52 protein-coding genes and 3 tRNA genes (2 of these 55 cut by a window edge) are annotated in these 56,208 nt (G+C 73.7%); 32 read left to right on the top strand and 23 right to left on the bottom strand.

Annotation, left to right across the window (positions count from 1 at the left end; all coding sequences use genetic code 11):
* From ACZ462_RS10815 to ACZ462_RS10805, 3 genes are all read right to left on the bottom strand, one after another.
* On the bottom strand, positions 1-536 hold the beginning of the coding sequence (locus ACZ462_RS10815) for a tetratricopeptide repeat protein (RefSeq protein WP_467805690.1). Its footprint begins 2,506 nt before the window's first position; only the first 536 of its 3,042 coding nucleotides appear in the window; its start codon is at positions 534-536; the stop codon falls past the left edge of the window.
* A complete protein-coding gene (locus ACZ462_RS10810) occupies positions 533-2,395 on the bottom strand; it encodes an HSP90 family protein (protein ID WP_467805691.1) in 1,863 nt (620 codons plus the stop codon). The genes ACZ462_RS10815 and ACZ462_RS10810 overlap by 4 nt, the downstream gene beginning before the upstream one ends.
* Before the next feature lie 114 nt (positions 2,396-2,509).
* The gene (locus tag ACZ462_RS10805; RefSeq protein ID WP_467805692.1) at positions 2,510-3,058 is read right to left on the bottom strand and encodes an RNA 2'-phosphotransferase; all 549 of its coding nucleotides are present in this window, start codon (positions 3,056-3,058) and stop codon (positions 2,510-2,512) included.
* A gap of 134 nt (positions 3,059-3,192) precedes the next feature.
* Between ACZ462_RS10805 and ACZ462_RS10800 the strand changes: the two genes are divergently transcribed.
* Positions 3,193-4,041 carry an aquaporin gene (locus ACZ462_RS10800; RefSeq protein ID WP_467805694.1) on the top strand — a complete coding sequence of 283 codons (849 nt, stop codon included), beginning with the start codon at positions 3,193-3,195 and terminating at the stop codon, positions 4,039-4,041.
* Between the two features lie 34 nt (positions 4,042-4,075).
* On the opposite strand, the gene ACZ462_RS10795 is transcribed toward ACZ462_RS10800, so the two are convergent.
* From ACZ462_RS10795 to ACZ462_RS10785, 3 genes are read right to left on the bottom strand one after another with little or no spacing between them, the layout of a single operon-like run.
* The gene (locus tag ACZ462_RS10795; protein WP_467805695.1) at positions 4,076-5,029 is read right to left on the bottom strand and encodes a MerR family transcriptional regulator; all 954 of its coding nucleotides are present in this window, start codon (positions 5,027-5,029) and stop codon (positions 4,076-4,078) included.
* Positions 5,026-6,831 (bottom strand): SDR family oxidoreductase, encoded by a 1,806-nt coding sequence (locus tag ACZ462_RS10790; RefSeq protein WP_467805696.1) that lies wholly within the window; start codon positions 6,829-6,831, stop codon positions 5,026-5,028. Before ACZ462_RS10790 ends, ACZ462_RS10795 begins: the two co-directional genes overlap by 4 nt.
* Positions 6,828-7,703, bottom strand: a complete 876-nt coding sequence (locus tag ACZ462_RS10785; RefSeq protein WP_467805697.1) for a M24 family metallopeptidase — start codon at positions 7,701-7,703, stop codon at positions 6,828-6,830. Before ACZ462_RS10785 ends, ACZ462_RS10790 begins: the two co-directional genes overlap by 4 nt.
* 216 nt (positions 7,704-7,919) lie before the next feature.
* Here ACZ462_RS10785 and ACZ462_RS10780 point away from each other — a divergent pair, with 216 nt between their 5' ends.
* The 4 genes from ACZ462_RS10780 to ACZ462_RS10765 are packed head-to-tail and all read left to right on the top strand — an operon-like array spanning position 7,920 to position 11,410.
* Entirely contained in the window at positions 7,920-8,891 is a 972-nt protein-coding gene (locus ACZ462_RS10780) for an ABC transporter ATP-binding protein (protein ID WP_467805699.1), read from the top strand.
* Entirely contained in the window at positions 8,881-9,768 is an 888-nt protein-coding gene (locus ACZ462_RS10775; protein ID WP_467805701.1) for an ABC transporter permease, read from the top strand. Before ACZ462_RS10780 ends, ACZ462_RS10775 begins: the two co-directional genes overlap by 11 nt.
* Positions 9,765-10,676, top strand: a complete 912-nt coding sequence (locus ACZ462_RS10770; protein ID WP_467805702.1) for an ABC transporter ATP-binding protein — start codon at positions 9,765-9,767, stop codon at positions 10,674-10,676. Before ACZ462_RS10775 ends, ACZ462_RS10770 begins: the two co-directional genes overlap by 4 nt.
* A 14-nt stretch (positions 10,677-10,690) precedes the next feature.
* Complete coding sequence (locus ACZ462_RS10765) at positions 10,691-11,410, top strand: ABC transporter permease (RefSeq protein ID WP_467805703.1); 720 nt, start codon at positions 10,691-10,693, stop codon at positions 11,408-11,410.
* Positions 11,411-11,671: 261 nt separating this feature from the next.
* On the opposite strand, the gene ACZ462_RS10760 is transcribed toward ACZ462_RS10765, so the two are convergent.
* From ACZ462_RS10760 to ACZ462_RS10720, 9 genes are all read right to left on the bottom strand, one after another.
* Entirely contained in the window at positions 11,672-12,484 is an 813-nt protein-coding gene (locus tag ACZ462_RS10760) for an HAD family hydrolase (RefSeq protein ID WP_467805705.1), read from the bottom strand.
* Complete coding sequence (serS, locus tag ACZ462_RS10755) at positions 12,481-13,758, bottom strand: serine--tRNA ligase (protein ID WP_467805706.1); 1,278 nt, start codon at positions 13,756-13,758, stop codon at positions 12,481-12,483. Before serS ends, ACZ462_RS10760 begins: the two co-directional genes overlap by 4 nt.
* Before the next feature lie 519 nt (positions 13,759-14,277).
* Positions 14,278-15,213 (bottom strand): prephenate dehydratase, encoded by a 936-nt coding sequence (gene pheA, locus ACZ462_RS10750; RefSeq protein WP_467805707.1) that lies wholly within the window; start codon positions 15,211-15,213, stop codon positions 14,278-14,280.
* A gap of 59 nt (positions 15,214-15,272) precedes the next feature.
* Positions 15,273-16,538 (bottom strand): iron uptake transporter deferrochelatase/peroxidase subunit, encoded by a 1,266-nt coding sequence (gene efeB / locus ACZ462_RS10745; protein WP_467805708.1) that lies wholly within the window; start codon positions 16,536-16,538, stop codon positions 15,273-15,275.
* Positions 16,539-16,543: 5 nt separating this feature from the next.
* Positions 16,544-18,565, bottom strand: coding sequence for a copper resistance CopC/CopD family protein (locus ACZ462_RS10740; RefSeq protein ID WP_467805710.1), 2,022 nt, complete (start codon positions 18,563-18,565; stop codon positions 16,544-16,546).
* Positions 18,566-18,588: 23 nt separating this feature from the next.
* The gene (locus ACZ462_RS10735; RefSeq protein WP_467805711.1) at positions 18,589-19,101 is read right to left on the bottom strand and encodes a copper chaperone PCu(A)C; all 513 of its coding nucleotides are present in this window, start codon (positions 19,099-19,101) and stop codon (positions 18,589-18,591) included.
* Positions 19,098-19,751 carry an SCO family protein gene (locus tag ACZ462_RS10730; protein ID WP_467805712.1) on the bottom strand — a complete coding sequence of 218 codons (654 nt, stop codon included), beginning with the start codon at positions 19,749-19,751 and terminating at the stop codon, positions 19,098-19,100. The genes ACZ462_RS10735 and ACZ462_RS10730 overlap by 4 nt, the downstream gene beginning before the upstream one ends.
* A gap of 101 nt (positions 19,752-19,852) precedes the next feature.
* Positions 19,853-20,569 (bottom strand): YcnI family copper-binding membrane protein, encoded by a 717-nt coding sequence (locus ACZ462_RS10725; protein ID WP_467805714.1) that lies wholly within the window; start codon positions 20,567-20,569, stop codon positions 19,853-19,855.
* A 112-nt stretch (positions 20,570-20,681) separates the two neighbouring features.
* Positions 20,682-21,494, bottom strand: coding sequence for a hypothetical protein (locus ACZ462_RS10720; protein WP_467805715.1), 813 nt, complete (start codon positions 21,492-21,494; stop codon positions 20,682-20,684).
* Positions 21,495-21,712: 218 nt separating this feature from the next.
* Between ACZ462_RS10720 and ACZ462_RS10715 the strand changes: the two genes are divergently transcribed.
* Positions 21,713-22,243 (top strand): ATP-binding protein, encoded by a 531-nt coding sequence (locus ACZ462_RS10715; protein ID WP_467805716.1) that lies wholly within the window; start codon positions 21,713-21,715, stop codon positions 22,241-22,243.
* A 60-nt stretch (positions 22,244-22,303) separates the two neighbouring features.
* Here the strand turns inward: ACZ462_RS10715 and ACZ462_RS10710 are convergent, their stop codons facing one another.
* Entirely contained in the window at positions 22,304-23,767 is a 1,464-nt protein-coding gene (locus ACZ462_RS10710; protein WP_467805717.1) for an aminopeptidase P family protein, read from the bottom strand.
* Between the two features lie 85 nt (positions 23,768-23,852).
* Positions 23,853-25,394, bottom strand: coding sequence for a PP2C family protein-serine/threonine phosphatase (locus ACZ462_RS10705; RefSeq protein ID WP_467805719.1), 1,542 nt, complete (start codon positions 25,392-25,394; stop codon positions 23,853-23,855).
* Between the two features lie 412 nt (positions 25,395-25,806).
* On the opposite strand from ACZ462_RS10705, the gene ACZ462_RS10700 reads away from it, so the two are divergent.
* Positions 25,807-26,595: a bifunctional DNA primase/polymerase gene (locus ACZ462_RS10700; RefSeq protein WP_467805721.1), complete on the top strand. Its 789-nt coding sequence runs from the start codon at positions 25,807-25,809 to the stop codon at positions 26,593-26,595.
* Positions 26,596-26,718: 123 nt separating this feature from the next.
* The gene (locus ACZ462_RS10695) at positions 26,719-27,336 is read left to right on the top strand and encodes a hypothetical protein (protein WP_467805722.1); all 618 of its coding nucleotides are present in this window, start codon (positions 26,719-26,721) and stop codon (positions 27,334-27,336) included.
* Between the two features lie 194 nt (positions 27,337-27,530).
* Here ACZ462_RS10695 and ACZ462_RS10690 read toward each other — a convergent pair whose 3' ends face one another.
* The 3 genes from ACZ462_RS10690 to ACZ462_RS10680 all read right to left on the bottom strand — a co-directional run bounded on the left by ACZ462_RS10690 (position 27,531) and on the right by ACZ462_RS10680 (position 30,119).
* A complete protein-coding gene (locus ACZ462_RS10690) occupies positions 27,531-28,505 on the bottom strand; it encodes a DUF5926 family protein (protein ID WP_467805723.1) in 975 nt (324 codons plus the stop codon).
* A gap of 125 nt (positions 28,506-28,630) precedes the next feature.
* Complete coding sequence (locus tag ACZ462_RS10685) at positions 28,631-29,233, bottom strand: ATP-binding protein (RefSeq protein ID WP_467805725.1); 603 nt, start codon at positions 29,231-29,233, stop codon at positions 28,631-28,633.
* Positions 29,234-29,318: 85 nt separating this feature from the next.
* Positions 29,319-30,119: a glycerophosphodiester phosphodiesterase gene (locus tag ACZ462_RS10680; RefSeq protein WP_467805726.1), complete on the bottom strand. Its 801-nt coding sequence runs from the start codon at positions 30,117-30,119 to the stop codon at positions 29,319-29,321.
* 231 nt (positions 30,120-30,350) lie between these two features.
* Here ACZ462_RS10680 and ACZ462_RS10675 point away from each other — a divergent pair, with 231 nt between their 5' ends.
* The 14 genes from ACZ462_RS10675 (at position 30,351) to ACZ462_RS10610 (ending at position 44,091) form a co-directional block, all read left to right on the top strand.
* On the top strand, positions 30,351-31,865 hold the full coding sequence (locus ACZ462_RS10675) for a S1C family serine protease (RefSeq protein ID WP_467805727.1): 1,515 nt from the start codon (positions 30,351-30,353) through the stop codon (positions 31,863-31,865).
* A gap of 122 nt (positions 31,866-31,987) precedes the next feature.
* Positions 31,988-32,893 carry a LysR family transcriptional regulator gene (locus tag ACZ462_RS10670; RefSeq protein ID WP_467805728.1) on the top strand — a complete coding sequence of 302 codons (906 nt, stop codon included), beginning with the start codon at positions 31,988-31,990 and terminating at the stop codon, positions 32,891-32,893.
* 119 nt (positions 32,894-33,012) lie between these two features.
* The gene (locus tag ACZ462_RS10665) at positions 33,013-33,567 is read left to right on the top strand and encodes a cysteine dioxygenase family protein (RefSeq protein ID WP_467805729.1); all 555 of its coding nucleotides are present in this window, start codon (positions 33,013-33,015) and stop codon (positions 33,565-33,567) included.
* On the top strand, positions 33,567-34,625 hold the full coding sequence (locus ACZ462_RS10660) for a YeiH family protein (protein WP_467805731.1): 1,059 nt from the start codon (positions 33,567-33,569) through the stop codon (positions 34,623-34,625). The genes ACZ462_RS10665 and ACZ462_RS10660 overlap by 1 nt, the downstream gene beginning before the upstream one ends.
* A gap of 170 nt (positions 34,626-34,795) precedes the next feature.
* On the top strand, positions 34,796-35,764 hold the full coding sequence (locus ACZ462_RS10655) for a trypsin-like serine peptidase (RefSeq protein ID WP_467805732.1): 969 nt from the start codon (positions 34,796-34,798) through the stop codon (positions 35,762-35,764).
* Positions 35,765-35,803: 39 nt separating this feature from the next.
* Positions 35,804-35,888 (top strand) — tRNA-Ser (locus tag ACZ462_RS10650).
* A gap of 194 nt (positions 35,889-36,082) precedes the next feature.
* The gene (locus tag ACZ462_RS10645; RefSeq protein WP_467805733.1) at positions 36,083-36,529 is read left to right on the top strand and encodes a DUF6344 domain-containing protein; all 447 of its coding nucleotides are present in this window, start codon (positions 36,083-36,085) and stop codon (positions 36,527-36,529) included.
* 174 nt (positions 36,530-36,703) lie between these two features.
* On the top strand, positions 36,704-37,861 hold the full coding sequence (locus tag ACZ462_RS10640; protein WP_467805734.1) for an acyl-CoA dehydrogenase family protein: 1,158 nt from the start codon (positions 36,704-36,706) through the stop codon (positions 37,859-37,861).
* The gene (locus ACZ462_RS10635; protein ID WP_467805735.1) at positions 37,858-38,805 is read left to right on the top strand and encodes a bifunctional MaoC family dehydratase N-terminal/OB-fold nucleic acid binding domain-containing protein; all 948 of its coding nucleotides are present in this window, start codon (positions 37,858-37,860) and stop codon (positions 38,803-38,805) included. The genes ACZ462_RS10640 and ACZ462_RS10635 overlap by 4 nt, the downstream gene beginning before the upstream one ends.
* Positions 38,805-39,911: an acyl-CoA dehydrogenase family protein gene (locus tag ACZ462_RS10630; protein WP_467805737.1), complete on the top strand. Its 1,107-nt coding sequence runs from the start codon at positions 38,805-38,807 to the stop codon at positions 39,909-39,911. Before ACZ462_RS10635 ends, ACZ462_RS10630 begins: the two co-directional genes overlap by 1 nt.
* Positions 39,908-40,330 carry a MaoC family dehydratase gene (locus tag ACZ462_RS10625; protein WP_467805738.1) on the top strand — a complete coding sequence of 141 codons (423 nt, stop codon included), beginning with the start codon at positions 39,908-39,910 and terminating at the stop codon, positions 40,328-40,330. Before ACZ462_RS10630 ends, ACZ462_RS10625 begins: the two co-directional genes overlap by 4 nt.
* Positions 40,327-41,493: a lipid-transfer protein gene (locus ACZ462_RS10620; RefSeq protein WP_467805739.1), complete on the top strand. Its 1,167-nt coding sequence runs from the start codon at positions 40,327-40,329 to the stop codon at positions 41,491-41,493. The genes ACZ462_RS10625 and ACZ462_RS10620 overlap by 4 nt, the downstream gene beginning before the upstream one ends.
* Positions 41,494-41,619: 126 nt before the next feature.
* The gene (locus ACZ462_RS10615; protein ID WP_467805740.1) at positions 41,620-42,153 is read left to right on the top strand and encodes a SigE family RNA polymerase sigma factor; all 534 of its coding nucleotides are present in this window, start codon (positions 41,620-41,622) and stop codon (positions 42,151-42,153) included.
* 288 nt (positions 42,154-42,441) lie between these two features.
* The gene (locus tag ACZ462_RS10610) at positions 42,442-44,091 is read left to right on the top strand and encodes a long-chain fatty acid--CoA ligase (RefSeq protein ID WP_467805741.1); all 1,650 of its coding nucleotides are present in this window, start codon (positions 42,442-42,444) and stop codon (positions 44,089-44,091) included.
* 19 nt (positions 44,092-44,110) lie between these two features.
* Here ACZ462_RS10610 and ACZ462_RS10605 read toward each other — a convergent pair whose 3' ends face one another.
* The 3 genes from ACZ462_RS10605 to ACZ462_RS10595 form a co-directional block, all read right to left on the bottom strand.
* Complete coding sequence (locus ACZ462_RS10605) at positions 44,111-44,686, bottom strand: antibiotic biosynthesis monooxygenase (protein ID WP_467805742.1); 576 nt, start codon at positions 44,684-44,686, stop codon at positions 44,111-44,113.
* A gap of 13 nt (positions 44,687-44,699) precedes the next feature.
* Positions 44,700-48,119, bottom strand: a complete 3,420-nt coding sequence (locus ACZ462_RS10600) for a PAS domain-containing protein (protein ID WP_467805743.1) — start codon at positions 48,117-48,119, stop codon at positions 44,700-44,702.
* Between the two features lie 119 nt (positions 48,120-48,238).
* Positions 48,239-48,664 (bottom strand): SSI family serine proteinase inhibitor, encoded by a 426-nt coding sequence (locus ACZ462_RS10595; RefSeq protein WP_467805744.1) that lies wholly within the window; start codon positions 48,662-48,664, stop codon positions 48,239-48,241.
* A gap of 201 nt (positions 48,665-48,865) precedes the next feature.
* Between ACZ462_RS10595 and ACZ462_RS10590 the strand changes: the two genes are divergently transcribed.
* The 10 genes from ACZ462_RS10590 to ACZ462_RS10545 all read left to right on the top strand — a co-directional run.
* Positions 48,866-48,956 (top strand) — tRNA-Ser (locus tag ACZ462_RS10590).
* 276 nt (positions 48,957-49,232) lie between these two features.
* A tRNA-Arg gene (locus ACZ462_RS10585) sits at positions 49,233-49,305 on the top strand.
* A gap of 104 nt (positions 49,306-49,409) precedes the next feature.
* A complete protein-coding gene (locus ACZ462_RS10580; RefSeq protein WP_467805745.1) occupies positions 49,410-49,844 on the top strand; it encodes an Lrp/AsnC family transcriptional regulator in 435 nt (144 codons plus the stop codon).
* 17 nt (positions 49,845-49,861) lie between these two features.
* The gene (locus ACZ462_RS10575) at positions 49,862-50,716 is read left to right on the top strand and encodes a DUF2797 domain-containing protein (RefSeq protein WP_467805746.1); all 855 of its coding nucleotides are present in this window, start codon (positions 49,862-49,864) and stop codon (positions 50,714-50,716) included.
* Between the two features lie 97 nt (positions 50,717-50,813).
* Positions 50,814-51,152, top strand: coding sequence for an antibiotic biosynthesis monooxygenase family protein (locus ACZ462_RS10570; RefSeq protein WP_467805747.1), 339 nt, complete (start codon positions 50,814-50,816; stop codon positions 51,150-51,152).
* Positions 51,136-52,056: an amidohydrolase family protein gene (locus tag ACZ462_RS10565; RefSeq protein ID WP_467805748.1), complete on the top strand. Its 921-nt coding sequence runs from the start codon at positions 51,136-51,138 to the stop codon at positions 52,054-52,056. The genes ACZ462_RS10570 and ACZ462_RS10565 overlap by 17 nt, the downstream gene beginning before the upstream one ends.
* A gap of 99 nt (positions 52,057-52,155) precedes the next feature.
* Entirely contained in the window at positions 52,156-52,926 is a 771-nt protein-coding gene (locus tag ACZ462_RS10560) for a response regulator transcription factor (RefSeq protein WP_467805749.1), read from the top strand.
* Positions 52,927-52,976: 50 nt separating this feature from the next.
* Positions 52,977-54,596 (top strand): sensor histidine kinase, encoded by a 1,620-nt coding sequence (locus tag ACZ462_RS10555; RefSeq protein ID WP_467805815.1) that lies wholly within the window; start codon positions 52,977-52,979, stop codon positions 54,594-54,596.
* Between the two features lie 25 nt (positions 54,597-54,621).
* Complete coding sequence (locus ACZ462_RS10550) at positions 54,622-55,890, top strand: bifunctional glycosyltransferase family 2/GtrA family protein (RefSeq protein ID WP_467805750.1); 1,269 nt, start codon at positions 54,622-54,624, stop codon at positions 55,888-55,890.
* Positions 55,887-56,208, top strand: partial view of a glycosyltransferase family 39 protein gene (locus tag ACZ462_RS10545; RefSeq protein ID WP_467805752.1) — the 5' portion only. It continues 1,838 nt past the right edge of the window; only the first 322 of its 2,160 coding nucleotides appear in the window; its start codon is at positions 55,887-55,889; its stop codon lies off the right edge, out of view. The genes ACZ462_RS10550 and ACZ462_RS10545 overlap by 4 nt, the downstream gene beginning before the upstream one ends.

Raw genomic sequence — 56,208 nt, 5'->3', positions numbered from 1 at the left:
TGGCCCTGGCTGTTGAGTTCGCAGGCGTGGCAGTCGCTCATGGCGTCCCGCTCGGCGGCGAGCCAGGCGCGCATCGCCAGGTCGGCCCGCTTGTCGTCGCCGGTGGCGTCGGCGAGCCACATCTCGGCCTCGCGGACCGGGCGCTCGCTGTAGCCGGCGAGCCGGTAGCGCCGCTCCATCTCCTCAAGCCAGCCGCGGGCGGAGTCCAGGGGGATCTCGGGGGAGTCGCCGATGGCCGTCCCGATCCACTTGAACTGCCAGAACAGCGAGTGGACGTCCCACCGGCCGAACGAGCCGGGGTCCTGGTCGTACTCCTGGAGCAGCCGGGCGAAGGGGACGAGCATCTTCGAGGACTCGGCGCTGTGCAGGTACGAGGTGATCAGGTTGTCCAGTGCCTCGCGGAACAGCGCCTTGTCGCCGGTGGCCTCGGCGGCGCCGGCCAGGGCCTCGGCGTGGGCGTTGCGGGCGGATCCGTTCGGGGCGCTGCGGTTCTCCGCGAGGGCCTGCCGGACCTCGTCGGTCGTCATCGTGGTCACTGAGGGTCCTCCGGGGCGTCGGCGGGGTGGGTGGCCCATTCCAGGAGCCCGAGGAAGGCCCGGTTGAGCAGGGCCGTGTCGGCCGCGCGCAGCGGCCGCTGGGACATCAGCAGCGCCTGCCCGTAGAGCGATTCGACGGCGGTGCCGGTGAGGGCTTCGTCGGGCAGGGACGCGATGCGCCGGATGAGCGGGTTGTTGTGGTTCAGGACGAGGCGGGCCCGGGGCGCCGACCCGCGCAGCGCGCCGAGGATGCCGGTCCACAGGGCGTCGGCGTTGTCGAGGGCGGCGGTGCGGTCGCGCTCCTGCCGGGCCTGCCGGTCGTCGAGGTACAGCGCGGGGACCGAGACGGGCTGGAACGCGCGCAGGACCACGTCGCAGCCCTGTGCCTGGAGGCGGGTGCGGGCGGTGGACAGGAAGGGTGCGAGGGCCAGCTCCGCCGCGGTCGGGACGGGGTCCAGCCGCTCGGTCACGGCCCCGGCGTCGAGCTCGGCGACCTTCAGGTCCGGCCGTACGGCGGGCAGCAGGGCGAGCAGGTCGGCGTCGTAGGTGTATCCGGCGTTGACGACGCCGAGGCCGTGGGCGGCGGCGATCGGCGCGATCTGGCGGAACTCCTCGACGGAGCGCGTGAAGTGGATCTCGGGGTGGGCGGCCGCGAACTCCTGGAGGCTCATCGAGCCGTCGCTGGTCTCGAACGGCAGCCAGGGCAGCATCAGGCCGAGCAGTTCGGGGTCGTGCCGGGCGAGGGACTTCACCCCGAGGTGGTGGACGCCCAGGAAGGCGGCCAGGCGCTCCGGGTCGCTCGCGGCGAGTTCGGCGAGCCAAGCGCGGATGCGGGCGCCGAGGGCCTCGCGGACGGCGGCGAGGGTCTCGTCGTCGTACAGGTTCTCGCGGGACGCGGTCGGCCTGAGGGTGTCGGTGTCCAGGACGGCGCGCACGAAGAACGCCCAGTCGGGCAGCAGGTTGTCGGCCCGGTCGGTCAGCAGCATGCCCTTGAGGTGGACCCGGTGGCCGGAGCGGTGGGCGGGGCTGGTCGGTTCGGGCAGGACGTACGCGACGCCGCGCACTCCGGCGAGCGGCAGGTCGAGGTCGATGGTGTCGAGCGGGGTGAACCCGAAGAGCCCGGCGCAGTGGCCGGCGAGGGCGACGCGGCGGGCGGCCGGCGTGGGGAAGGGGCGGTCCCAGACGGCGGGCCGGTCGGTGACCGGCCGGGGCTCGCCGCCTGCGCCGTCGTCGAAGGTGATGTCGTAGGGCAGGAGCGAGCCGTAGTCGCGGGCCAGCTGCTCGACCCGCGCGGGGTCCGTCCACTCCTCGGCGCCGGGGCGGGCCTCCAGCTCGACGGTGGTGCCGGGCTCGCGGCGGGCGTCGTCGGGTAGTTCGCGCACGGTGTAGGTGCCGTCGTCGGCGGCGAGCCATTCGACGGGGGCGGCCTGCGGGTCGCGGGCGGATCGGGTGACGACGCGGATCCGGCGGGCGACGACGAAGCAGGCGAGCAGGCCGATTCCGAACTGGCCGAGGAACTCGCGGCGGGCGGTCTCCAGGCCGTGTTCGCCGCCGCGCTTGGAGCTGCGGCCGATGGTGGCGAGGAGGGAGTGCGCCTCGTCGGCGGTCAGGCCGATGCCGCTGTCCTCGATGGTGACGCGTCCGCCGGAGGCGGCGAGGCGGATGCGGATCGCGGCCTGCGGGTCGTGTGCGTGCCGGGCGGTGACGGCGTCGACCGCGTTCTGGAGCAGCTCGCGCACGTAGACGCGCGGGCTGGAGTAGAGGTGGTGGGAGAGCAGGTCGACGAGGCCGCGCAGGTCCACCTGGAAGGTGTTGGCCTCGGGGTCGCCGGGGATCGCGGCAGTGGGTGCAGATGTCATGGGACGTCACCTCGCGTCGGTGCATGGGTGGTTCGGTGATCGCGAGGTGCCCCCCCTCACGGATCCCGGAATGGGGACCAGGTTAGGGGGATGATCTGACAATCTGCCGGGAAATTAGTGCCGCCCCGGCAGGCGGAGGAACTGCGGCGGTACCGCGTCGACGAGCCACACCCCGTTGGCGCTGATCCGGAAGACGTGTCCGGCGGCCCTCATCGCGGCCGCGTCGACCCCGATGACGACCGGGCGGCCGCGGCGTGCTCCGACGCGGGTGGCGGTCTCCCGGTCGGGGGACAGGTGGACGTGGTGGCGGGCCATCGGGCGCAGGCCCTCGGCGCGGATGGCGTCCAGCGCCGCGGCGACGGTGCCGTGATAGAGGTGCGCGGGCGGCTCAGCCTCCGGGAGCGCCAGGTCCACGGGCACGGTGTGGCCCTGGTTGGCGCGTATGCGGGTCCCGTCGACGGCGAAGCGCTGCTTGTCGTTGACGGCGACGACGTGGTCGAGCTCGGCCCGGGTGACGGGGAAGCCGTGGGCGGCGGCCGCGGCCAGCAGGTCGTCGATCCCGACCCAGCCCTGCGGGTCGAGGCGCAGGCCGATGCGCTCCGGCTGGTGGCGCAGGTGCTTTGACATGTACTTGGACACCTTCACGGTGCGTTTGTCGTCCATGCCGCCCAGCTTGCCGGGGCGCGGCCCGCTTGCGCAGCGGATTTCGGCCGCCCCGGCCGAGGGGCACCCCTGGCCGTCGCATTCCGTTATACGGAATATATATTCCATTACACATCTGCTTCGGGGGAGGACCCATGACGATCCACGCTTCCCTGCCGCGCCGCGCGGCCGCCGAGTTCGCGGGCACCGCGGGCCTCCTCGCCGTCGTCGTCGGATCCGGCATCCAGGCGGCGGCCCTCAGCGGCGACACCGGGGTCGCCCTGGCCGCCAACTCGCTCGCCTCGGCCATCGGCCTCGGCCTGGCCGTGATCCTCTTCGGGCCGCTGTCCGGGGCGCACCTCAACCCCGTGGTCACTCTCGCGTCGTGGTGGGCTCGCCGCCGCGGCGGCACGGGGCTGCCGGGGCGCGAGGCGCTCGCCTACGCCGCCGCGCAGACCGCGGGCGCCATCGCCGGGGCCGTCCTCGCCGAGGCGATGTTCGGGCGGGTGCCCGGCGGCTTCGCCACCCAGGTGCGCGGCGGCCACCTGCTCGTCGGCGAGGTCGTGGCCACCGCGGGACTGGTGCTGGTGATCCAGGGCCTGGCCCGCAGCGGGCGGCCGCGGCTCATCCCCGGAGCGGTGGCCGCGTACCTCGCGTGCGCGATCTGGTTCACCTCCTCCGGCTCGTTCGCCAACCCCGCGGGCACGGTGGGGCGCGCCTTCAGCGACTCCTTCACGGGCATCGCCCCGCAGTCGCTGCCCGGCTTCGTGGCGGCGCAGCTCGCCGGCGGAGCGCTCGGCCTGGTCCTCGCCACACTCCTCTACGGCGGCCGCAGCGGCCGTGGAACCGTACGGGCCGACACTGCGGCCAAGCCCGCGGCCAGCAGCGCGGTCGGGGCCGCCGGCCGACTCGCGAGCCATCCGGAGGGAACTTCGTCCACAGGTTTGCCCACAGGAAACCCCGCCTTGTCCACAGCCGGTTGGGTGGGATTTGACGGTAAATGAGTGATCCGCCCTGTGGACTACGGTGGCTTGTGGATCACGGTGTGCCGTCCGGCCGGCCGGCTCCGCGGCGCGCCAGGTCGTTCATCCGCCGGGCATGCAGCTCCCGTTCGGCGGCGGCGCGGACGAAGTCCGCCACGTGCTCGGCGCCCACGAGCTCCTGCACCGCCCGCACGGTCTCGGCGGGCAGCGGGACGGCCGAGGCCCCGGGCGGCGGTGCGGCCCCGGCCGCCCCGAGGTGATGCCGCAGGTGCCGGGTCGCGAACAGCCGCATCGCCCGGGCCAGCTCGGCATCCACCGTCTGCTGAGCCAGCGGCCGCAGCCGCCGGACCATCTCGGCGGCCTCCGCCGCGTCCGCGTCCGTCGGCGGCACCTGCCCGAGGTAGCGGGCGAAGACGTGCTCGGTGGTGAACTCCAGGAACCGCGAGGCGATGTGCTCCACCTGTCCGCGCAGCTCCCTGAGGTGTCCGGCGATGGCCCGCAGCGGCACTCCGGCCGCGTACAGCTCCGCAGCCACCGCCAGCTCCTGGGGGGAGGGGACCAGGAACTCGTCCGGCCGCCCGGGTATCCGCTCCAGCACGCCCAGGTCGCACGCCTCGGCGACAGCCGCGTCGTCCGGGGCGCCGCCGAACCGCTCGTCCAGCTCGGCCCGGCTGACCCGGCCTGCCTCCTCGTCGGTCCACGGGCCCTGCACCTCGGCGACCAGGCCCAGGACCCCGCCGAGCCCGCGCCCCTCGTCCCACGCTTCGAGCAGCTCCTTGATGGAGGCCAGGGTGTAGCCGCGGTCCAGCAGGTCGGCGATCTGCCGCAGCCGCACCAGGTGCGCGTCGCGGTAGACGTTCGACCGGCCGCGCCGCTCCGGCTTCGGCAGCAGGCCCCGGTCCTGGTAGGCCCGGATCGTGCGCACCGTGGCCCCGCTGCGGTGCGCCAGGTCCTCGATCCGGTACTCGGCCTCCGCCTGATCGGACCGTCCCGGCGCGGCCCCGGTCACAGGCGCGGCTCCAGCCGGGCGAGCCGCCGCAGCACGCCGGGCGCGAACCGGGACAGCATCAGGGCCCCCTTGGACTCCGGCGTCACCGGTACCACCGCCTCGTTGTGCACGACGGCCCGCAGGATGGCGTCGGCGACCTTCTCCGGCGGGAAGTTGCGCAGCCTGTACAGCCGCGCCGCGCGCTCCTGGCGCCGCTTCTCCTCGGCGCCGTCCACCCCGGTGAAACGGGAGGTCGAGGTGATGTTGGTGTTGACGATGCCGGGGCAGACCGCCGAGACGCCGATGGACTGCGGGGCGAGTTCGGCGCGCAGGCACTGCGAGAGCATCAGCACCGCCGCCTTGGAAGTGCTGTACGCGGGCAGCGACTTGGACGGCAGATAGGCCGCCGCGGAGGCCGTGTTGACGATGTGCCCGCCCTGGCCGCGCTCGGCCATCTGCCGGCCGAAGATCCGGCAGCCGTGGATGACGCCCCACAGGTTGACGTCGAGGACCTTCCTCCAGTCCTCGGCGGTGGTGGCGAGGAACGGCCCCGACAAACCGATCCCGGCGTTGTTGACCAGCACGTCGACGATGCCGTACTCGGCGGCGGTCTTCGCGGCGAGCTTCTCCATCGCCGCCTCGTCGGCGACGTCTGCGCATTCGCCCCATGCCCCGGCTGCGCCGATGAGCCGCGCCATCTCGGCCGTGCGCGCCGCGCCCTCGGCGTCCCGGTCCACGCAGACCACCCGGGCTCCGGCCTCGGCGAACGCGTACGCGGTGGCCCGGCCGATGCCGCTGGCGGCGCCGGTCACCAGGACCAGCCGGCCGGCGAACCGGTCTGCGTACCTGCCGGGCGCCTTCAGCCGCGGGGCGCGTGCCGCGGGCTCCTCCCGGGCGGTGACGAACTCGGCGATCCACGCGGCCAGCTGGTCGGGCCGGGTGCGGGGCATCCAGTGCCTGGCGGGCAGGGTGCGCCGCACCAGGTCCGGAGCCCAGCGCTCCAGCCCGTCGTAGAGCCGCTCGGACAAGAAGGCGTCGCCGGTCGGCGTGATCAGCTGGACCGGCGCGTGCGCGTACGCGTCGGGCCGTGGGCGGCGCATCCGTGCCCGGACGTTGTCCCGGTACAGCCAGGCGCCGTGCGCGGCGTCGGACGGCAGCGACGGGGTCGGGTACGCGCCCGCCGGCACCCGCTCGACCCGCTGGAGGATCCCGGGCCAGCGCTTGCCGAGCGGGCCCCGCCAGGCCAGCTCCGGCAGCAGCGGCGTGTGGAGGAGGTACACGTACCAGGACCTGGCGCCCTGGCCGAGAAGCTGGGCGGCCCGCCGCGGTGTGGGCCGGCTCAGCCGCTCCTTGATCCAGTGCCCGAAGTGGTCGAGGGAGGGGCCCGACATGGAGGTGAAGGAGGCGATCCGGCCCTCAGTCCGGGCGGTGGTCACGAACTCCCAGCCCTGCACCGATCCCCAGTCGTGTCCGACGAGGTGGACGGGGCGGTCCGGACTGACCGCGTCGGCCACGGCCAGGAAGTCGTCGGTGAGCTTCTCCAGGGTGAACCCGCCGCGCAGCGGCACCGGCGCCGTCGAGCGGCCGTGCCCGCGGACGTCGTACAGCACCACGTGGAAGCGGTCCGCCAGCCGCTCCGCCACCTCCGACCAGACCTCCTTGCTGTCCGGGTAGCCGTGCACCAGCACCACCGTCGGCCGGTCCCGGTCGCCCAGCTCCACCACACACAGCTCCACACCGCCCGTGCTGACACGCCGCTCGCGCGCCCCGGCCGCGCCTCGCCCCGACGACCGCGCCCCGGTCGTCCCGTCCGCCTCGCTCATGCTGCCCCCTCCTCGGCCCAGCGCCGCACGTGCGGCAGATCGTCGTCCAGCCAGAACGCACTCTCCTCGGGGTCGCGGGAGTCCGTGACGACGAGGATCTCCTCGAATTTGGCGCCCGTCCCCCGGAAGCCCAGGTGGGGCTCCACCGCCCACATGCCGGGCTGCGGCGCGTGGTCGGAGAACCGGTACGGGCTCCACAGCGGCGACCAGCCCTCCCGGTGCCCGTGCAGCGCGTCGCCGACGAGTCCCTTGAGGGACTGCGTGCCGAACCCGAACAGGGTCGGCGACCAGCGCCGCTCCCTCACCCGGTCGACCTTGTGGGCTATGACGCCGAAGGGATAGGCGCGGTGCCGGTTCGCGTAGCCCTGCCGCACCATCAGCCGGTCCACGTTCTCGTAGATCTCGCGCAGCGACCGGCGCTCGCGGACCTGCCGCAGGATCAGCTCGCGGTGCGCGCGCAGGTCCGACAGGAGCCGGTCCTGCACCGGGTTGAGCCCGAGGCTGCCGGAGTAGCCGATGTCCGCCGCATACCCCCGGTACACCGGCGCCATGTCGAGGATGAAGGGCATCCCCGGCTCGAGAGCCCGGTTCGTCGGGAAGAACTGGAGCGGGACACGGAAGCCCGCGAAGGCCGTCCGGTCCCCGAACCAGGCGAACGGCAGGTGGAACCAGTCCCGCACGCCGCGCCCGCGCAGCCACTCCCGCTGCATCCGGGCCGCCTCGCGCTCGGTCACGCCCGGCCGCAGCTGCGCGGCGACCGCCTCCGCGCAGGCGTACGCGAGCCGCTGCACCTCCCGGAAGCCGCGCAGCTCGGCGTCGAGCCGCCTGGTGCGCGGTGCCGCGGTGGTGCCCTTCCCGGTGTTCCCAGCCATGCCAGCCGCCCGTCCCAGAAGCCGTACCGCCCGTAACCTGCCACTGATGAATGTGACAATGCCCGCAGACCGCGTCAAGGGGCGGGCGCGGCGCCTGTGGACGAACTTGTCCGGTTCACATCAGGCTCCTGTCAGGGTGCGTAGTCCTGAAGGCTGACACCGGACCGCCCTCCAGGTCTGACGACCGGCACGGACGCCGCCGCTAACGTCGGATCCGTGACTGTCATCGCGACCGAAAGCCTGAGCAAGCGGTACCCCCGAGTGACCGCCATCGACCGGCTCTCCGTGGACATCGGGCCGGGCGTGACCGGCCTGGTGGGAGCCAACGGAGCCGGCAAGTCCACGCTGATCAAGATCTTGCTGGGACTGTCCCCCGCCACCGAGGGCCGTGCCGCCGTACTCGGACTCGACGTCGCCACGCACGGCAGCGCCATCCGCGAGCGCGTCGGCTACATGCCCGAGCACGACTGCCTGCCCCCCGACGTCTCCGCCACCGAGTTCGTCGTCCACATGGCGCGCATGTCCGGCCTGCCGCCGGCCGCGGCCCGCGAGAGGACGGCCGACACCCTGCGCCATGTCGGGCTGTACGAGGAGCGCTACCGCCCCATCGGCGGCTACTCCACCGGCATGAAGCAGCGCGTCAAGCTGGCCCAGGCGCTGGTCCACGACCCGCAGCTGGTCCTCCTCGACGAGCCGACCAACGGCCTCGACCCGGTCGGCCGGGACGAGATGCTCGGCCTGATCCGCCGCGTCTACACCGACTTCGGCATCTCGGTGCTGGTCACCTCGCACCTGCTCGGCGAGCTTGAGCGGACCTGCGACCACGTGGTGGTCGTCGACGGCGGCAAACTCCTGCGCTCCAGCTCCACCAGCGACTTCACCCAGATCACGGCGACCCTCGCGGTCGAGGTGACCGACTCCGACGCGCACCCGGACGGGACGGCCGCCCTGCGCAAGGCGCTCACCGAGGCGGGCCTGGCCCTGCACGCGGGCGAGGAGCAGGGCCTGCCCGGCGCAGGCCACATCCTCCTCGTCGAGGCCACCGGGGAGAGCACCTACGACATCATCCGCGACACCGTCGCGGGCCTCGGCCTCGGCCTGGTCCGCATGGAACAGCGACGCCACCACATCGCGGAGGTCTTCCGCGACAACGACCAGCGGAAGGGAGCCGGTACCGATGGCGCCTGACACCTCCACCCAGATCCACAACATCGGCTACCGGTCCTACGAAGGCGCCCGGCTCGGCCGCTCCTACGCCCGCACCTCGCTGTACTCGCAGTCGCTGCGCGGCGCGTACGGGCTGGGCCGCTCGGCCAAGTCCAAGGTGCTCCCGATGATCCTCTTCGCGGTGATGTGCGTCCCCGCGCTGATCATCGTCGCCGTGGCCATCGCGGTGCCCGGGTCCACCGAACTGCCGATCAAGTACACGACGTACGCGCTGACCACCCAGATGGTCATCGGCCTGTTCCTCGCCTCGCAGGCGCCGCAGTCCGTCTCGCGCGACCTGCGCTTCAAGACGGTGCCGCTGTACTTCTCGCGCCCCATCGAGCGGGTCGACTACGTCGTCGCGAAGTACGCGGCGATGGCCTCCGCCCTGTTCGTCCTCACCGCCACCCCGCTGCTGATCATGTGGATCGGCGCGCTGCTGGCCAAATTCGACTTCGCGGACCAGACCAAGGGGTTCGCCCAGGGACTGGTCTCCGTGCTGCTGCTCTCGGTGCTCTTCGCCGGCCTCGGCCTGGTCATGGCCGCGCTCACGCCGCGCCGCGGCTTCGGCGTCGCCGCCATCATCGCCCTGCTGCTGATCCCGTACGGCGCCGTGACCGCGGTCCAGGGCGTCGCCTACAGCGCGGGCAGCACCGGCCCGATCGAGTGGATGGGCCTGTTCTCCCCGATCACCCTGATCGACGGCATGCAGACCGCCTTCCTCGGGGCGACCTCCGCCTTCCCCGGCGGCGAAGGCCCCTCCACGGGCGCCGGCTTCGTCTACCTGCTCGTCATCCTGGCCCTCATCGCCGGCTCGTACGCCGCCCTGATGGCCCGCTACCGGAAGGCCGGGCTGTGACCACCATCGACATCGACCACACCTCCCGCTGGTTCGGGAACGTCGTCGCCGTCAACGACGTGACGATGCGCATCGGCCCCGGCGTCACCGGCCTGCTCGGCCCGAACGGCGCCGGGAAGTCGACCCTCATCAACATGATGGGCGGCTTCCTCGCCCCCTCCACGGGCACCGTCACCATCGACGGCACCCCGATCTGGGGCAACGAGCAGGTGTACCGGCAGATCGGCGTCGTGCCCGAGCGCGAGGCCATGTACGACTTCCTCACCGGCCGTGAGTTCGTCGTCGCCAACGCCGAGCTGCACGGCCTCGACGACGCCGCCGCCCGGCGGGCACTGGCCACCGTCGAGATGGAGTACGCCCAGGACCGCAAGATCGCGACCTACTCCAAGGGCATGCGCCAGCGCGTGAAGATGGCCTCGGCGCTGGTCCACGATCCGTCCGTGCTGCTGCTCGACGAGCCGTTCAACGGCATGGACCCGCGCCAGCGCATGCAGCTGATGGACCTGCTGCGGCGCATGGGCGACGACGGCCGGACGGTCCTGTTCTCCTCCCACATCCTGGAGGAGGTCGAGCAGCTCGCCTCCCATATCGAGGTGGTCGTCGCCGGACGCCACGCAGCCTCCGGCGACTTCCGCAAGATCCGGCGCCTGATGACGGACCGCCCGCACCGCTACCTGGTCCGCTCCTCCGACGACCGGGCCCTCGCCGCCGCCCTGATCGCGGACCCCTCCACCTCCGGGATCGAGGTGGACGTCCAGGAGGGCGCCCTGCGCATCCAGGCCTCCGACTTCGGGCGCTTCACCGAGCTCCTGCCGCAGGTCGCCCGCGCCCACGGCATCCGGCTCCTGACCGTCTCGCCCTCCGACGAGTCCCTCGAGTCGGTCTTCTCCTACCTCGTCGCGGCCTGAAGGAGCTGGCACCCATGTACAACCCCACCGTGGCCCGGCTCACCTACCGGGCCCTCCTCGGCCGTCGCCGCGCGCTGATCCTCTTCGCGCTCCCGGCCATGCTCATCGTCATCGCCGGGGCCGTCCGCGCCTTCACCGGGCTGGACGACAAGATCGCGGCGGACCTGCTGGGCGGCTTCGCGCTGGCCACCATGGTGCCCCTGATCGGCGTGATCGCCGGCACCGGCGCGATCGGACCCGAGATCGACGACGGCTCGATCGTCTACCTGCTCTCCAAGCCCGTGAAGCGGCCGACGATCATCATGACCAAGCTGATCGTCGCGATCGCCGTGACGATGGCGTTCTCCGCGATCCCCACGTTGATCGCCGGCTTCATCCTCAACAACAACGGCCAGCAGATCGCGGTCGCCTACACGATCGCCGCGCTGGTCGCCTCCATCGCCTACAGCGCGCTGTTCCTGCTACTGGGCACGGTCAGCCGGCACGCGGTCGTCTTCGGCCTCGTGTACGCCCTGATCTGGGAGTCGCTGTTCGGCAGCCTGGTCTCGGGCGCCAAGACCCTCAGCGTCCAGCAGTGGGCGCTGGCCCTGGCCGAGAAGGTGGCCGGAGAGGGATACGTCGATGCGACCGTCGGCCTGCCCACCGCGGTCACTCTCCTCGCGGCCGTCACGGTCGGTGCCACCGTGTACGCGGGGCAGAAGCTGCGCCGGCTCACCCTGGCCGGCGAGGAGTAGTCCTCCGGGCGTTCGGGCCCCGCAGCGCCGCATGTTTCACGTGAAACACCGACGCGGACGGGACGGGGTCCGTGTCCGGCCGCGGCGGCGGAAATTCACTGGTACGGGACTACGGCCCCGGGCAGAGTGAGCCGTGCGGGGAGCAACAAAAGGTCCGGGGCGGCCACTTCGAGCGCACCGTCAGGTGCGGGCCGCCCCGGACCGCCTCCATGTCCGGGGCTCCCCCTCCGGGCCCGCGGCCCGGTCGGCGGGAGAAGGTCCTTATGCGGCGCCGAGCAGGCGCTCCAGCACCACCGCGATGCCGTCCTCCTCGTGGGAGGACGTCACCTCGTCGGCCACCGCCTTCAGCTCCGGGTGGGCGTTGGCCATCGCCACGCCGTGCGCCGCCCAGCCGAACATCGGGACGTCGTTCGGCATGTCGCCGAAGGCGATGGTGCCGGCGGCCTTGACCCCCAGCCGGCGCGCGGCCAGGGACAGGCCGGTCGCCTTCGTCAGCCCGAGCGGCAGTATCTCCACTATCCCCGGCCCGGCCATCACGACGTCCACCAGTGAACCGACCGTACGGCGGGCCGCGTCGACCAGGGCGTCGTCGCCGAGTTCGGGGTGCTGGATGTACAGCTTGTTCAGCGGGGCCGACCACACCGCCGCGGTGTCCTCCAGGTACAGGGCCGGCAGGCCCTCCTGCACCCGGTAGCCGGGCCCGAACAGCACGTCGCCGTCGACCCCGTCGCGGCTCGCGGCCAGCGCCAGCGGGCCCACCTCGGCCTCAAGCTTCGCCAGCGCCAGGCCGGCCAGCTGCCGGTCCAGCGTCACGGAGGTCAGCAGCCGGTGGGCTCCCGCGTCGTAGACCTGGGCTCCCTGTCCGCACACGGCGATGCCCCGGTAGCCGAGGTCGTCGAGGATGTGGCGGGTCCAGGCCACGCCGCGGCCCGTGACGACGATGTGGACGGCCCCCGCCGCGGTGGCCGCGGCGAGGGCTTCCCGGGTGCGTTCCGAGACGGTGCCGTCGCCGCGCAGCAGCGTGCCGTCGAGGTCTGTCGCGACGAGCTGGTAAGGGAACGGGGCCGGGTTCACCTGGTGATCGGCTCCAGGACCTCGCGGCCGCCCAGGTAGGGGCGGAGCACCGCGGGGACGCGTACGGAGCCGTCGGCCTGCTGGTGGTTCTCCAGCAGGGCGACGATGGTGCGCGGTACGGCGCACAGCGTGCCGTTCAGGGTCGCGAGCGGCTGCGTCTTCTTGCCGTCGCGGAGGCGGATCGACAGGCGGCGGGCCTGGAAGCCGTCGCAGTTGGAGGCGGAGGTCAGTTCGCGGTACTTGCCCTGGGTCGGGATCCAGGCCTCGCAGTCGAACTTGCGGGAGGCGGACGCGCCGAGGTCGCCGGTGGCGACGTCGATGACCTGGAAGGGCAGCTCCAGGCCGGTCAGCCACTGCTTCTCCCAGGCGAGGAGCCGCGCGTGCTCCGCCTCGGCGTCCTCCGGGGCGACGTACGAGAACATCTCGACCTTGTCGAACTGGTGGACGCGGAAGATGCCGCGGGTGTCCTTGCCGTATGTGCCGGCCTCGCGGCGGAAGCAGGGGGAGAAGCCGGCGTACCGCAGCGGCAGCTTCTCCGCCTCGATGATCTCGTCCATGTGGTACGCGGCGAGCGGGACCTCGGAGGTGCCGACGAGGTAGTAGTCGTCCTTCTCCAGGTGGTACACGTTCTCCGCGGCCTGGCCGAGGAAGCCGGTGCCCTCCATGGCGCGCGGACGCACCAGGGCGGGGGTCAGCATCGGGATGAAGCCGGCCTCGGTGGCCTGCGCGATGGCCGCGTTGACGAGGGCCAGCTCCAGCAGGGCCCCCACACCGGTCAGGTAGTAGAAGCGCGAGCCCGACACCTTGGCGCCGCGCTCGACATCGATGGCGCCGAGCAGCTCGCCGAGCTCCAGGTGGTCCCTCGGCTCGAAGCCCTCGGCTGCGAAGTCGCGGATGGTGCCGTGGGTCTCCAGGACGGTGAAGTCGTCCTCGCCGCCGACGGGCACGTCCGGGTGGACGACGTTGCCGAGCTTGAGCAGCAGGGCGCGTGCGGCCTCGTCGGCCTCGTTCTGCTCGGCCTCCGCGGCCTTGACGTCGGCCTTGAGCTGCTCCGCGCGCTTCAGGAGCTCCGCCCGCTCCTCCGGGGAGGCCTTGGGAATGAGCTTGCCGAGCGACTTCTGCTCGTTGCGCAGTTCGTCGAATCGCATGCCGGAGGACCTGCGGCGCTCGTCGGCGGAGAGCACGGCGTCGACGAGTTCGACGTCTTCTCCACGGGCGCGCTGCGAGGCGCGGACACGGTCGGGGTCTTCACGGAGCAGCCGGAGGTCAATCACCCCACCAGGCTACCGGCCTGAGCTTCGCGGGCTCACACCGATATCACGCTGCGTGTCGCTATGTCCTAATTGCAACGAATGGAAAACTCTGTACGCGTGGCCGGAAGCCGTCGGCGGACTGCCGCCCGATATAACGGACCCATTCCGGAAAGGGGGAAATCCCTGCATTCGGACGGCGCTCGCGGCCCAGTGAGAGGTCGATTGTCCACAGGGAAGCCGCAGCCCACAGGGTTGTCCACAGGCTGTGCGCCGTATCTGTGGACACGGAATTAGATCAATCCCGCCCACGGCGCCCTCCTGGCGAATCACGGTTCAAACCGCCCTCACGCACTCATTCGGGTGGGAATGGCTCGTCCCAAAGAGTTGATCCGTGATACACGGGTGACGCCGTTCATCCCCTGCTCCCCGACGTGAAACCCGTCCGCCAGGCTGACAAGACGACCCGGTGCGCCGAAGTGTCGACTAGTCCACAGGTCTGCATCTCGCCCTGTGGATAACTCTGTGGACAGGAGGCGGAGGCTACGCGCGGCCGTCGAGGCAGCGCGTCAGCCAGTCCGACGCTGCCGTGAAGTCGCCGTCCGTGGTCCCCGGCCGCGGAGCCCGGACGTCACTGCGGGTGACCCCCGCCCTCGGGTACGAGCCCAGGAAGCGCACCTGCGGACAGGTCCGCTTCAGACCCATGAGCGCCTCGCTCATCCTGCGGTCGGAGATGTGGCCCTCGGCGTCGACGGCGAAGCAGTAGTTCCCGATGCCCTCGCCTGTCGGGCGCGACTGGATCAGCATCAGGTTCACCCCGCGCACCGCGAACTCCTGGAGCAGTTCCAGCAGCGCACCGGGGTGGTCGTCGCCCAGCCACAGCACCACCGACGTCTTGTCGGCGCCCGTCGGCGCGGCGGGCCGGGCCGGCCGGCCCACCAGTACGAACCGCGTCTCCGCGTTCTCCGCGTCGTGGATCTCCGTGACGAGCGGCACCAGCCCGTACGTGGCAGCGGCGAACTCGCCCGCGAACGCCGCGTCGAAGCGGCCCTCCTGCACCAGCCGCGCCCCGTCCGCGTTCGATGCGGCCGACTCCCACCCGGCGTCCGGCAGGTTCGCCCGCAGCCAGTTGCGCACCTGAGGCTGCGCGACCGGGTGCCCCGTGACCGTCTTGATGTCCGACAGGGCCGTACCGGGCCGTACGAGCAGGGCGAACGCGATGGGGAGCAGCACCTCGCGGTAGATCATCAGCGGCTCGCCGGAGGCCAGCTCGTCCAGCGTGGCGGTCACCCCGCCCTCCACCGAGTTCTCGATCGGGACGAGGGCGGCCGCCGCCTCCCCGTTGCGCACGGCGTCCAGGGCGGACGCCACCGAGACCATCGGGACGAGCTCCCGGGTCGCGGCTTCCGGCAGGGTGCGGAGGGCGGCCTCGGTGAAAGTGCCCTCAGGTCCGAGATACGTGAAGCGGGTGGCCGACATGCGGTCAGCCTAATGCCGGGCACCCGCCCCGCGAGGCCCCGTTCACCCTTCGAGCACGTTCACCCTTCGAGCAGCCGCTGGCCCACGTACTCGCCGTCCCGCGGGCCGGGCGGCACCGCGTACAGCCCGCTGGACTCGTGCCGTATGAACGCCGACAGGGCGTCACCGCGGTCGAGCTTGCGCTGCACCGGGACGAACCCGCGCAGCGGGTCCGCCTGCCAGCAGATGAAGAGGAGCCCGGCGTCGGGGCCCCCGTCCTCGGCCATGCCGTCGTGGAAGGAGAACGGCCTGCGCAGCATCGCCGCCCCGCCGTTCTGCGCGGGGGCGGAGATGCGGGCGTGCGCGTTGGCCGGGATGACCGCCCTGCCGTCGGGGCCGATCTTGTCCAGGTCCAGCGCGGTCGTCTCCGAGCCGCCCGTCAGAGGAGCGCCGGTGGCCTTGCTCCGGCCGATGACCTGCTCCTGCTGGGCGAGGGACTGCTTGTCCCACTCGTCGAGGAGCATCCGGATGCGGCGGACGACCGCGTAAGAGCCGCCGCCCATCCACGCGTGCTCCGCCGGGCCCGGGCCGGGGGCGGGCACGAAGATCCGCTTCTCGAAGTCCGCCTCCGAGGGCTTCGGGTTGTTGGTGCCGTCGACCTGGCCCATCAGGTTGCGGGCGGTCATTGGCGAGGCGGTCGCGCCGGGCGACCGGTTGAAGCCGTCCATCTGCCAGCGCACCCCGGCCGCGTCTCCGGCGTCCTTCTGAATCGCCCGGAGGGCGTGGAAGGCCACCAGGCCGTCGTCGGCGCCGATCTGCACCCACAGGTCGCCGTTGCTGCGCCGGGGGTCAAGCCGGTCGGAGGAGAAGTCCGGCAGCGGGTCCAGGGCCGCGGGCCGCCGGGCGGTGAGCCCGGTGCGCTCGAAGAAGGAGTGTCCGAAACCGAAGGTCACGGTCAGCGAGCACGGCCCGGCGTCCAGGGCGATGCCGGTGTCGTCCGCCGCCGCGGTCTCGCCGGCCATCAGCCGGCGAGCGGTGTCGGACCAACGGCGCATCAGGGCGGCCGCCTCCTTCCGCCCCGCCCCGGGGGCCAGGTCGAAGGCCAGCACGTGCCCCTTGGCCTGGAGGGGTGTGGTGATGCCCGCCTGGCGCTCGCCGTGGAAGGCGACCCGGGTGGCGCCCACGGCGGAGAGGCTGCCGGAGCCGCCTGACGGGGTGTCGGCGAGGGCGGACTGCGCCAGTGCGCCCCCCGCGGCACCGAGCGCCAGCCCGGTGGCGCCCGCCGCGCCGACGGTGCCGAGCAGGCGGCGGCGGGAGATCTCGATGTCGGTGTTGCTCTCGGTCACGCTGTTCAGCCGATCTTCACTGTCTTCTGCACGGTGGTCTGGTCGATCTCGGAGGTCCGGACGGTCACGTCGATGCGCCACTCCCCGGCCAGTGGCAGCTGGACACCGGGCGCGCTCCAGTGACCCGGACCTGCCCGGTCGGGCGCTGTCGGCAGCGGGCCGACCTCCCTGGCCGGGAGGGTGAAGGCCACCTTGACCTCGGGAAGGTCGAGCGGGGCGCCGTCCGCGGCCTCGGCCCACAGGTGGAGGGTGTTGGAGCCGACCCGTCCCGGGTCCAGCTCCAGCCGGACGGATCCCTTGCCGTTCGCGCCGCCCGTGTCGAACGGCAGGGTGATCTTCACGGCCCGGTTCGGCACGGCGGGCGAGGAGGCACCGTTGCGGCCCATCTCCTGGGCCACGACCCGGCCCGGCTCGGTGCTCGTCAGCACGGTGGTCACGGCGAGGACCGCGACGGCCACCGCCGCTTCGGCCAGCACGGACCGGCGCAGGCCCGAGCGCGCCGGATCGGCGTCCCGGGCCTGCCGCCGACGCGCGTTCTCAAGCGCTGCCCGCTGCCGGGCGAGCTGCGCGGCCCGCTCGGGATCCTCGGGCACGCCCGCCGCCGCGGTCGATGTTTCACGTGAAACACCCACGGCAGCGGATGTTTCACGTGAAACAGCCCCCCGCACCGCGGCTGTCGTCGGCTCGTCCGCGGCCGCCTGGGCCACCGGCGCCTCCCCCAGCCGCGCGGTCCAGCGCCGGGAGAGGTATGCGACGCCGACGAGGACGGCCACCAAGGCGCCCTTGATGATCAGCAGCCGTCCGTAGCTGGTGCCGGTCAGGGCCTGCCAGCTGCCGAGCTGGCGCCACGACTGGTAGGCGCCGGTCGCGACCAGCACCACGACGCCGGCGAAGGCGGCCCGGGAGAACCGGCGCACGGCCTCCCGCTCGACGTCCGGCACGGTGTACAGGGCGACGAGCAGCGCGGTGAGCCCGCCGAGCCAGACGGCCGCGGCCAGCAGGTGCAGGACGTCGACCGGCATGGCGATGCCGCTCTGCAGGCCGGTGGAGGCGTGCTCCGACAGTGCCCATGTCGCGGCGATGCCGGCGGCGAAGACGCTGCCCGCGACGGCGAGGCCGAAGTCCAGGTCGGCGGCGTCCTTCGCGCCCCCCTTTCCGGCGCCCGCTTCCCCGGCCCCCGCCCCGTCTTCCGGTGCGGCGGACTGGCGGCGGGCGAACGCGCCGAACAGGACGGCGACGAAGAGTGCCGCCGCGCCGAGGAGGAGCAGCCGGGAGACGAGCGCGGCGCCGGTCTTTGTCTCCAGGACTGCCTTGAGTCCGGCGAGGTCGAAGACGTCGGCGAGGTTCCCCGAGCCGGTGTACGGGTGGCGCAGCACCAGCATCACCAGCGTGGCGGCGGTGAGCGCGACCCACGCGCGCAGGACGAGCTTCTGCAACGGCCGCACGGCGGCACCGCGCCGCCAGCACGCCAGGATGAAGGCGCAGGCGCCGACGAGGACGGTGAAGCCGGCGTAGGCAGCGAACCGGGCGATGCCGTAGGCGGCCCCTACGGGCCCGCCGCCCGCCGGCCGCTCGGGCAGCGCCACGGTGGTCTCCGAGGGTGCGCCGATGGAGAAGGTGAACGCCCCGGCGATGGGGTGGCTGTCGGCGGAGACGGCCTGCCAGGCCACGGTGTAGGTGCCGTCGGGCAGGCCGGGGTGGAGCGCGGTGCCGTACCGGATGGTCGCCCCGCTGCACATGTCCCGGATCTCCCCGGTGTCCACCCGCTTGCCCCGGGGATCCAGGACGCGGACGGAGTCCTCGCCCAGGGCGACCTTCTCCGAGAAGGAGAGGGTGACCTGGGCGGGTGCGGTGGCGACCACCGCCCCCTCCCCGGGGTCGCTCGCGGTGAGTGCTGCGTGCGCCGAGGCCGGGCCGGCCGCGGCGAACAGGAGTGCCAGCAGTGCTGCGAGGACCAGCGCGAGCCGCGGCAGGACTGCCGCGGCGCGGACGCGGGCCGGGGGCGGGGCGGGGGCGGTGGCCGTCATGGCGTGTCGGTCCCTCGGGTCCGTCAGTGGGCGGTGGAGTGCTGGGCCTGGTACGTCCGTTCCTTCACGTCCAGCTCGACCTTGACCGGGTCGGCCTTCTCGAAGCGCAGCTCGACGGTGATCTTGTCGCCGACCTTCGGCTTCTGCTTGAGGCCCATGAACATGATGTGGTTGGCGCCGCGCTCCAGCCTGAGCTCGCCGTTCGCGGGGACGTCCATGGACGGGACCTGCTGCATCTTCTGGTCCTTGGTCTCGTGGATCTGGAGGTCGTCCGAGAGCGTGCTGGTGGCGGAGACGAGCTTGTCGGCGGTCTTCGAGTCGTTCGTGATGACCATGAAGCCGCCGGCCATCTTGTCGTTGACCGGCTCGGGCATGAAGGCGCCGCTGACGGACATCTTCGGCTTCTCCGCCGCCGGCGCGCCGGCGGCGGCGCCCGAGCCGGATCCGGAGCCGGAGTCAGAGGAGCAGCCGGATATGGCCAGCGCGGCCGCCAGGGAGAGGGTGGCGGCGAGGGTGCGGGTGGTGCGGGCGGTCACGGGTTCTCTCCCTTGGCGATCTTCGGCAGGTCTGCGGTGTAGGTGTCGACGGTCGTGTTCTCCCCGTAGAGGAGGTAGCCCTCGTCCGTCTTGGGGGAGAAGGCGATGACCTGGGCGCCGTGCATGGAGACGACGCTGCCGTCGGCCTCCTTCTTGGCGGGGTCGATACCGATACCGAGGGTGCGCGCCGCGGTCTGGATGGTGGCGAAGTCCCCGGTGAGTCCGACGAAGGACGGGTCCTGGGCCTTGAGCCACGCGCCGAGCGATTCGGGGGTGTCCCGTTCGGGGTCCGTGGTGACGAAGACGACCCGCAGGTTCTCCTGGTCGGCCTGGGGCAGTGCCTTCCGGGCGACGGCGATGTTGCTCATCGTCAGCGGGCACACGTCGGGGCAGTTGGTGTAGCCGAAGTAGATCAGCGTCGGCTTGCCCTTGGTCTGCTCGCGCAGGTTCCACGGCTTGCCGGTGGTGTCCGTCAGGACGAGTTCCGGCTTGTCGAAGGGCCGGTCGAGGACCGTCGCGGTCCCCGTCTTGGCCTGGCCGGAGATCTGGGTGACCGCGTCGGTCCGGGCGGTCTGCTCGCCGCCGCAGGCGGAGAGCGTGAGCACGGCTGCCGCCGCGAGGGCGGCAGCCGTCACACGTGTGGTGCGCATGGATATGTCCCTGGAAATGGGGGTGGGTTGCTGACGCGCAGCCGATGTCGGGCCGCGCGGATGCTGCGGACGATCCCGGCGGGCCGGTGAGGCCCGGCGGATCAGGAGGTGCGGCGGCGGCCCGTCACACCGAAGGCGACGCCCGCTACGCCGATCACGATGCCGGTGACACCCAGAACGCGCGCGGTGGTGTCCGAGCTCTTGCCGGCGGCCGCCTCGCTGTGGCCGTCCTCGGCGGTGTGGCCGGAGTCGGCGGGCTTCTTGGCGTCGTCGTGGTGCCCGTCGGCGGGCTTGGCGGCGGTCAGCTTGAGGACGGGCGCCGGCGTCTGCGGCTCGGGAGCGCCCTCCTTGGGCTCCTCGATCCAGCGGACGACCTCGTTGTTGTCGTACGTCTGGATCGCCTTGAAGACCATCCGCTCGGCGTTGTCCGGGAGCTTGCCGACGGACACCGGGAACTGCTGGAACTTGCCCGGCTCGATCTTGCCGCCGCTCCACGTCACCTTCGTGACGGCCTCGTCGATCTGCTTGCCGTGCACCGTCAGCGGCTTGGCGAGCTTGCTCTTCTCGACCGTGACGGTCCAGCCGGGCACATCCTGCGGCATGACGGACGACAGCGGCTGGTCGGTGGGGAAGTTGACCTCGACCTGCGTGGTGGAGGCGTTGTCGCGCTCGTTCGGGACCTTGAAGGCGAGGGTGGCGAAACCTCCCTTGGGGGCGTCGCCGGGCTGCACACTGACGTGCGCGAAAGCGGGCCCGGACAGGACGAGGACGGCGCCGGCGGCGAGGGCGGCGGCGAAGGAGACGCGCGAGGTCTTCATGTGAGGACTCCAGGAGGCGGGGTGACGGTGGCTCCGCGCGCGGGCGCGCGGCGTTCCGGCGGCACCGCTGCCTCCCGGTGCTTCCGTGCTCCGGGTCGGGGAGGGTGCCGCGTCAGGCTGCGAGGGCGAAGGCCGCCGGCGGCCCGCGCCTGACCACCGTGTGGTGCAGCGTCTCCCGGCCGGTGTGCGCGGCCGGCTCGGCGGCGGTCCGCGAGACCTGGGGCCCGGTGGCGGGCGCTGCCGCGAGCCCGGCGCAGAGCGCCCGTACGAACGCCAGCGCGGTGCACAGCGCGCGCACCGGGCCGGCTCCGGCGGAGCCGCGGGACAGCTCGACGAGCCGGAAGAGGGCGGCGTCGCCGCGCCCGAGGAGCCAGCCGGCGGCGAGCGCGGCGAGCAGGTGTGCGGCGGTCATGCCGGGGCTGAGCAGGCCGGCGGCCGGCGTCGCTGCGGACTCCGCGAGGCCGGCGTGGCCCGCGTGTGCGCCGGCCGCGGCCTGCGCCGCGATGGCGGCCGGGTCGAGGCCGGCCGCCTCCAGGATCCGGCGGGCGTCGTCGGGGCCGAGCGGGACCGCGTTGCCGCCGCAGACGAGCTGGGCGGCGAGTTCGGCGAGCGCGGCATCGGCATTGGCGCTGCCGGCCGCCTGTGCGGCGGCTCCGTGCTGGGCGAGGCCGAAGACGGCGTGCAGGCCGAGCTGGCCGCCGGCGAGTGCGACGGCGATGCCCGGGAGCGAGCGCCGCCGTCCGGCGAGCGGTGCGGCGACCGCGAAGACTCCCGCGAACGCGACGGCGAGGGCCCACCAGGGGACCGCCGCGCAGGAGGCGAGGGCGTGCCCGACAGCGGACAGCACGACGCAGACCGCGGTGAAGACCGCGGCCCGGGTCAGCCGGAGGCCGGCTCCGGCGGGCGTCGTCTGCGGGACAGTCATGGCCGGGCCATCATCGCACTGCCCTCCGCACTCCCGTACGGCAGGTCCGGAACGTCGCCCGTGCCCGTTGTGCGGTGGCTTCACCGGGGGTGTCCCGCCCTGCGGCAGGGCCCCGTACGCCGCATACACGGCCGCTCCGGCGTGCCGCATCGGCCGAATGAGGGCTGCGCGGGGCGTCGGTGGCTTACGGCCCGGCGGGGGAGGCAATAGGTAACGGTATGAGCATCTGGTGGTCTCTCCAGTTGAGGCGCGAAGCCGCGAGCGTGCCGCTTGCCAGGCGTTTGCTGCTGAGGACGATGGAGACCGCGGGGGTGGACCCGGACATCTCCTACGAGCTGTCGGTGGCGCTGAGCGAGGCCTGTGCGAACGCGGTGGAGCACGGGGGTCCGGTCCCGGCCGCGGAGCAGTGCGGCGGCTACCGGGTCACCGCCTACCTGGACGGCGACTGCTGCCGCATCGAGGTCACCGACTCGGGGCCCGGCTTCCCGGAGCCGGGCCCGGCCGCGCTGGCCCGGCGGTCGCGGGCGGCGGCGTCCGATCCCGCCGGCGGGGCCGCCGCCTGCGAAGGCACCGGCGGCGGGAGCGCCGCCGACGAGTGCGCGGTCGGCGAGAGCGGCCGCGGTCTGTGGCTGATCGAGGAGCTCGCCGACCACGTCCGGTTCCGCAACCGGCCGGGCCGCGGAGCGGTGGTCAGCTTCGACAAGATCCTCAAGTGGCGTGACGGCGCGGCCCTGCTCCAGGTGTCGTGACGCGCCGAAGGGCGGGGCCCCGTACGGAGCCCCGCCCTTCGGCGGAACACGGCGCGGCGGTCAGCCCTTGAGGCCCGCCATCCAGGACTCGACCTCGGCAGAGGCACGCGGCAGCCCGGCCGACAGGTTCCGGTTGCCGTCCTCGGTGACGAGGATGTCGTCCTCGATCCGGACGCCGATGCCGCGGTACTCCTCCGGCACGGTCAGGTCGTCGGCCTGGAAGTACAGGCCCGGCTCGACCGTCAGGCACATGCCCGGCTCCAGCGTGCCCTCGACGTAGGCCTCCGTGCGGGCGGCGGCGCAGTCGTGGACGTCCATGCCGAGCATGTGGCCGGTGCCGTGCAGGGTCCAGCGGCGCTGGAGGCCCAGCTCCAGGACGCGCTCGACCGGGCCCTCCAGCAGGCCCCACTCGACGAGCTTCTCGGCGAGGACGTGCTGCGCGGCGTCGTGGAAGTCGCGGAACTTCGCGCCGGGGCGGACCGCCGCGATGCCGGCCTCCTGGGCCTCGTACACGGCGTCGTAGACCTTGCGCTGGATGTCGCTGTACGTCCCGCTGATGGGCAGGGTGCGGGTGACGTCGGCCGTGTAGAGGGAGTGGGTCTCCACGCCGGCGTCGAGGAGGAGCAGGTCGCCGGAGCGGACGGGGCCGTCGTTGCGGACCCAGTGCAGCGTGCAGGCGTGCGGGCCGGCGGCGCAGATGGAGCCGTAGCCGACGTCGTTGCCCTCGACGCGGGCGCGCAGGAAGAAGGTGCCCTCGATGTAGCGCTCGGAGGTCGCCTCGGCCTTGTCGAGGACCTTCACGACGTCCTCGAAGCCGCGGACGGTGGAGTCGACGGCCTTCTGGAGCTCGCCGATCTCGAAGTCGTCCTTCACCGCGCGGGCCTCGGAGAGGTAGACGCGCAGCTCCTCGTCGCGCTCGGCGGTGACCTTGTCGGTCAGGGCCTTCTCGATGACGGCGTCGTGGCCGCGGACCACGCGCACCGGGCCGGCGGCCTCGGCGAGGGCCTCGGGGAGTTCGCGGACGTCCTTGGCGGGGATGCCGAGGAGCTGCTCGGCCTCGGCGAGGGAGTGCCGGCGGCCGACCCAGAGTTCGCCCTGGCCGGAGAGCCAGAACTCGCCGTTCTCCCGGTTGGAGCGGGGCAGCAGGTAGACGGTGGCGGTGTGGCCGGTGCCGGAGGGCTCCAGGACCAGGACGCCGTTCTCCGTCTGGTCGCCGGTGAGGTACGCGTACTCGGTCGAGGCCCGGAAGGGGTACTCGGTGTCGTTCGAGCGGATCTTCAGCCGGCCGGCGGGCACGACGAGACGCTCGCCGGGGAAGCGCTCGGACAGCGCGGCGCGGCGGGCGGCGGTGTGCGCGGCCTGGGCGATCGGTTCGAGGCCGTGCAGCTCGGTGTCCGCCCAGCCGGTGCGCATGCTCTCGGCGAGTTCGTCGCTGACGCCCGGGTACAGCCCGTTCTTGCGCTGCTTGTGCGTCTGCTTGGGCTGCTCTTCTTCCGGGGTCTCCGGGGTGAGCTCGTCAGCCACGTCTTCTCCTCAGCTACGACAGGACCGGGTTGGGGCCGCTTCCATCGTATGTGCGAGGGGAAGACGCCGAGACGGCTGTGACAAATCAGTCAAAACGGGCGGCGAGCAGGACGATGTCCTCCTCGGCGACGGCCGCGGGCGCGGCGGGCCCGTCCGAGGGCAGCACCGTGCGCAGGACGTGTTCGCACAGCGCGCCCGGGTCCTGGCGGACCGCCCGGGGTGCTCCGGCGGCGGCCGAGTGGAGCCGTGCGTACGCCCGGTCCATCGGGTCGCCGGTGCGCCGCAGGAGCCCGTCGGTGTACAGCAGCACCGTTTCTCCTGGCGCGGGATCGAACTCCACGCTGGGCGCCTCCCAGCAGGAGAGCATCCCCAGCGGCGCGGACAGCGAGGTCTCGACGAACTCCGTGCGGCGCTCCCCGACGACCAGCGGTGGGGCGTGCCCCGCCCCCGCCAGCAGGATCTTGCGCCGGGCGGGCTCACAGTAGGCGAAGAGGGCGGTCGCGCAGCGGGCGGGCTCGGTCAGCCGCAGCAGCAGTTCGAGGTCGGAGAGGACCGCGACGGGGTCCTCCCCCTCCATCACCGCGTACGCGCGCAGCGAGGCGCGCAGCCGGCCCATCGCGGCTACGGCGCTGGGCCCGGAGCCGGTCACCGAGCCGACCGCCAGCCCGAGCGCCCCCTCGGGCAGCGGCAGGGCGTCGTACCAGTCGCCCCCGCCGCGCGGAGAGGTGTGGTGGCGGGCGGCGAGCTCCACCCCCGGGACGCGGGGCAGCCGGCTGGGCAGCAGTTCTTCCGCGATGCCGGCCAGGCTGGTGCGGGAGCGCTCCGCGTCGAGCACCCGGGCGAGGTGCTCGGCGGCGTGGCGGACGTAGAGGGCGACGAGGTCGCGTTGGCGGTCGCTCGGCTCGGCCTGCTCGTCGTAGAGCCAGACGACCGCGCCGAGCCGTCCGGTCGCCTCGGCGGTCAGCGGCAGCGCGTAGCTGGCGGCGTAGCCGAGCCGGGCCGCGACCTCGCGGTGCCGGGGGTCGACCGGGGTGCCGTGGCCGCCGGTGCCGGGGGCGGCGCCGGGCTCGGGCAGCACCTCGGAGCCGCCGTGGGCGTCGGGGAGGCCGTCGAGAATCCGGCCGTAGGGGGTGGCGGCGCGCGGCACGGTCTCGATGTGCCCGAGTTCGGCGCGCCCGAGCCCGAGGCCGACCGTGGTGGCGGGACCGAGGCCGTCGGACGGCTCCAGCACGATCAGGCCGCGGCGGGCGCCGACGAGAGCGGCACCGGCGCGCACGAACTCGCGGAGTGCGGACTCGAGGCCGGTCGTGCGGGCGAGGCGTTCGGTCAGGTCGTGGAGGGTGGTCAGGTCGGCGACCATGCCGGCGAGCCGGTCCTGGACGAGGGTGCCCGGGGCGGGCGCCGGCGCCGCTGCGGCGGGTGTTCGGGCCGGCGCGGCCGCCGCAGTGTGCGGGACCGCTGTGATTGCCGGATCGATTCCAGCCACTTTCGGAGGATGGGGGGCGCTCATGGCGTCCGCCTTTCCACCTGGTGCGATACGCCGTATAGCATCGCAAACCCCCAGATCGTGCTGCGCCGCCATCAATGAATCCACATCTACACGCACACGAGGATCGATGTCCAGCATTGTCCCGGTGGGAATCCTGGTGTCCGTGGGGCTGCAACTCGCTGTCCGGTCAAGGCTAGAACTTGGCTGGAAAAAGCTGGAACAGGACGGTTTTTGCGATCGACTGGTCAGACGTGGAAGAGGGTCCGGGTACGTAGTCGGTGTTCCCCGGGGCCAGTTGGCGCAGCCCGGCAACCGCCGGGAACCGCCCGCCAGGGGCCGCCGTCCTTAACGGAGGCAGCCGGTCTCGGCATCGGCGCGGGGCCGCGATCCGCCCGCCCCGGCCGGACGTTCCATGAACCCGTAACAAACGTGCACGAACCGTGTGAAACCGCCCCTGGCGGACAGGGGCGCGAGACGTGTACGTGTGGTGAGAACCCTCTTACATGGTGTGATGAGGCCCTCGGCGTTCAACGGAAAGGAACGAGCGCTCATGCGCGAGATCCTCGGAAGGCGTCTCCAGCGGATCCGCAACCGCCTGACAACCCTCCGGCCCGCCCCGGTGCAGCGCGACGACCAGGCATTCCCCGACCCGGCGCTTCCCGGTACGGCGCTCCGCGACGCGGCGCTGGCCTGCGCCACCGCCCGGCGGTGGCCCGTCCTCCCGGGCGTCGGCCATGTCGGCCCGCCCGGTGACACGGGCCCCGCGGGCCCTGTCGGTGCCAGGGGCGCCGCAGGGCCGGTTGCCCCGGCCGCCCGGTGCGCCTGCCCTGATCCGGACTGCCCCGTACCGGGTGCGCACCCCTTCGATCCCGGGCTGCTCGCCGCCACCACCGACCCCCGGATGGTCGCCTGGTGGTGGGAGCGCCGGCCCGGCGCTCCGCTCCTGCTGGCCACCGGCGGCGGCGCACCGTGCGCGGTGAGCCTGCCGGCCGCCGCGGCCGCACGGGCCGTGGCCCGGCTGGAGGGGCAGGGCATGCGCCTCGGCCCGGTCGCGGCCACGCCCACGAGGTGGTCGCTGCTGGTGGCCCCGTACTCGCTGGAGCGGCTCGGCGAGCTGCTCTACACCAAGGACCACGTCCCGGCCGCGCTGCGCTTCCACGGCGAGGGCGGCTACCTGCTGCTGCCGCCCTCGCCCGCCTCGGGCGGCGGGTGGGTGCGCTGGGAGCGGGAGCCCGCCGCGGCCGGTGAGCCGTGGCTGCCGGACGTCGAGGCCGTCGTGGACGCGCTCGTCGAGGCGAGCAGCGGGGCATCGGGCGGCGGCAGCCGCCTCGCGTACTGACGGACCGGCTCCGGAAGGACGCCCGTACCCGTGTCACTCGTACGGGTGCCGGGGCGGCCGGTTTCCCGGGGAATTGGGCGCGGGGATCTCCGCGCCCCATTCCCGCGTCGCTATCTTCGGCGAATGAATCTCCGCTTGATCGGTATCGGCGCCGGTGTGCTGATCATCCTGTCGCTCCCGTTGGCCGGTGCGATCGCCGGACCGGATTTCGCCGGTCGTGATGACGGAAATGGCGGCGGGCTGCTCTCCACCCTCGGCATTGGCGGCCCTTCCGGCGGCGCTGCCCGGGAATCCCCCGCGGCGTCCGCCGAAGGGAAGGGGAAGGCGCCCGCTCCGGCCGGTGCCGCGGTGCGGCCGGGCGAGCCGGCCCGCCCCGGACCGGCCGAGCAGCCCCGTACGGAATCGGCGTGCGGGCCCGAACTCACCGCTCCGCAGGGGCTGGAGGCGCAGACCTGCGTGCTCGTATCCGGGGGGCGGACCTGGGGGCGCAGCTACTACCGCAACACGAGCGGGCGCACGCTGGACGCCGTGCTGACGGTGATGGGGCCCGCCGGCCGGACGGTGCAGATCAGCTGCAGGGTCGGGGCGGGCGACGAGCCGGGGCTGTGCGAGACCCCGCGCGAGGCGTCGGCGGGGTCGCGGGACGCGTACTCGGCCGTTGCGGAGTTTGCAGTTCCGGATGACGAAGGGGAGCTGCTGCTGCGCTCCGGGAGCAACGCACCGGAGACACAGGGCCGTTGACCCGCGGCAGAAATGGAAGGGCCCGGTCGCTGGCGACGGGGGATGCACCAGCGACCGGGCTACAAGAACCGTAACAAGAGATCGCCTGTTCGCAAATTCGATCTCTGATATTCAGACACCGATTCGCGGACGATTAGCGGGAGTTGTGACTCCGGTCACCAACCCTGCACAGTACGTGCCGATCGGCCGGGCGATCAGCTGAGGGTCACCTGGCGGTTGGTGAGCCCGCCGCGCGCCCGGCGCTCGTCCGAGGTCAGCGGGGCGTCCGACGCGAGGGCCGCGGCCAGCCGCTCCGCGAATTCGGCGGCCGGCTTCTCGACGTCCTCCGCGGAAACCCCCGTGGGCAGGTCCCAGACGGGGACCATGAGCCCGTGGGCGCGGAAGGAGCCGACGAGCCGGGTGCCTTCGCCGAGCGAGGACGTGCCCGCCGCGTGCAGCCGCGCGAGGGCGTCGAGCAGCTTCTCCTCGGGGTGCGGCATGACCCAGCGCAGGTGGTTCTTGTCCGGGGTCTCGCACCAGTAGGCGGCCTCGACGCCGGCCAGCTTGACCGTCGGGATGGCGGCGGCGTTGGCGCGCTCCAGGGAGGCGGCGATCTCCGGGGAGGCGCTCTGGGCGCCCTCCGCGTCCGGAATCCAGAATTCGAAGCCGCTGTGCACAACCGGCTCGAAAACGCCGTCCGTGTCCAGGACGTCCTGGAGCCGCGGACCCTCGGCGGGGACCCGGCGGGCCGCGACCGGATTGCCCGGCTCCGTGGCGATCGCGCGCTCCAGCGTGTCGGCCATCTCGCGGGAGAGGTCGCCGCTGCTGGCGTCGTTCTGGAGGCCGAGGAGGACGGAGCCGTCCTCGCGGCGCAGCGCCGGCCACGCCATGGGCAGCACGGTCACCAGCGTGACGGAGGGGACACCCTCGGGCAGGCCGCCCTTGAGCGTCAGCGGAACCGTCGCCGCCGGGACGAGCTCGCGCAGCGCGACCCAGTCGCACTCGCCGGGGAGCCCCTCGAACGGGCGCTGCACGTGGGCGGTCGCGGCGTGCGAGGCGGCCGCGCCGTGGCAGGCCTTGTACCGGCGGCCGGAGCCGCAGGGGCAGGGCTCGCGCGCGCCCACGACCGGGATCTCGCCGTTCTGGAGCTGCGGCTTTGCAGTCTTGGCTGCGGGGCGCTTCTTGGCCATCGTGGGTGTCTCCCGGGTGCGGCGGTACGGCTGTTGCGTCTGGGCGTGAGCCTAGCCGCTCGTACCGCCGTGGCCCGGCGGGTGCGGCCGGGGGCGCGGTCGGCGTGCGCTCCCGGCGGACCGTGTCAGGGAGCCAGGTCGTCGAATGCGGTCGCGAAGTCGAGGACCGGTGCCGCAACGCGCGTAGCGAAATCGCCGTGCCGCGGCCCGCACGCGACGATCACCCAGACGGTGACCTCGCCCGCCGCTCCGTCCCTGACGCCCCAGTCCACCGAGAGGGCGCTGATGATGTTCAGCCCCCGGCCTCCGTGCGCCGTGACCGAGGGGGTCGACGGCAGCGGCCGCGTGGGCCCGCCCCCGTCCGTCACCTCGACCGTCAGCCGCCCGGCCCCGTCGATGCGCCACGTGGCACGGACCCCGCCGCCCCCGGTTCCGGCCGTGTCCAGCGGCCGGCCGTGGCGGCAGGCGTTGCTGAGCAGCTCGGAGAGGATCAGCACGGCGTCGTCCGCTACGGACTCGGGCACCCCGCTGAGGCGCAGCTCCTCGCGCATCCGGTGCCGCGCCTCGCCCACGCCCGCAGGACCATGGCGTACGTCCATGCACGACGACGTGGGCACTTCCTGTGCCATCACCAACGCCACCCCCGGAACCTCCTTAGCCCCACGCCATGGTTTGGATGCCCCACCGGTCCGGACCGGAAACCGACGGCGCCGGGCCCTCTGACGCATTCATGACGAATGGTTGCGGAGGGGATGCGCCGGGGCACGCCCTGTCACCGGTGTGACGCCGGGGGCAGGTGGGCAAATGGGGAGGTCAGCGCCCGAGTTGGGACAGAACCTGCCGCGGCCGGTTGGTGATGATCGCCTCCACACCCAGATCAGCGCAGAGCTGAACATCGTCGGGCTCGTTCACCGTCCAGACGTGCACGGGGTGTCCGGCGTTCTTGAGCCTCCGGATGAAGCCGGGGTTGTTGCGCACGATCCGCATGCCCGGACCAGCGATCCGCACACCCGCAGGCAGGCGCCCGTCGCGCATGCGCGGGGTGACGAACTGCATCAGGTACACCGTCGGAACCGTCGGGGCGGCCGCCCGTACCCGGTGCAGGGAGCGTGCCGAGAAGCTCATGACGCGGACCGGGTGCGGCCCCTCGGCGGGCGGCGCGTCCAGTCCGAAGCGCTTGAGGAGGAAGAGGAGGCGCTCCTCCACCTGTCCGGCCCAGCGCGTCGGGTGCTTGGTCTCGACGGCGAGCTGGACCGGGCGGCCGGCGTCGGCGACGAGCTCCAGCAGCCGCTCCAGGGTCAGGACGGACGTCCGCTCGGGGTCGGCCACCCAGTCGGGCGACTCCTCGCGGTCCTTCCAGGAGCCGAAGTCGAGGGCGGCGAGATCGGCGAGCTCCAGTGCGGAGACCGCGCCGCGGCCGTTGGAGGTGCGGTTGACCCGGCGGTCGTGGACGAGGACCAGGTGGCCGTCCGCGGTGAGGCGGACGTCGCACTCCAGGGCGTCCGCGCCGTCCTCGATGGCCCTCCGGTACGCGGCCAGGGTGTGCTCGGGGGCGTCCTCGGAGGCGCCCCGGTGGGCGACGACCTGGATGGGCGGCGGCGTTGCGTGGGTCACCGGGTCATGGTGCCACCGCGGGGGCGGGCGGTGCGTCGGCGGTGCGGCGGCGGGCGTCCGGGGATGCGCCCGAAATGCCGGGCATAAAGGATGGGGGAGACGCACAGGTCCGGCTTACAGTGCTCTGACGGGCCATGGGGAACGCTTGGCCCAGGAACTTGTGTGGCACGTCGAACGTTCAGTCGGGCCGTATCACCAGTTTGAAGTCGCGTGTGACGAGGAGAGAGCGCTGTGAGCACCGAGAACGAGGGCACGCCGGCCCCGACGCCCCCTGCGGCCCCGTCGGCACCCCCGGCGGCGGCTCCCGCTTCCGAGACGCCCGCCGCCCCGGCGCCCCACCCCGCGCCCCCGGCGGCCGCCAAGCCCGCCGCCGAGCCGGTGACCCAGCAGATGCCGCCGGCCTCCGCGCCCGGCGGCGAGCACGCCCGGCCGGTCCCGCCCGCCCCGCCGCAGGCCCCGGCCGCGGCAGCGTACGCCTACCCGCAGGCCCCCGCCCCGCACCCGGGCGAGGCCGCGCACGGAGCGGGCGGCTGGCCGCCCCCGCCGCCCGCGGTCCCCGCGTACGGTGCGGGCGGCGGGCACGGCGCCGGCTGGGGTGCGTTCCCGCACGACGGCGCCGCGGCGGCCAAGCGCCCCGGCAAGGGCGGCCTCGTCGCCGCGGTGCTGGCGGCGGCCCTCCTCGCGGGCGGTGTCGGCGGCGGCGTCGGCTACTGGGCCGCCGACCGCAACAACAACGGATTCGGCTCGACGACGATCACCGCCGGCAACACCCCCAAGGACCTCAAGCGCGAGCCGGGCTCGATCGCCGGCCTGGCGGCGGGCGCCCTGCCCAGCGTCGTCACCCTCCAGGCCTCCGCGGGCGACGGCGAGGGCGGCACGGGCACCGGCTTCGTCTACGACCAGCAGGGCCACATCCTCACCAACAACCACGTGGTCGCCTCCGCCGCCAACGGCGGCCGGCTCTCCGCGACCTTCTCCGACGGCAAGAAGTACGAGGCCGAGGTCATCGGCCGGGCCCAGGGCTACGACGTCGCCGTGATCAAGCTGAAGAACCCGCCGGCCGGCCTGAAGCCGCTGCCGCTGGGCGACTCGGACAAGGTCGCCGTCGGCGACGCGACCATCGCGATCGGTGCGCCCTTCGGCCTGTCCAACACGGTCACCACCGGCATCGTCAGCGCCAAGGACCGCCCCGTCGCCTCGGGCGACGGCTCCGGCAGCAAGAGCTCGTACATGAGCGCCCTCCAGACGGACGCCTCGATCAACCCCGGCAACTCCGGCGGCCCGCTGCTCGACGGCCGCGGTGCGGTGATCGGCATCAACTCGGCGATCCAGTCGGCCGGCGGCGGCGGCCTCGGCGGAGCGGCCGGCTCGATCGGCCTCGGCTTCGCGATCCCGATCAACCAGGCGAAGAACGTCGCCGAGTCGCTGATCAAGACGGGCAAGCCCGTCTACCCGGTGATCTCCGTCTCCGTCGACCTCCAGTCCAAGGTCGACGGCGCGAAGATCTCCGAGCAGGGCGCCCCGGCCAACGAACTGGTCGACCCCAACGGCCCCGCCGGCAAGGCCGGCCTGCGGCCCGGCGACATCATCACCCGGTTCGGCGACCGGCCGATCGACAGCGGCCCGACCCTCATCAGCGAGATCTGGACGCACAAGCCGGGCGATGTCGTGAAGCTGACGTACCTGCGCGAGGGCAAGCCGACCACCGTGGACATCACGCTCGGCTCGCGCGTCGGCGACAAGTAGGGGCGGCGGCCGGCGCAGGACCCGGCACCGGCCGAGCGCCGGACCGGCACTGGCCGGATGGGGAGGGGCCGCGGGCGGGAATCCGCCTACGGCCCCTCCCAACGTCCGCTTATGCTTTCGCTGTGTTCGATTCGCGGCACATACGCACGTTCCACGAGGTCGTCGCCGCCGGCAGCTACTCGGCAGCCGCCCGCGCCCTCGGGTACACGCAGCCGGCGGTCACGCAGCAGATGAAGGCGCTCGAACGGGCCGCCGGAACCCCGCTCTTCACCCGGGTGGGCCGCACCATGCAACTCACCGAGGCCGGGAAATCCCTCGCCCGGCACGCCGAGTCCATCCTCGGCACCCTCACCGCCGCGGAATCCCAGCTGAAGGCGTACGCCCGGCTGCGCACGGGACGGGTGCGGCTCTGCGGATTCCCCAGCGCCAACGCCACGCTCGTCCCGGAGGCACTGAGCAGCCTCGCCAAGGACCACCCGGGCATCCAGGTCGAACTCCTCGAATGCGAGCCGCCCGAGTCGCTGCGGAGGCTGGAGCGCGGCGAGTGCGACATCACCCTGGCCTTCACCTATCCCGGCCTCCACGAGGAGCTGCCGGCGGAGGTGGCGGAGATCAGGCTGATGGAGGACCAGCTCACGGTGCTGCTGCCCACCGGCCACCCGCTGGCCCGGCGCCGGGCCGTCCACCTCGCCGACCTCGCGGAGGAGCGCTGGATCGCGGGCTGTCCGCGCTGCCGCGCCAACCTGCTCCACGAGTGCGCCGAACTCGGGTTCGTCCCCGACATCCGCTTCGCCACCGACGACAACCTGGTGGTGCAGAGCATGGTCGGGCAGGGGCTCGGCGTCGCCATGATGCCCGCCCTGCTGCTGCCGTCGCTCTCCCTGGCCCGGGTCTGCGGGCGTGCCCTCCAGCCGGCCGCCCGCCGCCACATCGCCGCGTACGTCTACCGCGACCACCTCCGGATCCCGGCGACGGCGGTGGCCCTGGACGCCCTCAAGACGGTGGCGTCGAACCGCGTCGGCTGCTGACCCCGTCCACGGGGCTCCGGGGCGGGAGCCGCCGCGGAGGACGACCCATAAGCGGCGGTTGGGTTTTCGGGTGAGAACTGTCGTTGGACGTGATGGGTCGGCGCCTCGACGCTGCCCTTATGACCACCACCGCGCCGGCCCGTACGACCACGAGGATGGCCGCCCTCGTCCGTGAGATACGCACCGTCGTCGACCGGGGCCTCACCCCGGAGCAGACCGCCCACCAGGTGTGCGAGCGCCTGGCCCCGCACCTGGGGGCGCCCGGCCTGCTCACCCCCGGGCAGTGCGAGGGCAGCGCGGACCGCTACCGCCAGCACGTGCTGCACGCCGAGCCGGACGGCAGCTTCTCGGTGGTGGCCCTGGTGTGGCTGCCCGGTCAGGAGACCACCATCCACGACCACGTCTCCTGGTGCGTGGCAGGGGTCCACCAGGGCCAGGAGGGCGAGCTCCGCTACCGGCTCGTCCCTGCCACGGAGACGTCCGCCGCACGCCTGGTGGCCACCGAGACCGTCGTCAACGGGGTGGGAGACGTCTGCGGGTTCGCCCCGCCCGGAGACATCCACAAGGTCCGCAACTCCTGCGGCTCGAAGGCGATCTCGATCCATGTCTACGGCGCCGACGTCGCCCGGCTCGGCAGCAGCGTCCGCCGCGTCTACACGCTCCCGATCGGCTGATGGCCCTGCTCAACCGCCCGGTGCGGGCGGCAGGCGGGTCCGGCGGCCGGATTGTTTCACGTGAAACACCGCCCTCCTGGCCGGGGTTGGCGATGGCCGCGGGCGGTGTGGGAGCGGCATGGTGCGTGCACCGGCTGCTGCCGGGCGTCCCGATGCTGACGGCCGCGGTGGTCCTCGGCATCGCCGCGGCGCACCTCCCCGTCCTGCGGCACACCGTGCGCGGAGTCGCCCGGCACGGTCTCTCGCTGGCCGGCCGGCGGCTCATGCGGATCGGCATCGTGCTGCTGGGCCTCGGCCTCGGCCTGGACCAGGTGCTCCGGCTGGGCTGGGCCACGGTGGCCATGGTGGCGGGCGTGGTCGCGGCCACCTTCCTCGGCACGGTCTGGCTGGGCCGCAGGCTCGGCCTGCCCGGCGACCAGCCGCTGCTGATCGCCACGGGGTATTCGATATGCGGCGCCTCGGCCATCGGGGCGGTGAGCCAGGTGTCGGGCAGCGACGAGGAAGACGTCGCCGCATCCGTCGCGCTGGTGACCCTGTGCGGCACGCTGGCCATCGCGGTGCTCCCCCTCCTCCATGACCCCCTGGGGCTATCCGACGAGGGCTTCGGGCGGTGGGTCGGCGCGAGCGTCCACGACGTCGGCCAGGTCGTGGCCACCGCCCAGACCGCGGGCCCGGACGCCCTTGGCGAGGCCGTCCTGGTCAAGCTGATGCGCGTCGCGCTCCTGGCCCCGCTGGTGGCCGCCGTGGCGTTCTCGCTGCGGGCCCGGCGCCGCGGAGCGCGTACGCCGTCGGGACGCAGGCCTGCCCCGGTGCCGCTGTTCGTGGCCGGCTTCCTCGCGGCGGCGGTGCTGCGCGCCACCGGCGTACTCCCGGCTGCAGCCCTGGACTGGGCGCACACGGCACAGGAACTCCTGCTGGCCGCGGCGCTGTTCGGGCTCGGCAGCGCGGTGGACCTGCCGTCCATGGCGCGGACCGGGGGCCGGGCAGCCCTGCTCGGGCTGGCCGCGTGGGCGGTGGTCGCCGGCGTCTCGTACGCAGGAGTGCTGCTGACCATGTGACCCCGGGGACGTATGGGAGTCGGCCAAATGCTGGCCGGATCCGAACGAACGCCGACCGTCTCCTGACTTCTCGTCCCACGCGTGCGACCCTGCCGCCGATCCGCACCGACAGCTCTTCACCCCCACCCTGCCCGGCCCCCGCCGGACCGGGCACGGCAGAAGGAGTCTGCGTGAATCGTCATCGCACGGCAGCATCCGTCCTCCTGGCCGCGGGCGCCCTGATCGCGGGTGCCCTGACGGGAGCCGCCCCCGCGGCCGCCGCCGACGGCCCCGCCTCGTTCCGCCAGCAGCACACCGAGGGCTTCTGGACCGCCGAACGGATGCGCGGCGCCGTCCCGCTGGACATCGTCGCGGCACCCGGGGTTGTGCCGCGCGCCCCGGCCGCCACCTCGGACCGCCCCACGCTGATCGCTCCGACACCGGCTTCGGCGGCGCCCGCCGCGGTCTCGCCGGCCGCCTTCCCGCAGGCGGGCGGTGCCTGGACGGGCGGCGGGGCGGTGGTGAAGACCTCCGGCCGGGTGTTCTTCACGTTGGGCGGCCGGACGGCCTCCTGCTCCGGCGACTCCGTGACCAGCGCCAACGGCAGTACGGTGATGACCGCCGGCCACTGCGTGAAGTACCAGGGCTCCTGGCACACGAACTGGATCTTCGTCCCCGGCTACGACAACGGGAACGCGCCCTACGGGCAGTGGACGGCCACCCAGACCTTCGCGACGGACAAGTGGGCGGCGAGCGAGGACATGAACATGGACGTCGGCCTGGCCGTCGTCGCCCCGCTGAACGGACAGAAGCTCAGCCAGGTCGTCGGCGCCCAGGGCCTGCTCTTCAACGGCGGCTACAACAAGCGCATGTACGCCTTCGGCTTCCCGGCGGCCTCGCCGTACGACGGCTCGAAGCTGGTCTACTGCAGCGGCAACAGCGGCAAGGACTTCCTGCTGACCAGGGACCACAGCCTGGGCTGCAACATGACGGGCGGATCCAGCGGCGGCCCCTGGTTCCAGGACTTCGACGAGGCCACGGGCCTGGGCACCCAGGTGTCGGTGAACAGCTTCGGCTACACCTTCCTGCCGAACCGCATGTTCGGCCCGTACTTCGGCAACGAGGCCAAGGCGGTCTACGACAAGGCCCAGAATTCCTGACCCGGAAGCCTCCCACCTCCCGGTACTCTGTACCGGCCAGGTGGGTTGCCCGAGCGGCCTAAGGGAACGGTCTTGAAAACCGTCGTGGCGCAAGCCACCGTGGGTTCAAATCCCACACCCACCGCAGCCCAGCCACCGCGCTGACCTCGAAGGGGGGCGCCCCGAACACGGGGCGCCCCCCTTTTTGCGCTCTGGTGCGTTCGGGTGGTGTTTGTCGGACGATCGGCGCGGGGCAGGGTCGGCGTGCGGTTGCGGACACATCATGTCGAATGTATGCAGATCCGCCCGTCGGAACATCGCGAAACGAGGCACCCCGCCATGGCTCAGCGCATTACCGCCCGCTCCGTGTGGACCGTGTTCACCGCCCTGCTCCTCGCGGTGTTCGCCGCTCTCGGGTTCCGCCGCGGCAAGGCCGCCGTGGCCGGGGTCCGCGTCGGAGAGGCGCGTGCGTGGGCCACCCCGGTGGCTCCGGTCCGGGCGGCCGTGCCGGTGGTGCGGTGGGTGTGGCCGGCGGAGGTGCGGGGTGCGGCGCTTCCGCCGACGATCAAGCAGCGGATCCGGGCCGAGGCCCACGGCAAGTCCCCCTCCGTCCGCCGGTCCGCCGTCGGCGCCGCGGCTGGTGCCCGGGTCGGGCTTCCCTGCGCGGAAGGGGATGCGGGCAAGGCTGCCGGGTCTGCCGCCGTCGGCGCGTCCGTAGGAGTGCCGGTCGTGCGGCGGGTGCCGGCCGTGCGTGCGCGGCAGGAGGGGTTCGCGCGCGCCGCGTAGGGCGTGCTGGGTTGAGCGCGATGGGCCGCCGGGCCGGGAGACGGTGGGGTTTCCGGACGGAGCGGCCCTTGTGTGTCGGCGGCGGCGGCCGCGGGGTCCCGAGTCTTGACAGACACGACGAATCTGACGGACAGTCAGATTTGTGTGACGTCGTGACGCCGGGAGGCCTGCACCGTGCACCTCGCCCCGACAGCAGCGCAGTTGCGGCTCCGAGCCGAGCTGCGCGCCTACTTCCAGGACCTCCTGCCGGACGGCCCTCCCGCGGACCAGGAGGACCGGCGTGCCCTGCTGCGCCGCATGGGCTCCGACGGCCTCCTCGGCATCGGCTGGCCCGTCGAGTACGGCGGCCGCGGACGCGGCGCGGACGAGCAGTTCGTGTTCTTCGACGAGGCGCAGCGGGCGGGGGCGCCCGTCTCCATGGTCACCCTGAACACCGTCGGGCCGACCCTGATGAAGTACGGCACACAGGAGCAGAAGGACCGGTTCCTGCCCCGGATCCTCGCCGGCGAGGCCGTCTTCGCGATCGGGTACACCGAGCCCGGCGCCGGCACCGACCTCGCATCCCTGCGGACCCGCGCCGTCCGCGACGGCGACGCATGGGTGGTCGACGGGCAGAAGGCCTTCACCTCGAACGCCCAGCACGCCGACTGGATCTGGCTCGCCTGCCGCACCGACCCCGACGCGCCCCGGCACGCGGGCATATCGATCATCCTGGTTCCCACCTACGCCGCCGGCTTCTCCTGGACGCCGGTCGAGACGGTCGGCGGCCTCACGACGACCTGCACGTACTACGACTCCGTGCGGGTGCCCGCCGGGAACCTCGTCGGTCCCGAGAACGGCGGCTGGCGGCTGATCACCAACCAGCTCAACCACGAGCGCGTCGCGCTGGCCGCCCTCGGCATGCAGGCCGAGGAGTTCCACGGGGCCGCGCTGCGGTACGCCCGCACCCCCGACCCGGCCACCGGTGAGCGGCCCGCCGACCGGCCGTGGGTGCGGTCCCGGTTGGCGGAGGCGCACGCCCGGCTGGCCGCCGTCCGCCTGCTCAACTGGCGGCTCGTCCAGGACGTCGGCGCCGGCACCCTCACCGCGGGCGACGCGGCCGGCGTCAAGTTCTTCGGCACCGAGACGGCCGTCGAGGTGTACCGGATATGCCAGGAGGCGGTCGGCGAGGAGGCCCTCCTGCGCGGCGGGGAGCCCGGCGCCTTTGCCGGCGGCGAGCTGGAGCGGATGAACCGGGCCGCCCAGATCAACACCTTCGGCGGCGGCGTCAGCGAGGTGCAGCGTGAGATCGTCGCCGTGATGCGGCTCGGCATGCGGGGCGGGAAGCGGTGACCGCGGCGGACGGCGCCGGGCCGGAGGCGGACCGCTTCCTGGCACGCCTCAGGGCCTTCGAGGGCCGGCCCGCCGTCACCGGGGGCCGGGGGAAGGACCCCGTCAATGCGGCGATGATCCGCCACTGGTGCGAGGCGATGGGGGACGCCAACCCCGCCTACAGGGGGCCGGACGCCGTCGCCCCGCCCAGCATGCTCCAGGCCTGGACGATGGGCGGCCTCTCCGGCCACGGCGGCCGGTCGGACGCCTACGACGAGCTGCTCGCCCTTCTCGACGGCGCCGGCTGCACCTCCGTTGTCGCCACCGACTGCGAACAGGAGTACCTGCGCCCGCTGCGGCCCGGCGACACCGTCACCTTCGACGCGGTCATCGAGTCCGTGTCGCCCCGCAAGACCACCCGCCTGGGCACCGGCCACTTCGTCACCACCCGCATGAACGTGCAGGCCGACGGTGAACCCGCCGGAACCCACCGCTTCCGGATCCTCAAGTACGCCCCGGCCCCCGCCCCCGCCCCGGCCGCGCCTGGCGCGGCCCCCGCCCGCCCGCGCAGGCCCCGGCCGGTCGTCAACCGCGACAACCAGGGCTTCTGGGACGGCGTCCGCGAGCACCGGCTCCTGATCCAGCGCTGCACCTCCTGCGACGCCCTGCGCTTCCCCTGGCTGCCCGGCTGCAACGCCTGCGCGAGCCTGGAGTGGGACACCGTGCAGGCCTGCGGCGAGGCCACCGTCTTCAGCTACGTCGTCATGCACCACCCGCCCTTCCCGGCGTTCGACCCGCCCTACGCGGTCGCGCTCGTCGAACTCGCCGAAGGAGTACGGATGATCACCAATGTCACAGGCGTCCCGCACGACCGGGTCCGCATCGGCATGCCCGTCCGCCTGGAGTTCCTCCGGGTCGACGAGGACCTGGAGCTGCCGGTCTTCCGAGGAGGGAGCGAAGCCTGATGGACTTCCGCCCCGGCGGGGAGCAGGCCGCCGCGGCCGCGTTGGCGGCCCGTGTCTTCCGCGACCTGTCCACCCCCGAGCGCCTCGCAGCCGCAGGCTCCGGCAGCGACGCCGAACTGTGGAAGGCCCTGTGCGACTGCGGGCTGGTCGCCGCCGTCGAGGACACGGGCCTGCTCGGTCTCGTCCTCGTCCTGGAGGAGCAGGGCCGCACCACCGCCCAGGTCCCGTACGCCGCCACCTGCGCCTACGGCGTCCTCCCCGTCACCGCACACGGCACCCCTGGTCAGCGGCGGCGCCTGCTTCCCGCCCTCGGCACGGGCGAGGCGGTGGCCACCGGCGCCTTCCCCGACCGCGGCCGCGTCACGGCCGCCCCCGACGGCCGGCTGACCGGAACCCTCCCCGCGGTGCCGTGGCTGCGCGACGCCACCCACGTCCTCGTCCCGGACGCCGACCGGACCCTGTGGCTCGTACGGACGGACGCGCCCGGTGTGGCGGCCGAACCGGCGGAGACGACGGCCCCCTGGTCGGCGGGGCGGCTCACCCTGTCCGGCACCGAGGCGGAGCGACTCGGAGACGGGCCGCACGCGTACGCCGCGGTCCTCGCCGCCGCCCGTACCGCGTTCGCCGGCCTCCAGGCCGGGGTGTGCGCGGGATCCCTGGCCCGCGCCGTGGAACACACCTCCACCCGGGAGCAGTTCGGGCGGCCGCTGTCCGCGAATCAGGGCGTGCTGCTTCGGGCGGCGGACGCCCACATGGACACGGAGGCGATCCGGGTCACCGCGTACGAGGCGGCGTGGCGGATCGACGAGGGCCTCCCGGCTGACGGGCACGCGCTGACGGCGGCCTGGTGGGCCTCGGAGGCCGGCAGGCGGGTCGTCCACGCCGGCCAGCACCTGCACGGCGGGGCCGGCGCCGACCTGGAACACCCGGTGCACCGGCACTTCCTGTGGGGCCGGCAACTGGACGCCTACCTCGGCTGCGGCAGCGAACTGCTCGCCGAACTGGGCGCCCTCCTCGCCGCATCCGACAACGGCCTCGCCGGGGTGGACGCCCCCGGCGGGGCCCGCATGCCCCGGGCCGGCACAGCAGAGGGGGAGCGCGCATGAACGTCGGCGACACGCTGGCCCCGTTGGAGATCCCGATCACCCGCACCCTGATCGTCGCCGGGGCGATCGCCTCCCGCGACTACCAGGACGTCCACCACGACGCCCATCTCGCACGCGAGAAGGGCTCCCCCGACATCTTCATGAACATCCTCACCACCAACGGACTCGTCGGCCGGTACATCACCGACCGGCTCGGCCCCGGGGCGGTGCTCCGCAAGGTCGCCATCCGCCTCGGCGCCCCGAACCACCCGGGCGACACCATGACCCTGACCGGGACGGTCACCGCCGCGGACGGGGACACGCTGGAGATCCGCGTCGTCGGCGCGAACGGCATCGGCCACCACGTCGCCGGCACCGTCACGGTGGTCCTGCCCGCGCCGCCGCCGAGGGCCGGCGGCACCTCCGGAGGAGCGGCATGAGCCTCCGCACCCGCGACCTCCTCGGCGGCCGCGCGGCCATCGCCGGCATCGGCGCGACCGAGTTCTCCAAGGACTCCGGCCGCAGCGAGCTCCGGCTCGCCGTCGAGGCCGTGCACGCCGCCCTCGACGACGCCGGCCTCACCCCCGCCGACGTCGACGGCCTCGTCACCTTCACCATGGACACCAGCCCCGAGATCACGGTCGCCCAGGCCGCCGGCATCGGCGAGCTGTCCTTCTTCTCCCGCATCCACTACGGCGGCGGGGCCGCCTGCGCCACGGTCCAGCAGGCGGCGCTCGCCGTCGCGGCCGGCGTTGCCGAGGTCGTCGTCTGCTACCGCGCCTTCAACGAGCGCTCCGGCCGCCGCTTCGGCTCGGGCGTCCAGCAGCGCGAGCCGTCGGCCGAGGGAGCCGCCCTCGGCTGGTCCCTGCCCTGGGGGCTCCTCACCCCGGCCTCCTGGGTGGCCATGGCGGCACGCCGCTACCTGCACGTCCACCGCCTCACCCCCGAGGTCTTCGGACACGTCGCGGTCACCGCCCGCCGCCACGCCGCGAACAATCCGGCCGCCTGGTTCCACGGCAGGCCCATCACCCTCGCCGACCACGCGGCCTCCCGCTGGATCGCCGAACCGCTGCGGCTGCTGGACTGCTGCCAGGAGACCGACGGCGGCCAGGCGGTCGTCGTCACCACCGCCGAACGGGCCCGCGACCTGCGCCACCGGCCGGCCGTGATCACCGCGGCCGCCCAGGGAGCGGGCCGCCGCCAGGAGGGCATGACCTCCTTCTACCGCGGCGGCCTCACCGGCCTCCCCGAGATGGACGTGGTCGCCCGCCAACTGTGGCGCACCAGCGGACTGCGCCCCGAGGACATCGACGTGGCCGTCCTCTACGACCACTTCACGCCGTTCGTACTCATGCAGCTGGAGGGGTTCGGCTTCTGCAAGCCCGGCGAGGCCGCCGACTTCGTGGCCGCCGGCGCGCTGCCGCTGAACACCCACGGCGGCCAGCTCGGGGAGGCGTACCTGCACGGAATGAACGGCATCGCCGAAGCGGTCCGCCAGCTACGCGGCAGCTCTGTCAACCAGGTCCCCGGAGCGGCCCGCGTGCTGGTCACCGCCGGGACCGGGGTCCCGACCTCCGGCCTGATCCTCGGCACCGACGGCTGAGCCGGAGCGGGGCGGCCGTCCACCTTCAGGAGGTCGGGCCGTCCCCACGCATACAACTTGAGGCGGATCCCCCTTCGGCACCTGGGGCCGATCCCTGCGGCGGTACCACGCTTCTAGCGTGGAGGCATGACCACGCCTGTGTGCCCGCTCGCCTCGAACCCGACGCCGTACCCGTCGTTCTCGGCGTACGTCCGGAGCCGGGGCGCGGCCCTGCTGCGTACCGCGCGCTCCGTCACGCCGAACCCGTGCGACGCCGAGGACCTCCTCCAGACGGCCCTCGCCAAGACGTACACCGCCTGGGACCGCATCGAGGACCACCGCGCCCTGGACGGCTACGTCCGCAGGGCCCTGGTGAACACCCGCACCTCGCAGTGGCGCAAGCGCAAGGTCGACGAGTTCGTGTGCGACGAGCTCCCCGAGGCGGAGGCCCCGCCGGCCACCGACCCGGCCGAGGCGCAGGCGCTGCGGGACGCGATGTGGCGCGCCGTGACCCGGCTGCCGGACCGGCAGCGCGCCATGGTCGTGCTGCGCTACTACGAGGACCTGACCGAGGCGCAGACCGCCGACGTGATGGGCGTGTCGGTCGGCACGGTCAAGAGCGCCGTCTCCCGCGCCCTGGTCAAGCTCCGTGAGGACCCGGAGCTCGTCCCGGTCCGCTGACTCCCGCCGCGGTCGCGTACCGCCGCCGTGTTTCACGTGAAACACGACCGCCGCCCCGACGTTTCACGTGAAACCTCCGGTCGGCTCCGGTCCGTCCGCCCCGCCTGCCGCCCTGTGCCGGTGCACCGTTCGCGGCCCTTCCGCCTGTGCGCCCGTCCACGCCGAGCCCGCCAACGGGGTCGGCGCGCCGTGTCGGCCCTTCCGGGTAGTGACATGCCGCGCGGTACGTGCGCAGAATCGGCAGCACTCGAAGCCGCCGCAGCGCCGCAGCGCCCACGGGAGGACGCTTTGCTGAGCACGATGCAGGACGTACCGCTTCTCATCAGCCGGATACTCCGCCACGGGATGACCATCCACGGGACGTCCCAGGTGACGACCTGGACCGGGGAGGCCGAGCCGCACCGCCGCAGCTTCGCCGAGATCGGCGCCCGCGCCGGCCGCCTCGCCCACGCCCTGCGGGACGAGCTCGGTGTCCGGCAGGACGACCGTGTGGCAACGCTGATGTGGAACAACGCCGAGCATGTCGAGGCGTACTTCGCGATCCCCTCCATGGGCGCGGTCCTGCACACCCTGAACCTGCGGCTTCCGGCCGATCAACTGGTCTTCATCGTCAACCACGCCGCCGACCGGGTCGTGCTGGTGAACGGGACGCTGCTGCCGCTGCTCGCCCCGCTGCTGCCGCACCTGCCGACCGTCGAGCACGTCGTTGTCTCCGGCATCGGCGACCGCTCCGCGCTCGACGGGCTCGACGTGCGCGTCCACGAGTACGAGCAGCTCATCGAGGGCCGCTCCGCCGACTACGCCTGGCCCGAGCTGGACGAGCGCCAGGCCGCCGCCATGTGCTACACCTCCGGCACCACCGGGGACCCGAAGGGCGTCGTCTACTCGCACCGCTCCGTCTACCTGCACTCCATGCAGGTCAACATGACCGAGTCGATGGGCCTGACGGACAAGGACACGAGCCTCGTCGTCGTTCCCCAGTTCCACGTCAACGCCTGGGGACTGCCGCATGCCACCTTCATGACCGGCATCAACATGCTGATGCCGGACCGCTTCCTCCAGCCCGCCCCGCTGGCCGAGATGATCGAGCGGGAGCGGCCCACACACGCCGCGGCCGTCCCCACCATCTGGCAGGGCCTCCTCGTTGAGGTGGCCGCGAACCCGCGGGACCTGTCCTCGATGCGCCAGGTCACGATCGGCGGCGCCGCCTGCCCGCCCTCCCTGATGGAGGCCTACGACAAGCTCGGCGTGCGCCTCTGCCACGCCTGGGGCATGACCGAGACCTCCCCGCTGGGGACCATGGCGCACCCGCCGTCCGGGCTGAGCGCCGAAGAGGAGTGGCCGTACCGGATCACGCAGGGCCGCTTCCCGGCGGGCGTCGAGGGCCGCCTGGTCGGTCCCGGCGGGGATGTCCTGCCGTGGGACGGGAAGTCCGCGGGCGAGCTGGAGGTGCGCGGCCCCTGGATCGCGGGTGCCTACTACGGCGGCGTGTCCGGTGAACCGGTCCGGCCCGAGGACAAGTTCAGCGCCGACGGCTGGCTGAAGACCGGCGACGTCGGCGTGATCAGCCCGGACGGCTTCCTCACCCTGACCGACCGGGCCAAGGACGTCATCAAGTCCGGCGGCGAGTGGATTTCCAGCGTGGAGCTGGAGAACGCGCTCATGGCGCACCCGGAGGTCGCCGAGGCGGCGGTCGTGGCCGTTCCCGACGACAAGTGGGGGGAGCGGCCGCTGGCCACGGTGGTCCTCAAGGAGGGCGCCACCGCCGACTACGCGGCGCTGCGGGAGTTCCTCGCCGGGTCCGTCGCGAAGTGGCAGCTGCCCGAGCGCTGGACGTCCGTCCCGGCCGTCCCCAAGACCAGCGTGGGCAAGTTCGACAAGAAGGTGATCCGCAGGCAGTACGCGGACGGCGAGCTCGACGTGACGACCCTCGGCTGAGCCGCCGTCCGGGGCGGGGTCAGGCCCGCGTCAGCCACGACCGCAGCAGGCGGCTGACGGCGGGCATGGCCGCGTAGGTCATGAGGGTGCTGAAGACGGCCGCGAAGGCGGCCGTCCGCAGCACGAGGTGCAGGTCCACCAGGTACGGCCCGAGCAGCGCGTTCCCGGCGAGCGAGATGGGGAAGATGGCCAGCCCCGAGCTGACCGCCATCTTCCACCGCGGCGGCGCGGGCCGGGTCGTGCCCGGCTTGGCGAACCAGGTCTCCATCCCGTGCAGTTCCCGGCGGGCCGTCTCGGTGTGGCGGTGCCCCTCGCAGTTCGCGAAGAACGCGGCCCGCTCCGGCGAGTCCTGCCAGCGGCGGAACGCCTCCTGGTCACGGAAGCGGTGCACGAGGAACCAGGGCGCGCCGTCCCGCGACGGGCGGAACAGCCCGTACCCGAGGTGCCCCGGGAAGGCCGCGGCGGTCTCCAGGATGGCGCGCGCCCACGTCTCGAACGCCTCCTCGTAGCCCGGCTCCACCTGGCGGGCTATGAGGAGGCTCACCTCCCCGTTGTCGGCGGGGACGGTGCGCTCGGACGAGTCGGTGAGGGCCATCGGCCCAGGATGGCTAGTTCGTGCCGATCTTGGCGAGCAGGTCCACGATGCGGCCTTGCACGTCCGCCGTGGTGGCCCGCTCGGCGAGGAAGAGCACGCTCTCCCCGGACGCCAGCCGCGGCAGCGCCTCCGGTTCGATGCCGGCGGCCGTGTAGACGACCAGCGGGGTACGGCTGAGCAGGCCGTTGGCGCGCAGCCAGTCCACGATGCCGGCCCTGCGGCGGCGGACCTGCATGAGGTCCATGACCACCAGGTTGGGCCGGGTGCGGGCGGCCGTCTCCGCGGCGTCTGTGTCGGCGCCCGCCCGCGCCACCTGGAGCCCGCGCCGCTCCAGGGCGGCCGTCAGGGCCGCGGCGATCGCGTCGCGCTCCTCGATCAGCAGGACCCGCGAGGGGTGCTGCTCGCTGTCGCGCGGCGCGAGCGCCTTCAGCAGCACGGCCGGGTCCGCCCCGTAGGCGGCGTCCCGCGAGGCGTGGCCCAGCCCGGCCGTCACCAGCACGGGCACCTCGGCGGCCACCGCGGCGGAGCGCAGCGACTGGAGGGCGGTCCGGGTGATCGGCCCGGTCAGCGGGTCCACGAACAGGGCGGCCGGGAACGCCGCTATCTGCGCGTCGACTTCCTCGCGGGAGTGGACGACGACGGGGCGGTAGCCGCGGTCGCTGAGCGCCTGCTGCGTCTGGGCGTCGGGCGCGGGCCACACCAGCAGCCGGCGCGGGTTGTCCAGCGGCTCGGGCGGCAGCTCGTCGTCGACGGGCGGGGGCACGGGCCGGTTGACGACCTCGACGGCGCCGCCGGGCCCGTCCAGCGGTTCGGGCCCCTCGGCGGCGCCCGCCTGGGGAGCTCCTATCGCGAAGGCGCGGCCCTGAGGAGCAGGCTCGGCGAGGCGGCGCCGGCGGCCGGAGCCGCCCGCACCGGTGGCGTCGGAGCCCGTGGCGGCCGGGTCCACGGCGATGCCCTGGCCGAGGGTGCCGAGGGCGCGGACACTGATGGGCCGGCCCGCCTCGGCGGTGTCCTGCGGCTGCCGCGCCCCCGGTACGGCAGGCCTGCCGGAGGCGTCGTCGCCCTCGGGCGCGGTCCGCGCACCGGGCACGGGCCACGCGGACGGGGCGGGCGGTTCGGCGAGGCGGCGCCGCCCGGTCGGCGGTACGGCCGCCTCGGCACCGGCGGCGGGCTGCTCGGCGGGGGCGCCGGCCGGTGCCCCCGGCGTGCCCAGGGTGCGGCGCGCACGCCGCCCGGCCGGAGCCTCGCCCTCGGCGGGCGCCGGCGGTACGGGCCCGGGCGCATCCGCCGGGACCAAGCCGGCCACGGGAGCGGCGGCGGGCGTCGGAGCCTGCGCGGCGGCGGCCGGCCCCGCGGGTGCGGCCGGGAACCCGGGTGCGGCGGCCGGTGCCGGAGGCGGCGTCGGTCCGGGCGGCAGCGCGAAGCCGCCCTCGGGTGCGATGGGCCGGCCGGGGGCTGCCGCGGCGCCGGGCCCGCCCGGAACGGCCGGGCCGAGCCCGGTCGCGGGAACGGGGCCGCCGGGCCGTGCGACCGCAGCGGTACCCAGGGCGCGGCGGCGGCCCGCCGGGTGCTCGGTGGCCGGGACCGGCGGCACGGCGGGCACGGGCGGCAGCGCGGGCATCGCGCCGCCCTGCGGGGGCACGGGCCCGGCGTCGCCCTCGGGGCCGCCGTCGCCGTCGCGCCCGCGGCGGCGGCCGGTGCCGAGCCCGGCCGGGTTCACCGGGGACTGCGCGAGAGCGGGGCCGGCCGGGGCGGCGTCCGCCGCGGCCGGGGCCTCGCCGCCCCGGCGGCGTCCGGACGGCAGGGCGAGCGCCCCGCCCTCGGCGGGCTCGTCCCGGTCCTCCAGGAAGGCGTCGACTCCGCGGCGGCCGCGGCGCCCGGTTCCCCGGCCGGCCTGCGGCTCGGGCTCCGCTTCGGCCTCCGGATCCGGCTCCGGCTCGGGCTCCGGCTCCGGCTCCGGCTCGGGCAGGGTCACCGTCCCGGCCCCCGACCCCAGCGGCAGTTCCAGTACGTACGCGCCGCCCGGGGCCCCGGGGACCTCGACTGTCTGGAGCACGCCCCCGTGCGCGGTGACGATGCCGCGCACGATCGGCTCGTGGACCGGGCTGCCGCCCTCGTACGGCCCGCGCACCTCGATGCGCACGACCTCGCCCCGCTGCGCCGCGGCGACCACGATCGTGGCGTCGCCGTAGCCGCTGCCCTGGGGGGTCTTCCCGGTGGCGTCCACTCCGGCGACGTCCGCCACCAGGTGGGCGAGCGCGGTCGCGACGCGGTCGGCGTCCACCTCGGCCTCGATGGTCGGCGCGTGGACGGCGAACTGGACCCGGCCCGGGCCGATCAGCTCGACGGCCGCATCGACGCCGGCTGCGACGACCCCGTTCATGAGGACGTTCTTCTTCCTCAGCTTCTCGCTGCCCGCGTCGAGGCGCTGGAAGCCGAGCACGTTGTCCACGAGGGCGGTCATCCGGGAGTACCCGGCGGCCAGGTGGTGCAGCAGCTGGTTGGCCTCGGGCCACAGCTGGCCCCCGTCGTCGGCGGCCAGCGTGGCCAGCTCGCCGCGCAGCTCCTCCAACGGCCCGCGCAGGGACTCGCCGAGGACGGCGACGAGCTGGGCGTGGCGCGCGGCCAGGGCGTCGAAGGGCCGGCGGTCGGTGAAGGTCATGACCGCCCCGACGAGCACGTCGCCGTCGCGCACGGGCGAGGTGGTCAGGTCGACGGAGACCGGCTGTCCGGCCTTGTTCCACAGCACCTGCCCGCGGACGCGGTGCTTGCGGCCGCTGCGGAGCGTGTCCGCGAGCGGCGACTCCTCGAAGGGGAACGGGGAGCCGTCGGCGCGGGAGTGCTGGATCAGGGCGTGGAGCTCCCGGTTGCCGAGGTCGGTGGCCCGGTAGCCGAGGATCTGGGCGGCGGCCGGGTTGACCAGGACGACCCGGCCGTCGGTGTCGGTGCCGACGACGCCCTCGGCGGCGGCGCGCAGGATCATCTCGGTCTGCCGCTGTGAGCGCGCGAGCTCGGCCTCGGTGTCGACGGTCTCGGACAGGTCGCGGACGACGAGCATCAGCAGCTCGTCGCCGGTGTACCCGGGCTGCGGCTCGCGGTAGGCGTCGCGGCCGTCGAGGTGGGCGTGCGTGACCTCGACGGGGAACTCGCTGCCGTCGGTGCGGCGGGCGACCATCCGCTTGGGCTTGGCGCGACCGCCCTCGCCGTCGCCGGGCCGGCGCATCGATCCGGGGATCAGCTTGGAGTCGAAGTCCGGGAAGAGGTCGAGCACGCCGCGGCCCACCAGGCCGGTGCCGGGGCTCTCCATGGCCTCGAGGGCGATCGAATTCGCGTTGACGACCGTGCCGTTGGCGTTGACCAGCAGCAGCGCATCCGGAAGCGCATCGAGTATTGCTGCGAGGCGAGCAGCGCCCCGGGATGGCCTGCTGCTCACGACGAGCTTCCTCCCTGACCAGGACTACCGGCATGTCACGGGAGGAGTCTAAGGGCACCGTCCCGCCGCGGGGTGGCCGATGTCGGGGCGGCCACCCCCGTCCGAGGCATCGTCCCAGGTCAGGAGCGCCCGGCCGGAAGCACAGGTTCCAAGTTGTTCCAGCGGGCGATCTCGCACCCGTTCGTTCGCCGGAACGTGGCATTCACCTTCTCTCCGCGCCACGTTCCGGTGATGCGCGCGGTGGCCGGACCGCCGTCCTGCAGGGTGCACATCTGCCGCTTGGGCTCGGCGGCGAACGGATCCGCGCCGTCCTGCGCGAGGCGGTCGAGCCGGGCGCACGCCCGGTCGCGCTCGGGGTGGTTCCCGCCCGTGGGGCGGCATTCGAGCACGTACTCGCCCTCCGCCCGCGGGTTGCCGGTGGCGGACACGGCGATGGTGAGGTGGTCGGGGCTGCTCAGCAGCCTGCTCAGGGGCAGCGGGGGCAGCGGGCCGGCGGCCGTCGTGGCCAGGACGGAGGTGACGGCGAAGGCGGCGAGTCGCAGCATGGGGCACTCCAGGTCGTCCGTACGTCGTGCACCGGTACCAACGACGGGCCTGCCGGGCGCGTGACGGCCGCGGCGGCCGTGTGCCGGGAGTGATTAAGGCTTTGCCCTGTGACCGGCTGTCCTAGTACCGTGGGAGCGGATTGGTGACCGGCCCCGCGCCTGTGTCATCATCTGCACGCACCCTCCTCGCGGGGGTGTGCTGGAGGCGTCGCCTAGTCCGGTCTATGGCGCCGCACTGCTAATGCGGTTTGGGGCTTACCCCCCATCGAGGGTTCAAATCCCTCCGCCTCCGCAGCCCACGAAGCCCCGGTCCTTGCGGACCGGGGCTTCGCTGCTTTCCGGGCGCATCCGGCGGGGGCCCGGGAGGCGTCACGGGTGGCGGCCCGGGAGGCGTCCGAAACCGGGGGCCGACCCGGTCCGCCCTGGGCGCCCCTCCGTCCGGACGATCGCCCTCCGGGGCGTTTTCGCAGGTCAGAGCCGGTTTGCTTAACGGATTTCGCGTCCCGGCAAGGTCCATGTATTGTTGTTCTCGCAAGGCCAACGGGGCGAAAAACCCCGAGAAGCCCAAGCACTCGTAGCTTAACGGATAGAGCATCTGACTACGGATCAGAAGGTTGCAGGTTCGAATCCTGCCGAGTGCACAGCCGAAGAGGCCCCCCGGTTCACCGGGGGGCCTCTTGCGTTGATCATGCAGCGTCGGCGCCCGGAGGCGGCCGGCTGTGCAGTACCGCGGGAGGGACACCAGGTGGACGACATCGACCGGGCGCTTGTCCGGAACCTGCAGGAGGACGCCGGCCGCTCGTATGCGGCGCTCGGCGCCGCCGTCGGGCTCTCCGCCGGCGCCGCCCACGAGCGGGTCCGCAAGCTGCGCGAGCGCGGCGTCATCCGGCGGACCACCGTCGACGTGGACCCCGCCGCCGTCGGCAGCGGGGTGCTGGCCTACGTGATGGTCGACGCCAACGCCTGGATGGGTGACTCCGCCGCCGCGTTCGAGGCGATCGCCGAGATCCAGGAGGCGCACGTCATCGCGGGCAGCGCCTCCGTCCTGGTGAAGGTGCGCACGGCCACGACCGAGCAGCTCCAGGACGTCCTGCGCCGCCTGTACGCCATCGACGGGGTCAGCGGAACCCAGGCCACCGTCGTGCTGGAGACCTTCTTCGAGCGGCCGGTCCCGCTGTGACCTGGCGGTGCACCGGGATGCGCTGGAGCGGAGGCCGGCCCGCCGTCGGCTGGGTCGCGGACGGCCGCGGCGAGCGCACCAGCCCCCTCGTGTACGGCGCCGCGCTCGCCTTCGCCGCGCGCGGGGAGCGGCGCTGCCTCGGGGTCCGGCGGGCCGGGAAGCGGACGCCGTGCCCGGCGGGCGCCGCCGTGCCGGCCGCTGCCGGGAGCGCCCAGTGCCCCGAATGCGCCCGCCTGGACCGGTCGTTCTCGGTGGCAGCCGACACCAACGCCGGTGATCCCCGCCCCTACCGCGTCTACCTGGCCTGGTTCGGGCCCGGGCTGGTCAAGGTGGGGATCACGGCCGAGGAGCGCGGTGCGGCCCGGCTCCTGGAGCAGGGGGCCGTCGCCTGGGCCTGGCTCGGCCGGGGCCCGCTGATGGCGGGCCGGCGCACCGAGGAACTGCTGCGGGCCGCGCTGGGGGTGCCCGACCGCATCCCGTACGCCCGCAAGCGCGCCCTCCGCAGCCGGCTGCCGGCGGCCGCCGACCGGGTCGGCGCGGTTGCCGCACTGCACGCGGAGGCGGCCGCGCTGGAGGGCTGGCCGCCGTCGCTGGAGCGGCTGCCGTGCGAAGTCGTCGACCATGCGGCGGCATTCGGGCTGGACGGACTGCCCGACCCTGCCCGCGTGGTCACCGCGATGGCGTCCGGAGGGGCCGTCGCAGGCCGGCTGGCCGCTGCGGCCGGCCCCGACCTGCACTTCTCCGACGGGCTCGTCCTGGACACCCGCCTGCTCGCCGGCTGGGAACTGGTCGCCGCCGCCGGCCGCACCACCGACGTGCCGACGGCCGCCGTCCCGTCCGACGGCGGCGCCCGCCAGGACGGGCTCTTCTGACGGCAGCCGGGGCGCGAAGGTCAAATCTTGGATCCCTTCCGCCCGCAGGGCCCTTGTGCCATGGACACGGGGGCGGGCCGCCGCAGAGGGTGGGGGCATGACCGCCACACCCGTACCCGCATTCGAACCGCCCTACGTGATGGCCGTGTTCACCTCCGTCCGCACGCCCGACGACAGCGGTTACCCCGAGACCCTCGCCCGCATGGCGGAACTCGTCCGGAAGGTCCCCGGCTTCCTCGGATACGAGTCCGCCCGCACCCCCGGCGGCCTCGGCATCACCGTCTCCTACTTCCGCGACCACGAGGCGCTCGCCCGGTGGCGCCGCGAGGAGGAGCACCGGGCCGCGATGGAGCAGGGCCGCCGGGACTGGTACGAGAGCTACACCCTGCACGTCGGGACCGTCGAGCGGAGCCACGGATTTGACCGCAACGCCTGAGGCGGTGCGCGCCTTCCGGGAGCGGCTCGGCCTGCCCGGACTGGTCGACGTGCACACGCACTTCATGCCGGAACGGGTCCTCGCCAAGGTGTGGGACTACTTCGACGCGGCAGGCCCCCTCACCGGCGTCGCATGGCCCATCACCTACCGGCACGAGGAGGCCCGCCGGGTCGAGCTGCTGAGGGAGTTCGGCGTCCGCGCGTTCACCTCCATGCTCTACCCGCACAAGCCGCAGATGGCCGCCTGGCTCAACGCGTGGTCGGCCTCGTTCGCCGCCCGCACCCCCGACTGCCTGCACACCGCCACGTTCTTCCCCGAGCACGAGGCCGCGGGCTACGTCCGGCAGGCCGTCGAGTCCGGGGCCCGCGTCTTCAAGGCGCACCTCCAGGTGGGCGGCTACGACCCGAACGACGGTCTGCTCGAACCGGTGTGGGGCCTCCTCGCCGAGGCGGGCGTCCCGGTCGTCGTGCACTGCGGGTCGGGGCCCGTGCCGGGCAAGCACACCGGGCCCGGCCCCATCGCGGCCCTACTGGCCCGCCACCCCCGGCTGGAGCTGATCGTCGCCCACATGGGCATGCCCGAGTACGGCGACTTCCTGGGCCTCGCCGAGCAGTACCCGGGGGTCCACCTGGACACCACCATGGCCTTCACCGACTTCTCGGCGCAGTTCGGCACCTTCCCGCCCGGCGCCCTCGGCCGCCTCGCGGACCTCGGCGACCGGATCCTCCTCGGCACGGACTTCCCGAACATCCCCTACCCGTACGAGCACCAGCTCGACGCCCTGGAGCGGCTCGGCCTCGGCGACGACTGGCTGCGCGCCGTCTGCCACGACAACGGGGCCCGCCTCTTCGCCCTGGACCGTACGGGCCCGCCGGCCCGGCCCGACCGCCCGGGCGCGGGCTGACGCCGCGGGGGACCGGCCACAGGGAGCCCGCGGGCGTTTCTCAGGGAATTCACAGACAAGGGCAAGAACGCTCTCAGAGGCGGCGGGGACCGTGGTCGCATGACTGCGACGACCATCTCTCCCGCGTCCGCGTCCACCGGTCACACCGCCGCCCTGGTGCGGCCCGACGGAGGGCCCTGCCGGGTCCTCGTCGTCGACGACGAGGCGCCCCTGTCCGAACTGCTCTCCATGGCGATGCGCTACGAGGGCTGCGAGGTCCGCAGCGCCGGCGACGGAGCGGCTGCGGTGCGCGCCGCCCGTGAGTTCCGGCCGGACGTCGTCGTCCTCGACGTCATGCTCCCCGACATGGACGGGCTCACCGTCCTGGGGCACCTGCGGCGCGAGATCCCGCAGGTCCCGGTGCTGTTCCTCACGGCCAAGGACTCCGTCGAGGACCGGATCGCCGGCCTGACCGCGGGCGGCGACGACTACGTCACCAAGCCGTTCAGCCTGGAGGAGGTCGTCGCCCGGCTGCGCGGGCTGGTCCGCCGTTCGGGGGCCGCGCAGGCCGCCCGCGGCGGCTCCGTGCTGTCCGTGGGCGACCTGCTGCTCGACGAGGACAGCCACGAGGTGTCTCGGGCCGGCCGGGAGATCCACCTGACCGCCACCGAGTTCGAGCTGCTGCGCTACCTGATGCGCAACCCGCGGCGCGTGCTGAGCAAGGCGCAGATCCTGGACCGGGTGTGGTCGTACGATTTCGGCGGCCAGGCGAACGTCGTCGAGCTGTACATCTCCTACCTGCGGCGGAAGCTGGAGAGCGGCCCCGGCCTGCCGCCGATGATCCACACCCGGCGCGGCGCGGGCTACCTGATCAAGCCGGCCGACCTGTGACCGTACGGGCCCCCAGGCGGCCGGGCCGCCAAGCCGCGGGTCGCCGCCCCCTGTGGCGCGGCGGCCCGCGGCGCGGGCGCACCTGGTCGCTGCGGGCCCGGCTCGTCGTCTCGGCCGTGTCCCTGATCGCCGTCGTCGGCGCCGCCATCGGCACCGTCACCACCCTCGCCCTGCGCTCCCACCTCGTCGAGAAGGTGGACCAGCAGCTGCGGATCAGCGTCGACATGGCCGGCCCCAAGGGCCCCGGTGCAGCCAAGCCCGGCCGCGACGCCCTCTGGTTCGTGGTCGCTCCCGGCACCCCCCTGGGCGCCGTCGGGATCCGCACCGAGGCCGACGGCACCGTCCGCGGCGCCCACCTCGCCGTCTCCGGCGGGCCCGGGGCCGACCACCGGCGCACCCTCACCCCGGCCCAGACCGACGCCCTCTCCCGTATCGCCCGCCGAGCGTCCGGGGCCGGCCGGCCCGCCCCCGCCGACCTGGAGCTGCCGGGACTCGGCGTCTACCGCGTCCTCGCCGCCCCCGACGGCAGCATCGTCCTCGGCTACCCGCTCGCCGAGGTCGACTCGACCGTCGGCACCCTGATCGCGGTCGAGGTGTGCGTCACCCTGGCCGGGCTGATCGCGGCCTCCCTCGTCGGCCAGGTCACGGTCGGCGTCGCACTGCGCCCGCTGCGCCGCGTGGCCGCCACCGCGACCCGCGTCTCGGAACTCCCCCTGCACAGCGGCGAGCCCGCCCTGCACGAGCGGGTCCCCGAAGCCGAGGCCGACCCCCGCACCGAGGTGGGCCAAGTCGGCGCCGCACTCAACCGGATGCTGGGGCATGTGGCCTCCGCCCTCAGCGCGCGCCAGCAGAGCGAGATGCGGGTCCGCCAGTTCGTCGCCGACGCCAGCCACGAGCTGCGCACCCCGCTCGCCTCCATCCGCGGCTACGCGGAGCTCACCCGGCGGGGGCGGGAGCAGCCCGGCCCGGACATCCGGCACGCCCTCGGCCGCATCGAGTCGGAGGCCACCCGGATGACCGGGCTCGTCGAAGACCTCCTCCTGCTGGCCCGGCTCGATGCGGGGCGCCCGTTGTCCCTCGCCGACACCGACCTGGCCCCTCTCGTCGTCGATGCGGTCGGCGACGCCCGCGCGGCCGGCCCCGGGCACCACTGGCGCCTCGACCTCCCCGCCGAGCCGGCCCCCGTACGGGCGGACCCGGCCCGGATCCAGCAGGTCCTGGTGAACCTGCTCGCCAACGCCCGCACCCACACCCCGCCCGGAACCACCGTCATCGCCCGTGTTTCACGTGAAACACCGGCGGTTTCACGTGAAACATCCGCCGAGGCCGACCGCCCGCGGCCCGCCATCCGCCTCCGGATCGAGGACGACGGCCCCGGCATCCCGGCCGAGCTGCTGCCCCGCGTCTTCGAGCGGTTCGCGCGCGGCGACGCCTCCCGCTCGCGAACCGCGGGCTCCACGGGCCTCGGCCTCGCCATCGTCGCCGCCGTCGTCACCGCGCACGGCGGCCGCGTCGGCGTCGAGAGCCGGCCCGGCCGGACCTGCTTCGAGGTCGTCCTGCCGTTCGCCCCCGAGTCCGGTCCGGAGACGCGGACGACCGTGCCCGCCGCGGCCACGGCCGCCCCGGCACCCCACTCACAGACGGGCCACAGGCTCACCACACAGCGGTGACAGCCCGCCGGGCCAGGCTCCGGGCATGCCAACCGACACTCCCGCCGGCACACTCCCGGCACGGACGCACCTGGCGCCCGTGCCGGGCGAGCCCGTCCTCGACGTGGTGGTCCCGGTCTTCAACGAGGAGGCGGACCTGGGCCCGTGCGTGCGCAGGCTCCACGACCACCTCGGCCGCACGTTCCCGTACGGCTTCCGCATCACGATCGCCGACAACGCCAGCACCGACGCCACCCCCCGGATAGCGGCCGGCCTCGCCGCCCGCCTCGACGGCGTACGCAGCGTCCGGCTGGAGGAGAAGGGCCGGGGCCGCGCCCTGCGCACCGTCTGGGCCGACTCCGACGCGCCCGTGCTGGCCTACATGGACGTCGACCTCTCGACCGACCTCAACGCACTGCTGCCGCTGGTCGCACCGCTCGTCTCCGGCCACTCCGACCTCGCCATCGGCACCCGGCTGGCCCGCTCCTCCCGCGTGGTCCGCGGAGCCAAGCGGGAGTTCGTCTCCCGCGCCTACAACCTGCTGCTGCGCTCCTCCCTCGCGGCCCGCTTCAGCGACGCCCAGTGCGGGTTCAAGGCCATCCGGCGCGATGTCGCCGAGCGGCTGCTACCGCTGGTGGAGGACTCAGGCTGGTTCTTCGACACCGAGCTGCTCGTCCTCGCCGAACGCGCCGGCCTGCGGATCCACGAGGTCCCGGTCGACTGGGTGGACGACCCGCGCTCCACCGTCCACATCGCCCGGACCGCCCTCGAGGACCTCAAGGGCGTGTGGCGGGTGGGCCGGGCGCTGGCCACGGGCGCCCTGCCGCTGGACCGGCTGGCCCGCCCCTTCGGTGACGACCCCCGCGACCGCGGCGCCCTCCCCGGGGTACCGGGCGGGCTGGCCCGGCAGCTCCTCGGCTTCTGCACCGTCGGCGCACTGTCCACCCTCTGCTACCTCGCCCTCTACTCCCTCTTCCGGGCCGGTGCCGGGCCGCAGACCGCCAACGCGGCCGCGCTGCTGCTGTCCGCGGTCGCCAACACCGCCGCCAACCGGCGGCTCACCTTCGGGGTCCGCGGCCGCGAGCGGGCCGGGCGCCACCAGGCGCAGGGCCTCGTCGTGTTCGCCGTCGGGCTGGCCCTGACCAGCGGCTCGCTCGCCGCACTCGGCGCCGCCACCGCGCGCCCCGGCCAGGGCACCGAACTGGCCGTGCTGGTCACGGCGAACCTCGCCGCGACCGTGCTGCGGTTCCTGCTCTTCCGCGCCTGGGTCTTCCCAGACCGGCGCACCCCTGCTGCAAAGGACCACCTGCGATGACCTCGGCCGTACCGCCCCCGGACGCCCCGCTCACCGGCCGGGCCGCCGCCCCGCCCCGCCCAGCCGCACGCCGGGCCGCCTCCCGCCCGCGCTGGGAACTCCCCGCCCTCTCGGCGCTGCTCGCGGCGACCGCCGCACTGCTGCTGTGGAACCTGGGCGCCTCCGGCTACGCCAACTCCTTCTACTCGGCGGCCGCCCAGGCCGGCAGCGAGAGCTGGAAGGCCTTCTTCTTCGGCTCCTCGGACGCCGGCAACTCCATCACCGTGGACAAGCCGCCCGCCGCGCTGTGGCCGATGGCCCTGTCCGTCCGGCTGTTCG

It is taken from the genome of Streptomyces sp. NPDC031121, assembly GCF_055570615.1.
The sequence above is the reverse complement of the archived record's forward strand: the minus strand, read 5'-3'. Positions and strand labels throughout refer to the sequence as shown.

What these genes read in the sequence shown, in the direction of transcription:
- ACZ462_RS10810 (WP_467805691.1), bottom strand. Translation starts at nt 2,395, where the DNA reads ATGACATCTGCACCCACTGCCGCGATCCCCGGCGACCCCGAGGCCAAC.
- ACZ462_RS10805 (WP_467805692.1), bottom strand. Translation starts at nt 3,058, where the DNA reads ATGGACGACAAACGCACCGTGAAGGTGTCCAAGTACATGTCAAAGCAC.
- ACZ462_RS10800 (WP_467805694.1), top strand. Translation starts at nt 3,193, where the DNA reads ATGACGATCCACGCTTCCCTGCCGCGCCGCGCGGCCGCCGAGTTCGCG.
- ACZ462_RS10790 (WP_467805696.1), bottom strand. Translation starts at nt 6,831, where the DNA reads ATGAGCGAGGCGGACGGGACGACCGGGGCGCGGTCGTCGGGGCGAGGC.
- ACZ462_RS10785 (WP_467805697.1), bottom strand. Translation starts at nt 7,703, where the DNA reads ATGGCTGGGAACACCGGGAAGGGCACCACCGCGGCACCGCGCACCAGG.
- ACZ462_RS10775 (WP_467805701.1), top strand. Translation starts at nt 8,881, where the DNA reads ATGGCGCCTGACACCTCCACCCAGATCCACAACATCGGCTACCGGTCC.
- ACZ462_RS10765 (WP_467805703.1), top strand. Translation starts at nt 10,691, where the DNA reads ATGTACAACCCCACCGTGGCCCGGCTCACCTACCGGGCCCTCCTCGGC.
- pheA (WP_467805707.1), bottom strand. Translation starts at nt 15,213, where the DNA reads ATGTCGGCCACCCGCTTCACGTATCTCGGACCTGAGGGCACTTTCACC.
- ACZ462_RS10740 (WP_467805710.1), bottom strand. Translation starts at nt 18,565, where the DNA reads ATGACGGCCACCGCCCCCGCCCCGCCCCCGGCCCGCGTCCGCGCCGCG.
- ACZ462_RS10730 (WP_467805712.1), bottom strand. Translation starts at nt 19,751, where the DNA reads ATGCGCACCACACGTGTGACGGCTGCCGCCCTCGCGGCGGCAGCCGTG.
- ACZ462_RS10725 (WP_467805714.1), bottom strand. Translation starts at nt 20,569, where the DNA reads ATGAAGACCTCGCGCGTCTCCTTCGCCGCCGCCCTCGCCGCCGGCGCC.
- ACZ462_RS10720 (WP_467805715.1), bottom strand. Translation starts at nt 21,494, where the DNA reads ATGACTGTCCCGCAGACGACGCCCGCCGGAGCCGGCCTCCGGCTGACC.
- ACZ462_RS10715 (WP_467805716.1), top strand. Translation starts at nt 21,713, where the DNA reads ATGAGCATCTGGTGGTCTCTCCAGTTGAGGCGCGAAGCCGCGAGCGTG.
- ACZ462_RS10705 (WP_467805719.1), bottom strand. Translation starts at nt 25,394, where the DNA reads ATGCTGGACATCGATCCTCGTGTGCGTGTAGATGTGGATTCATTGATG.
- ACZ462_RS10700 (WP_467805721.1), top strand. Translation starts at nt 25,807, where the DNA reads ATGCGCGAGATCCTCGGAAGGCGTCTCCAGCGGATCCGCAACCGCCTG.
- ACZ462_RS10695 (WP_467805722.1), top strand. Translation starts at nt 26,719, where the DNA reads ATGAATCTCCGCTTGATCGGTATCGGCGCCGGTGTGCTGATCATCCTG.
- ACZ462_RS10690 (WP_467805723.1), bottom strand. Translation starts at nt 28,505, where the DNA reads ATGGCCAAGAAGCGCCCCGCAGCCAAGACTGCAAAGCCGCAGCTCCAG.
- ACZ462_RS10685 (WP_467805725.1), bottom strand. Translation starts at nt 29,233, where the DNA reads ATGCGTCAGAGGGCCCGGCGCCGTCGGTTTCCGGTCCGGACCGGTGGG.
- ACZ462_RS10665 (WP_467805729.1), top strand. Translation starts at nt 33,013, where the DNA reads ATGACCACCACCGCGCCGGCCCGTACGACCACGAGGATGGCCGCCCTC.
- ACZ462_RS10660 (WP_467805731.1), top strand. Translation starts at nt 33,567, where the DNA reads ATGGCCCTGCTCAACCGCCCGGTGCGGGCGGCAGGCGGGTCCGGCGGC.
- ACZ462_RS10645 (WP_467805733.1), top strand. Translation starts at nt 36,083, where the DNA reads ATGGCTCAGCGCATTACCGCCCGCTCCGTGTGGACCGTGTTCACCGCC.
- ACZ462_RS10630 (WP_467805737.1), top strand. Translation starts at nt 38,805, where the DNA reads ATGGACTTCCGCCCCGGCGGGGAGCAGGCCGCCGCGGCCGCGTTGGCG.
- ACZ462_RS10625 (WP_467805738.1), top strand. Translation starts at nt 39,908, where the DNA reads ATGAACGTCGGCGACACGCTGGCCCCGTTGGAGATCCCGATCACCCGC.
- ACZ462_RS10620 (WP_467805739.1), top strand. Translation starts at nt 40,327, where the DNA reads ATGAGCCTCCGCACCCGCGACCTCCTCGGCGGCCGCGCGGCCATCGCC.
- ACZ462_RS10615 (WP_467805740.1), top strand. Translation starts at nt 41,620, where the DNA reads ATGACCACGCCTGTGTGCCCGCTCGCCTCGAACCCGACGCCGTACCCG.
- ACZ462_RS10605 (WP_467805742.1), bottom strand. Translation starts at nt 44,686, where the DNA reads ATGGCCCTCACCGACTCGTCCGAGCGCACCGTCCCCGCCGACAACGGG.
- ACZ462_RS10595 (WP_467805744.1), bottom strand. Translation starts at nt 48,664, where the DNA reads ATGCTGCGACTCGCCGCCTTCGCCGTCACCTCCGTCCTGGCCACGACG.
- ACZ462_RS10575 (WP_467805746.1), top strand. Translation starts at nt 49,862, where the DNA reads ATGCGCTGGAGCGGAGGCCGGCCCGCCGTCGGCTGGGTCGCGGACGGC.
- ACZ462_RS10570 (WP_467805747.1), top strand. Translation starts at nt 50,814, where the DNA reads ATGACCGCCACACCCGTACCCGCATTCGAACCGCCCTACGTGATGGCC.
- ACZ462_RS10560 (WP_467805749.1), top strand. Translation starts at nt 52,156, where the DNA reads ATGACTGCGACGACCATCTCTCCCGCGTCCGCGTCCACCGGTCACACC.
- ACZ462_RS10550 (WP_467805750.1), top strand. Translation starts at nt 54,622, where the DNA reads ATGCCAACCGACACTCCCGCCGGCACACTCCCGGCACGGACGCACCTG.